The organism is Enterobacter cloacae complex sp. OE43NF (assembly GCF_023544405.1).
GTDB classification, from domain to species: domain Bacteria; phylum Pseudomonadota; class Gammaproteobacteria; order Enterobacterales; family Enterobacteriaceae; genus Enterobacter; species Enterobacter cloacae.
The window spans coordinates 1-45,020 of the sequence record NZ_JAMJFW010000039.1; the positions used below are offsets into that span (position 1 = coordinate 1).

Sequence of the window (45,020 nt, forward strand, 5' to 3'; positions counted from 1 at the left end):
GGTTTCTTATAGAAAAGCACCTTATATTTCAACTGATAAACGGGAGTGGTTGCTGTAGCATCTTTAAAAATCAATGCCCAGGTAGCATGGCCAATATTGAGTTGTTCTTTATAAACATAACCGCTGGATTGGGAGTCCATCCACTTACTGATACTTTTCTTTGCACCTTGAACAAGATAGGTATCAGTAGGATTTTTGATCGACTCGATGATTTCCCCTTTATAATTTTCTTTATCAAAACTGCTGGGTTTTATGTTTCCGGTTAACACAGACAAAACGGCCAACCCTTTTCCTACAGCGTTATGAGTCGGAGTAACTACGCGTAGTGAATTATCTGCGATACGATTATTGTTAAGATCTGCCTGTGCTGACACAGCCATAATCTCAATTGAACTACCATTGGAAGAGGTTACTGTTTCAGGCTTTATTTTGCTGGCACAACCCGTTAGCGCTACAACGAATAGTAAAGTAGTTACTGTGAATGTTGTTACTTTCATTTTCTTTCCTTGAGATAAAATAATGAAGGAGAATATCCTTCTGCTTGCTTACGCTTACCGCTCTTTCGTACTTAATTCAGGGCTAATTCGGCGTTTACCCCTTCCTGAAATATCCATGGCCGTTGAGGTCAACAATCTGTCAGTGATCCAGCGCAGATACGGGAACTTCGAGTAAAGTCTGACAGAAAGCTCCCGGCTCGGTAGTGAGCTCTGTTTCAGTTGTTAAGACTATGATAAAAATCTAAAACACTATTTAGATCTGTATGCCATTCAGATATTTTCATGCCATCTCCGTCATGCGTAGTACGGCTCTCTATAAACTTATTTATATTTTTCGGGGAAAAACCATGGCATTCTTCTAAAAAAATGACGTTATTTTGCACGTAAACTTTCTCATCTTCAAAATATAAAACCCATGTAAATATAAAGTTAGTTTTTTCAGGCTCATACATTGAAACAGCTAATGCTGAGTGAGTCTTATTGGATAGCCCTTCGCCGAGAGACTTTAACCAAGAATTTTTGTAATCTTTAATATCCCAATAGGATAAGGGCAAATGCAATTCTTCCTCATAATTATTGATAACAATGGATGATGGTTGTACCAACTCACCTTCCATACTCACTGGTTCACCTTTAGAGAATATTCCAAACATACCACTAGTCCTTAATCCTGTTTAGTCCGCTATCGTAAGTACCGATACGCTTACCTTTACTATTGAACATCTTCCAGCCATTAGTAACATTATGACTATCAATATCGGGGGTAATGTAGTTCTTGCCATCATAAAATACAGGCTGACCGTGTGAATTAAATGGCGCTTTCTGAGGTGGAATTCTGCGATCGAAACCTAAATTGCTTGCAGCCTCCTGAGCTTCTTTCCCTTTTAATGCCAGATAAGCAATATCATCTTTACTCGGCCCGTTAGGGATCGGCGTTATCGTCGTGTTCCCACCTGTATTCGGTGCACCTTCTGTATTGCCGGTGTTATTCGAACCGGAATCATTCTGACGATTCGTATTCCCTGTGTGATTTGGCCCCGTATCCACAGACCCTGTGTTATTACCCGTATGACCAGGCAATGTTTCAGGTAGCAGGTTACCACCAGTATGGGAAGGCGCATATTTATCGTGGAGTAAACTGACGTACTTAGCAATAATCTCATCATTACCCATCATTTCTAGGGTAACCAAATGCTCCAGTTCATCGGAGGTCATCTTATCAGCCATATCCTTGACCGCCGCTCCGGCAAGTCCCGCGATACCCGCTTTCGCACCGATCTCCAACAACTGCTCTGCGACCTTCGTCCGGCAGGGTGCAGCAACCGCGCAACCTCTGGCAACCAGTGCCAGCGAGTTATTCTCAGCCGCATTCTTCCCTGCCTGCCCCCCGGCCACCGCCGAACCCGTACTGTCTCCAGCAAGCCCGCCAGCCATCCCGGCCGATATCGTCGCCAGTGCACTGACCGTCTGCTTCTGCTCTTCGCTCAGCGTCGATAAATCTTTGACGTCAGGGTACAGCATACCCGCTATCGCCTTCGCCGCAAGCTCACCGGTCGCCGCTCCGGCCGCACCCGCTGCGGCACTGTTTCCCTGCAGCGCCGCAACCGCACCGCCCAGGATGGCATGCGCAATGGTTTTCGCTGCCGTATTGTTATCGATCCCCATGCCGTGACCAATACGATACGCCAGCTCCGGCGCGGATGCCCCCGCCAGTGCTGCAGTCAGGTCGCTACCCGCCAGCCCCTGAAGCGCGGCCGTCGCCGCCTGGATACCCCTCTGCAGGTCGCTACCCGTCCCGTATTTTGCCGTCGTGGTCTTATATGCATCGGTCTCGCGCAGGGCATTCTGATATGCGGCTTTAACCTCGTCGCTGGCATCCGCCCCCGGCTCGGTTATCCCTTTATCTGCAAGCTGTTTTCTGCCTGCGTTCAGCCCGTTTATTTCCCCCTGCGTGTTCGCAATATCCACCACCTGCGAGCCAATCTCACCAATCAACTGCACTTCCTGCAGGCGCTGCTGCTCCTTCTCCTTGTCAAATATCGGGCTGATGCTGCCGTTCGCATGCTCCGCATCGCGGCTCAGGTCAGCCACATCCTGCTTCTGGTTCTCCTTATCGCGGATGATGAGCGTCCCTTCGCTCACCGCCGCCTGTGTTGTCCCTTCCGCGTGACCGCTGTTACCGCCTCCGGCCAGCAGAGCGTTCGCCATATTCCCGGCAAACTGCTTGCCGATGCTGCCGCCCGAACTGATACCCGCGCCCTGATGCTCCGTCTTAAAATCCGCCTGGTTGTGGATATCGCTAAAGCCCAGCGTGCCCGTATCTAGACGGTTTTTATCCGCCGTCGCCGTGGAGGCAATCACCCCGCCGTCGAGCTGCGTATGGTTGCCCACCGTCACGTCAAACCCGCCGCTGCCTGCAAACAGCCCGCTCTGCTCCTGCACCGAGTCGTAGTCGCTGGTCATTTTGTCGCGGCTGACATTGATGCTGCCGGAGAAACCGCCTGCACCAAAGGTGTAACCCGCACCGCCGCTGACGCTGTTCTGCTTGCTATTGTAGTGATCGCTGTCCTGGGTGCTGGCAATCGTCAGGTCGCGCCCGATATCCGCCACCACGGTTTCGCCGCTCACCTGCGCCCCGGCGATCGTCGCGTCGCGCCCGGTGTTGATGGTCACGCGGTTACCCGCATCCACCGTGGTCTCGTTCTGCCAGACACCGTTGCCCTTCTCGTGCCCCTTGCTGCTGTTTGCGTTCGCCGAGATGCTGATGCCCGCCCCACCGGAACCGACACCCACTCCAACACCCAGGCTGCCACCGCTGCTGCTGTTTTTACCCGTTGTCTGCTGCGTGTCCTGCGAGGCAATCAGGTTGACGTCCCGTGCTGCATCAAGCGTCACGTCCTTCCCGGCCTTAATCTGGCTTCCCGCCACGGTGATGTCGCTTCCGGTGGCTTTTATCGTGACGTTATTGCCTGCACTCAGGGAGCTGCCCGTGGTCGTTTCGCTCTCCATGTGCGATGAGGATTTGGACGACTGTGACCCAATCGACGCGCTGACGCCGATGGTGTTGTTATTGCGTTTGTCAGAGTCGCCCTTCACCTGGTCCAGCGCCACGGCCTGTCCGGCCTGTACGCCTGACAGCGCCGCCTGCGTACCCTGCAGTGCCGCCAGACGTGAGTCGCTGCTCTGCTTCGCGCTCTGGGCCGTGGTGACCGCGTTATTCACCGCACTCCCCGCCGCCCCGGACAGCGCCACCGTCAGCCCGCTGCTCTTCTGCTCAAATTTCTCATCGCGGGTGCGTTTGTCATGCCCCGGCTCAATCACCACGCTGTCACCGGTCAGGCTGATATCCTTCTGTGCGATGATATCTGCCCCACCGATATGCGCCTGTTTGCCCGCTGTAATGCTGACGTTGCCGCCCGTCGAGCCGACGGTGCTGAAGCTCTCGCTCTGGGTGGTACCCTGCTCGCGAAGATCGTGGGTGGACTTGCTGCTGCCGATGGTGAAGCCAATGCCGCCCGTGCCCATCAGGCCGGACTTTTTGGTCTCCTTAAAGCGCCAGGCCGTGTCGGTGTTGGTCGCCGCCACGATGTCCACATTGTTGCCTGCGGAAAGGGCCACATCGCCATCGCCAGCGACCGCAGAACCTAACACCCGCAGGTTGTTACCCGCCGACACCGTCACATTATCGCCGCTCAGCAGCGAGCCTTTCTCCCGTGTCGCGCTCTCTTCCTCGATGGTGTGGGTGGTCTTTTTGCTCAGGAAGCCGCTACTGGTTTTAGTTTGTTCCCGATAGCGGTAATCGCTCTCCGTCGCCGTCGTCAGATTTACGTCGCGGCCTGCCGCCACGCCGATATCGCCCTGCGCTGTCACGTCAGCTGCCTGCGCGGTTACGTCGCGCCCTGCGAGGATCACCGTATTCCCCCCGCTGGCAATCTCCGTACCCTGCTGACGAACAGATTCGTCAATGGCGGTTTTTTTCTTCGCCTGGCTGCTGGAGCGTTCCATCGACGCTTCCGCCAGCAGGTTCACATCCCGACCGGCCTGAATGCCCACATCGCCTTCCGCCGCTATCGCTGCCGCACGGGCATTCACATCGTTACCTGCCTGCAGGGTGAGGTCATCGCCCGCGCTCAGGGTGCTGCCCTGATGTGTGACGGACGCCGTCTCCGTGGTCGCGCGGTTGCGCCCGGCGCGTCCTTCGCTGGTCACAATCTCGTTGGCGGTGATGTTGATATCATTCCCCGCCGCCATTCCCAGGCTGCCACCCGCCGACACGTTTGCGCCGGTCACGTTGATATCCTGTCCGGCGCGCATCGTCAGCCCGTCGGTGGCGGTGATGGAGGCCGTCTTGCCGACATCGGTGCCACTGAAATGCACATTTCCCGCATCGACATTCCACTGCTGTGCGCGGGTGATGTTGTTAATGCTGCCCGCGACGCTCTCCAGCCCTACCGTTTTGCCGCTGATGGTGGATCCGATGTTATTGATATCCCCCAGCGCGCTCAGGTTCAGCCCGCCACCTGCGCTCAGCAGCCCGGCGTTGAGGTTGCTCAGGCTGTTGCTGCTGTCGATTGAGAGCCCATTCTGCGCCGCAATTGTACTGCCGCTGTTAATGACGTTACCGCCCGCCAGCTGGACGTTATTGCCGCTAATCACGCTGCCGCTGTGAACGGTGACATCCTTCGGCGACAGGTAGACTTTCGGGATCATCACCGTCTGACCATTGATGGTCGCTGACTCCCACCAGAGCATGCTTTTATCGAGCGCGGCAACCTGCTCAGCCGTAAGCGCCACGCCGAATTTCAGCCCCAGCGTTTTTTGTTGCTCTGCGGCGCTGTCCATCAGGTAGCGCATCTGATCGAGATCGGAGCCGATGCCATTGATATAGCGGCTACCGGTCTGGTTCAGAATCGCGTTGCTGACGTAACGGGTATCAAACGCCGCGTCGCCGAGGAACCGGTAGTCGCGATCCGGGTTCAGGCCGAGCCTGTCCAGGAAATAGGACGAGCCAAGGAACTGGTTCCGATCGGTATACGCGCTGTTGGTTTCACGCGGTGTGGCACCGGGTGTTATGCCAAGCAGGTCATACAGTCCATTAAACAGGCTGTCGTCCATGTTGCCGAGTTCATCGAGCTTCGGGTTCACCGTAATCAGATACGGGCTATCGGGATCGGTGGATGGAACAAAATAGCCGTTGTTGCCGGACGGCAATGGATAGTTACCGCTGCTGCCGTTTTGGTCGGAGAGCGATGAACCGCCGGAGATATCTTTCAGGGCGTCACTCACCGCATCACGCCATTGCGGGGTGGTGATGTCCTGCGCATCCGCTTCGACAAGGGACTGCGCCTGCTCGCCGCTGGTAATGGACTGGTTGCTGAGCGGGGTCAGCGTAGGGGCGGCAATCGTATTGCTAAAGCCATCCGTGTTGGCGGTGACGAGAGTGTTGCTGATGTCGTTGGTGAAGGTGGCAGAGACATTACCGCCTGCCTGTATTACAGCTCTGACAACATTAGCGGTATTTTCTGATTCGGCCTCACGCCCAGTCAGAATATAGGTTACACCACCGGCATTAATGGTTGATGCCGTGTAGACAAGATATTCAGTCTCAGAACTCGCCTGGTAGCTTTGGTTGTTGAGCTGCTCACCTTTTAGGCTAATATCGCGATTAGCAAGTATATTGCTACCGCTATTGTCGAGATAATTGGCAGTGATATTGAGATTATTAGCTGATGCGATGCGCGCTGCATGGCCAGTACTGGTTACATCAACCTCAGTTCTTTTAATCGCAAAACGTTTAGTTTGACCCGAATCATTAATCCGATAAGAAGTGGTAAAGAAAGGCTCATCCATGCTGCACGCACCTGGATAGGTTGGAAAACTCATGCAGCTTCCTACCCAGACATCCGTACGATTTTTTACTGTTGAATAACTTCCTTCCTCCATATCATCCAGGCTTACGACAAAGGATGATTCGCCAACCCAGGAAGGGTTATCCAAATCAGTTATCTGTGTATTCGAATTACTTCCATCCCGCTCATTTAATAAGTGGGCTGTATTGATCGTAATGTCACCCTTCTGCGTCTCAATATTCCCGGACGTATTCACCACTTCACTGTTCGCTGCACCCGCCGCATTTTTCTGCATCCACAGGCTATTCCCTGCCAGAATATCGCCGTAGACGTTATGAATACGGTCGGCAAAGAGCTGCATATTATTCGCGGCATAAATCAGTGCGGTATTGAGCAAGGTGCCCACAGCATTCATCGTCAGGCTGCCAGCCGTACCGGTAAAGCCATTTACGGTTATGTCACTCAGGCTGTTAAATACCACGTCGCCGCCTGCCGAGAGGCTACCGGCTGCATTGAGCACAATACGTTGCGCGCTGAACGTGCTATCACCCTTACCTGCAGTGAACTGGCCGTTGTTGGTTAATACTCCACCCGTGCTCAGAACGAGGCTGTTTCCCTGTAAGGTGCCATTATTGGTGATATCCCCCTGAGCGGTGAGAGACAGGGTGTTGCTGGCGGCCAGCGTTCCACTGAACTCAAGCGCATTTAACAGATGAAGCGTGACGTCTCCCAGCGCCACAATCTGCCCGGCGTTTTTCAGCGTGCCGCTGTTGAGCGTGAGGTTACCCGCGCTGAACAACTTACCGCTGATGGAATGGGTAATCTCATTGCCCTTCACCGTAAGCGAACGGGTACCGAGAGCCGTACCGCTGTTACTCAGTTTTTGATAATTAACCAGCAGGTCTGCACCCTGCAGCATGCCGTCGTTGGTCAGCGTCGTTCCCCGTAGCTCAGCGTTGTCAGTAGCGAGTATCCGCCCACTATTTGCCGCTTTCACCACATCCAGCAGCAACGTTACCGCCTGAACCAGACCACTGCTGCTGTTCGCCAGTTCCGGTGCGGTCAGCGTGAGTTTGCCACCGGAAAGCATTTTGCCGTCGTTCTGTACGCGGGTGGTGGCCTTCACCGAAGATTCCCCACCGCCCTGTAGCGTGCCCTGATTGTTCAGCGTGGCTGTCGATACCGTCAGCGCATTCTCGCTCAGCAGCACACCGCTGGCGGTATTGTTCAGCGCGCCCGAGGCATTCAGCGTCAGCGCTTCTCCCTGAAGCCGTCCGCTGTTAATGAGTTGCCCGGCGGTAACCGTGGTCGCTTTCCCCTGGATTTGCCCGGCGTTCGTTGCATTTTCCACATCAAGCGTCAGCGCGCCTGCGCTGAGCAGTTTTCCTCCGGCCTGGTTATTCAGTTGCGTAAGGGCGACCGAAAGCGCATCAACGCCGGTGATCTCACCGCTGTTGTTCAGGGTACTGCCCCCCAGCGTGAGGTGTTTTGCAATCCACTGCCCGCTGTTTACCAGCGTCAGTGCTGAGAGCGCCAGTTCTCCATTGGAGGTGATTTTGCTGCCCGTTGTCCCGGTAAGGGTGCTGTCGATTTGCGCATCCAGTAAATTTTCTGCCTGGATCGCACCGCCGTTCGTAAGCGCCTGCGCATGAATAAGTACCCGTTTCCCCTGCCATTGCCCTGCGTTACGCAGATCGCCGCCTGTCACAGACAACTCCCCTGCGGTCAGCAACGATCCCGACGCGTCATTCACCAGCGTCAGTAATGGCGCCGCCATCTCCAGGCGGGCGGCCAGCGTCAGGGCGGCAATCCCGGTCAGCGTTCCGCTGTTCGTGATGGTGTCCTGATGCGCGGTGACGCGATTCCCCTGAAGCGTACCGCTGTTGCGCAGCGTCTTTCCGTTAAGCGAAAGGTCACCGGCCGACAACATATTGCCGCTGTTAACGGTATTGACCGCATTCAGCGTGCCGTTGCCCTGGCTCATCAGTTCGCCGGTATTGCTGAGCGTTCCGGCGGTCGTAACGTCAAGTGAGCCGGTCGCGAGGGAACTTCCGCGGTTAGTCCAGTCGTGGGAGCGGATGCTGACATTCTGTCCCTGGAGCTGCCCTGCGGTAGTCAGCGTGGTACCTGAAAGGCCGAGCGCTCCCCCCGTCAGCGTGCGGGAGCCTGTCAGTAAATTCAGGATTCCGGCGGTCAGTGATAATGCGCTCTCGCCCTGTAACAGACCGGCACTTTCCAGACGATCGGCATTCAGCGTCAGGGTGTTGCCCACCATGCTGCCCGCACTGAACACCGACTGTGCCGTGATGCGGTTTGCCCCTTGAGCCAGCAGCATCCCCTCCGCGCTGTTCTTCAGCGTCTCGTAATCAATTGCCAGTGAAGTCCCGCTCAGCTCGCCGCTGTTGGTCAGATTTGAACCAGAGAGGGAAAGCGCCGCGTCGCTGGTGATAATACCGGCGTTGTTCAGTTCAGAGAGGGAAAGTGACAATGCCGACGGGCTGTACAGCACGCCGCTGCTGCGGTTATCCAGCAGACGGGTAACCAGCGACAGCGTTTGTCCGGCGTGAATCAGACCACCGTTAATGACCTCAGGGCTGTCGATTGCAAGCGCGGAGGCCGTCAGGGTTCCACTGTTGCTGAGATGGCCGGTTTCAACCTTAAGCCCTGAAGCTGATGATTTCCCCGTGTGGTTGAGGCTGCTGTCAGCCTTCAACGTCATGTTGCCTTTGGCAGCCTGAGTTCCTTCAAGTTTTGCGTTTTGCACGGCCACGCCGACGCTGTTGCCCTGTGTCTGTGCCGTGGCCGTGGTGTTGAGGCTGCGGCCCTGCACGGTAACGGCGCCACCGGCACTGGTTTCACCTGCAAGCGTGGTATCGGTGTTGTTCAGCACCACATCCCCGCCGCTGTGGGTCACTGACGTTGCGCTGGCGGTGAACGTCTTCCCTGAGGTGGTGAGCCCCCGTACACCGGAAAGCGTACCGCTGTTGTCGATCTGCGCCGCGTTCAGCGTTAGCGTGTCATCGCTGATAAGCGTGCCGCTGTTGTTCAGATTGCCGCTCGCGGTTACGGTGGTTTTCCCTTTCGCACCGGTCTCACCGGAAAGCGTGGCATTGTCTGCGCGGATATCCAGCGTGGAGGCGCTCTTCAGCGCGCCGGAGCTGGTGATATCCGTCCCGGAGACGGTAAGACTGTTGCCCTGAACGGTGCCGGTATTGCTGAATATACCGGTGTTAATCCGGGTATCCGCCACGGCGGCTAATGCGCCATGGTTCGCGAGGCTGCCCGCGCTGACGGCGAGAGATTGTCCGGCGGTTGTGCTGCCTTTCAGTTGGCTGTGGCCAGACGTGGTAAGCGTGATGTTCCCGCTGGCATTTGTTGTGCTGCGGCTCTCTTGGGTCAACGTCTGCGCGTTGAGGGCAATCTCGGAAGCACTGAGATTTCCCTGCTGCACCAGTTCGCCACCCTTAACCGACAGTTGCTGCCCCGCCACAACAGAACCGTTAAGCGCCGCGTTTTTCTCAGCATTTACGGCAAGATGACGACCCGCGCTTGCCTGGGCATCTGCGCTCTGGATCAGGGTGGTCGCGGCAAGCGTAGCGTCATTTGCTGCCGTGAACGCACCGCCATTTTGCGTCAGCGTGCCGCGGGTTGTTAACTGAAGGTTGTTATCGGCGGCAACGTGAGCCTGGTCAAGCGTCAGCGCCGTCTGGCCGGAGACCGTGACGTTGCCACCCGCTTTATGGTCTCCGCGTAACGTTACGTCCGCCGCGCTGACCGTGGTGCTGCCGCTGGCAAGGGTGTTTTTCAGCACCACTTTTCCCGCGCTGCTGAGCGCAATATCCCCCTGTCGCGCGTTAAGGTTGCCCAGGTTTACGCCCACCCCCGTTTCACTGGAGACCAGACGGATCCGATTTGCGTACATGCCGCCCAGCGCTCCGGTGTCTACTGCGACCTTCGGGGCTGTACCTTCACCTTTTAACGCACTGACGCTGCCATCCGCCGCTACGCGGTTCGCCCCTGCAACGACACGTAAATCTTTCGCATGCAGTTGCGCGTTGATCTCCGTCGCACGGGAGATGATCGACACCGCATCGCTCTGCGAGCCATTGAGGCCCGCGCCCTCGATGGTGACCGCCCCCTGGGTTACATCAAGAGATTGCAGCTTACCGCTGGCATCAAGCACCGGTTTACCCGTGGTGAGGGTCACATTCGGCGTGTTGATAAATCCGCAGCCGTTACAGGTGATACCGTAGGGATTCGCCACGATGACGTTCGCCGCCTTGCCGGCCACTTCGGTATAGCCCTGCAAATTTGAGCGGTTAGCGCCGGTGACTTCGTTGATGATGCCTTTGGCTTCCTGCCCGGCCTTCAGGTTGGGGTTATTCTGGATAAGCCCGCCAAGCTGAGTCTGGTTAAGCTGCCCGGTCGCGTTATTGAGGATCAGCCCCTCTTTCCCGACGTTGTAGTCGTTGTATTTGTTATGGGAAATACCGGACTGGTTCGGCGTGGCGATGTTCACCACCGGCACGCCGTTAGCCGCCTTATCCATCTGCGTATTGCCGGACGGGGTGATGGATGCCGCCACCGCGGGTAACAGCGGCTGCGTTGCCAGCAGCACGCTCAGTAACGCGCTCAGCGCGCGCTGTGAAAAACGAACCTGATCCTGTTTCATCATCCCTGTCCCTTAGAAAGCCACTGATACGCGGTAGTAAATCGTGAGGTGATCCGGTGCCAGCCAGTCCGGATACGCCATCGGTGTGCCAACGGTAAACTGGCTTGAATAGCCGCGATTAGCCGTCGTCAGACCAAACGCGGCGCCCCACAGCGTGCCGGAGGCGTAACGGTCAAATCCGTCCTTCTTCAGCCAGCCACCGTCAACTGCTGCCAACAGGCCAACATCCCCCACCCACGGCAGCGTAAAGAGCGAATAATTGAGTTCATTTCGCCAGTAACCGCCGTTATCACCGGAGAGGTACTGCTCTTTGAAGCCGCGCACGGAGGTCTCTCCCCCCAGCGTCAGGCGCTCGCTGCCGTACAGCCGGTCCGGCGACCACTGAAAATAGATGCTGGTCAACCACCACAGCCTGTCAGCAACCGGGCGCTGAAAACTGCCGTTGACGCTCCATTTGCGGAACTCGGCTTTCGGCACATCGCCATGCTTGTCGTTATCATCTTCGGCGCCAAACCACGGCACACCCTGAGTGAAGGTCGGGTTCAGGGTCGCCACGCCGGAGGCGATTTTTTGCGTGTGGTTAAGGCCCAGGGAGAAACTTGAAAGTTTGCGGCTGCTGGTAGCCAGCAGAACATCGTCGAGATAGTTATGGTTGATGCGGTGGGTGATGCCCGCCGACACGCCGGTTTTGATATCGCCATTGCGGAACAGCACCCATGAGCCATTCAGACGGTGGGTTTCGGTGTCGCCCGTCGAATGCCAGAGCCAGCCGTTATTATCGATGGTGCTGAGGTAGTTGCTCCAGCTGTAGCTGTAGTCCAGCAGGCCGTAGCCATAAGGCACGCTGACCCCGGCGGCAAAATTCTGAGCATCATGGCTGTTCGAAAAATCACTGCTGCGCCCGCCGCTGATAAACCACTTATCCGCCAGCCCCAGCAGGTTATTGCCGTACAGCGCGCCATTGAGTTGTCCGGTACCGGTACTCTTTTGCCCGCTGTTATCGAAACTCACTGAACCGCTGAGCGGGAATTCAGGCGAAGCCGTCAGATTGACGATTGAATAGCCCTGTCTGTCGCCGGGCAAAATTTCTATTTCAACCGGCGTCTGGCGCACGCGATTAAGCTGCTCCATGCCCTGTTCGATATCGCGCAGGTTAAGAATTTTCCCTTCGAGGCCGGGAAAGGTCATGCTCAGCGTGCGGGTGGGAACCCCTTCAAGCCGGATTTGCTGGAGTTTGCCTTCCAGTACCGCGAGATGCAGTACGCCACCAGAGAGATCCTGTTCGGTTAAAAATGCGCGGCTGGTGATATACCCCCGGCTGATATACCAGTCAGAGACGGCGTTGGTCAGGGCGTTGAGACGCGCCATATCAAGACACTGGTTCACCCACGGCGCAACCAGGCGATCTTTGGCTAACGGAGAAAGAAGGGTGGTACCCGTCAGCTCAATGCGCGAGATAACAAAACAGGGACCTTGCGGAGTCGCGGCACTGTCGGGCTGAACAGGACGCGGTAATACCACGCTGCGCTCCAGCTCTTCACGCTGGCGCTGGTTTTCATCCAGCAGCTGCTGCTGTTGCTGCTGAATAGTATTACGGTCGGCCGGAGACAGGGGGGCCGCCTGCGCAGCACCTGCCAGCAAGGCCATGGCAGCCAGCACCTGTAGTATCGACGTTTTCCCTGTCATCACTGCCACTCCTTGCTAAAAGTCCGTTTTCAGACTTGCCTGTCAAAAAACGCGCAACTTATGTCAAAAAGTAAACAGTGTAAATACACGCATTTAATTTAAGGTCTATTTTGCTGCATTTTCAGAATTTAGCGGGTGACACTGCGTAAATCTAAAGAAATCCCCCATCGCGCCGATCATCATCCGTGTGTATTATTTCCTGTAGCGTTTCCAACAACTAACCTTAACTCAAATACTTAAGCGCCAAAGCGAAAGGCATCATGAGCACACCGATCAAACGGCTAGAAATCATTAAAAATGCCATTGAACTGGAAGATGACGACATCATTCAGAGCCAGCTAACCCGGCTGAAAAATGAAGCGTTTGACGATGAGCTACAGGCAATCGTCGTGGCGCTTGAGCAGAAAAACTACACTGCGGCCATCGCCGCGATCGGCGCGTGGCTACAGAGCCAGCGTGCCGTGACGCCATGGCGCGATCCGCAGGTCGCCGCGAGCAAACTGGAACTGAAAGCGCTGGAAGAGCGACTGCGCGATCTGATTGACCGCCGTAACGCGCGCGTACAGCAGCTTGATGAGTTCAACGATCTCTATTTCTCCCGCCTGGGCCCGCTGATGCAGCAGATCCTCGCACTGCGTAAAACGCTGGCCGAGCTGAACCTGCGCCGCCAGCAGGCTGAGGCGCGTCGTCGCGAGGAAGACTATCGCCGCTGTCAGCGCTACATGGCCCAGGCCGTGGAGGTGCTGGCAACACTCACCCAGCGCTGGCGCGAACTTCCTGCCGATTCCGTACAGGCAGCCGAGGCGCGTAAGCATCTGCAGCAGCAAAGTAACCTGATTGCCAACCTGCTTGCCGAGGCGCTGGAGCTGGAGAGCGGCTTAACGCGTGAGGAAGAGCCTGCGCGTCAGGCGCGTGACGAGGCCAACGAAGAGTACGAGAAATACCGCGAGCAGCATCAGGATGCCGAAGTGCGTCTGCGTAAAGGGAAAGATCTTTCACAAGAGGATCGGGACGAGCTGAAACGGCTCTGGCGACAGGCGAGCAAACTGTGTCACCCGGATCTGGTGGCAGACGATTTGAAAGAAGAAGCCAACGCGATGATGGTGCAGCTCAACCAGGCCAAACAGCGTGGAGACGTCAAAGCCATTCGTTCTCTGGTGGCGCGCCTGCAGCAGGGCTTCGAGCCGCTGATGGCCAGCGACAGGCTGAACGATCTGGAGCGCATCCGCAAAAAAATGGCTCAGGTTCGCGAGCAGATCGACACCTTAGTGAACGAGCTGGCGGAGCTGGAGAAAGAAGAATCCTGGCTGCTGGTGTCGTCGCTCAGCAATATGGAAGCGTACTTCGCGCAGCAGGAAAAGGCGCTGAACGAGGTCCGCGCCTCGCTCGAACATCAGGTGAGCGAAGCGCAGCTCGATTCAGCAGCGTAATTATTTCGCGTGCCAGTACGCGCTGGCACGCACCAGCTGCTGATCGATAGCCTCAGTCTCAAACAGTCGGCTCAGGTTTTTAACCACCTTCCCTTCCCCGGTCAGCCAGATAAAGTAATCTTCCGCCGGAACGTTCAGCGACGCCAGCTGCTCAACCACCGCCTGCTCGCTGTGGCCGACCGCCCAGGTGATGTTGAACGCGCTCAGGTGCGCCAGATAATCCTTGTATGATTCATCCCCGACGGTGACCACCGCGTGAATTTCCGGGCGTTTCGGCAAGCTGGCGATGCCTTCCAGGCGGCGACGCAACGCCGGCATCCCGGACTCATCGCACACATACAGCTGCCAGGCGTAATCCTCCGGTACCACCAGCGAACCGCGCGGGCCACCAATCGTCAGCCTGTCGCCCACTTTCGCCTCTAGCGCCCACTGGCTGGCAACGCCACCGTCATGCACGAAGAAATCGAGCGCCAGCTCATGCTTCGCGGCGTCGTACAGCGGCGTGTAATCCCGGCTTTGCGGGCGCACGCCGTCGCCCCAGTCAATGCCCTCGTCGGTGACCACCGGTGGCACAAACGTCGTTCCCGGAGCCGGGAAAAACACTTTGGTGTGATCGTCGAAACCGCGGGAGCTAAAGCCCTCCAGCGCTTCGCCGCCTAAAACTATGCGCTGAAAACCAGCGCTTACGCGCTCAACACGGAGCACGGTCAGTTCACGAAAACGCAGTTCGTTACGCACGCGTTGTGGATAGCGGGTGGTTGCCATGTTAAGACCCTTCTCAGGTGAATACGATATATCTAAATTGATTTTAAATGATAATGATTGCTAATCAGCAAGAATGCAAGATCTTTTAGATTGCATCTGAATATATCTTAGATATAGTTTAGATATATCAATTTACGAGGCACACTATGCGACACGAACATGATGGCGGCGGACGTCGACCGCGCTTTTTTGGTCACGGCGATCTGCGGCTGGTGATTCTGGATATTCTGACCCGCAACGCGAGCCACGGTTACGAGCTGATCAAAGAGATTGAGAACCTGACCCAGGGGAACTACACCCCGAGTCCTGGCGTGATTTACCCGACGCTGGATTATCTTCAGGATCAGGCGTTTATCACCATTACGGAAGAAGAGAATGGGCGTAAGCGCATTGCCATCAATGCGGCAGGACAGCAGTGGCTGGAGGAAAACCAGGAACAGCTTGAGCAGATTCAGGCGCGTATCAAAGCCCGTGCGGTTGGTTTCCAGCTACGCAAAAACCCGCAGATGAAGCGGGCACTGGATAACTTCAAAGCGGTGTTAGATCTGAAGGTGAATCAGGGAGCGCTCAGCGACGCGCAGCTTAAGCAGATCGTTGGCGTGATCGACCGCGCGGCGCTGGAGATCTCCCAGCTGGATTAAGCCGGTGCGTGCGCGCTCACGCGGAAGACGCGTACCAGCTCTTTCAGGTGCATCGCCTGCTCGTTGAGGGAGGCCGCCGCGGCAACAGACTCCTCCACCAGCGCGGAGTTTTGCTGGGTGGTGGCATCAATCAGGCCAATCGCGCTGTTAATCTGCGAGATCCCCTCTGTCTGCTCGTGGCTGGCCTGGCGGATCTCACGCAGGATCACATCCATCTCTTCCACGTTGCCCACCATGCCATTGATAAGCTCGCTCGCCTTCTCGACCAGGTTCATCCCGTCCTGCGTCTGGCTGGTGGAGCTTTCAATCAGCTCACGTATCTCACTGGCTGACGAAGCACTCTTCTGCGCGAGCTGGCGCACTTCACCAGCCACCACCGCAAAGCCACGACCATGCTCGCCCGCCCGGGCCGCTTCCACCGCCGCGTTCAGCGCCAGAATATTGGTCTGGAAGGCAATGGCATCGATCAGGTCGATGATGTCGGACATCCGGTTCGAGGTCTCGTTAATCAGGCGCATTTTGCTGGTCACCTGCTTCATCATCTCACCGTTGTTTTTGACCACCTTCGCGGCATCTGCCGACAGGTTGGTCGCTTCTCCGGTATGCGAAGCGGTGTTTTTCACCGTCGCGGTGATCTGCTCCATCGAGGCGGCGGTCTGCTCCACAGAGCTGGCCTGCTCTTCCGTGCGCGCAGCCAGATCCTGGTTCCCGGCGACAATCTGCGCGGCGGCGCTGGAGATATTCTCCGAGCCGGTCTGCACCTGCTGCACAATGTCCAGCAGACGCGTTTTCATCTCCATCAGGGCATGCAGCAACAGGCCGGTTTCGTCTTTACCGTGCGAGGTGATACTGCCGGTGAGATCGCCATCCGCAATCGCCGCCGCAAAGTCCACGGCCTGGCCCAGCGGACGGGTTATGGAACGCACGATAAACCAGCCAATCAGGCTGCCTGCCGCCACGCTGAAGAGGGTGATGAGGATGAGCAGCAGGCGGTTGCTCCTGAAATCACTTTCCACCTGCACCCCGGCGTTCTGCATCTCAGTGTTCTGAATCGCAATCAGCTGCTGCACTTTGGCTTTATAGGCCTGCTGCAGTTTGAGGGTGTTGGTCATCATCTCCTGAAGCGCCCCGGCGCGATCGTGATTCTGCACCGCCTGCAAAATACGATAGCGCGAGTCCAGATACTGCTGGCGCACGCCGCGTATCTCGGCGAGCACCTGCTGCGATTGCTGATCCTGCAGTACGTTGTTCAGCTCACCGAGGAGCACCGTGATGTGCTCGCTAATCTCTTTAAGATGCTGCTGCGACTGCGCCGTGTACGTTCCCTGTTCATCCAGCAGCATGAGCTGCTGAGTGCTAATAAATTCCTGGAAGTTATCGATTAACTGGTTCGCTTTTACCGTGGTTGGATAATCACTGGTAATAATGGATTGCATCCCGTTGTTTGCCCGGTTCAGACTCATTAAAGACAAACTCGCGCTCACCACCATCAGGACAATAAAGAATCCAAACGCCAGAAATAATTTCGTGCCGATTTTTACGTCATGTAAGAACATATTTACTCCATCGATGTGATTATTTCTCAGACGATCACCGTTATCGGTAACGAAACCGCTAACTTTATGACTTTGATCGCTTTTTTATTTCATAACCATCACAATGGATAGGCAGAGGCTATTAATATGGCCGTATCGATCGTTACTCAACCACCAGACGGGGCATTTATGAAATAGCATCGGGGAAAAATGACTTAGGCAGGGATAAATAACTGAGGCACTTTCTTTAGTTACTTAATATAAAATTAACAATAAATCGCAAGAATAATTACAAATAAAGCGACGAAAGCCGTTTACGCCTGGCAGAATAAACGGCTTTTCTGGAACATTACAGACTCAATGGAGAACCGTCACTGCATCCTGAAGACGTCCGGCCCGGTGTTTTACCATCGCGGAGATCTGCGCACTCTCTTCAACCAGATCGGCGTTTTTCTGCGTGATGCTGTCCAGTTCAGCCACCGCGCGGGTTAACTCTGAAAGCCCGGTAGCCTGTTCAGAGGTGGCATGGCTAATCTGCGCGATCAGCTGCGTGACGTTTTTCACCTGCTCAACGATATCATCCATGGTGCGTCCTGCGGCGTGTACCTGCTCGGAGCCGGACTGTACCTTACTGGCGCTGGCATCAATCAGCTTACGGATATCGTTGGCGGCATTAGCGCTGCGGCTGGCAAGATGGCGAACTTCCCCTGCCACCACCGCAAAGCCTTTGCCCTGCTCACCGGCCCGTGCCGCTTCTACCGCCGCATTCAGGGCGAGGATATTGGTCTGGAAGGCAATATCGTTGATCAGGGTGGTAATGGAGCCGATACGCTGTGTACTGTCGGCGATATCGTCCATGGTTTTGACCACCGTCTGCATCGCGTTCCCGCCTTTGGTCGCCGCACTGCTGGCGGCTACGGAGAGCTTATCGACCTCGGTGGCGGTTTCAGAGTTACTCTGAACGGAGGCCGCCATCTGGTTCATCGTCGCCACGGTCTGCTGCACGTTTGCAACGGTCTGACGCGTGCGGTCGTTCAGATCCTCATTACCCTGCGCCAGCTTGTCGCTGCCGTCGCGCACGCTCACCACCTGGCTTGATACGTCATTGATTAGCCAGCGACACATCAGCCCCAGTTGCCCCACCGCTCGAAGGGTCAGGCCCAGTTCATCGCTGCGGTTCAGGTGCTGCACGCTATTGCGCTCGCCGGTTGCCACCTTCAGCGCCTGTCGCGCCACGTTCTCTACCGGGCGAACAATCTGCTGTTCAAACAACAACGTGCCCAGCAGCATCATTATCGCTGCTGCGGCCAACGACACCCAGCCTGCTGAGGTTGCCACCAGCGTGGCGGCGAGCGCGCCAAAGAGCACCGCCATCACGCCGCGTACCCGCCAGCGCAGCGGCATTGCCGGTAGTTTTCCGAACCAGCCCTGACGCACCACCAGCCCTTTATGGATCCGTTTGGTACAGCGTCCGGCATTCAGGGCCTTATAGAGTGGCTCCACGGTGGCGATCTCTTCTGCCGTCGCTTTGGTGCGAATCGACATATAGCCGGTGACCTTCCCGTGGCGCACCATCGGCACCGCGTTGGCGCGCACCCAGTAGTGATCGCCATTTTTACGGCGGTTTTTGACAATTCCGCTCCACGGCTCGCCCTGTTGCAGGGTGTACCACATATCGGCAAAAGCGGCTTTAGGCATATCAGGATGGCGTACCAGATTATGCGGCTGACCCATCAGCTCATTAAGCTGATAGCCACTCACCTGAACAAAGGTGTCGTTAGCATGAGTCAGATAGCTGTGGACGTCTGTGGTAGACATTAAGGTGGTGTCATCGTCCAGAAGATATTCATTCTGGGTGACATAGGTTGGAGAGGACATCGTGAGCATCCCTTGCAGGTTATTTGAATGTTAATTTTGTGGTTTATTGTTTTTTCGGCGGTAAACAATTTATCTTTAGTTGTTAAACTTGATGGAGATCGCAGATTTCACTTAAACCGCACTTTTTGTGAGATTTTATAATTGATTGATTTTAAATACTTTCACAATGAAATTACCTGCAAAGGATGATCTGTTAACGCCCACTTAAGTCGCACCGCCTGCACCCCCCTGGTGCAATTGACCCCATCCACGTCTTCCTGCCCCCGTTCTCTGTACCGTTAAATCCCGTCTGGAAAACATCGGCATGATTAAATATTGCGCAACATTATTTTAACCTGGCGTTTATCCCGATTTTCGTTAAGTCCGCTGAAGTGGCGTAATCCCTGCAATACTTAACGCAGTATCATGTGATACGCGATCCCCGGGAGCATATTTTGAACAGGTTACCTTCCAGCGCCTCGGCTCTTGCCTGTACCGCGCACGCACTGAATCTCATTGAGAAGCGAACGCTTGATCATGAGGAGATGAAACAACTTAACCGAGAGGTCATCGATTACTTTAAAGAGCACGTCAATCCAGGTTTTCTGGAGTATCGCAAATCTGTTACCGCCGGCGGGGATTACGGAGCCGTAGAGTGGCAAGCGGGAAGTCTGAATACGCTTGTCGACACCCAGGGACAGGAGTTTATTGATTGCCTGGGTGGTTTTGGCATTTTCAACGTGGGGCACCGTAATCCAGTAGTGGTTTCCGCCGTACAGAATCAACTCGCGAAACAACCTCTCCATAGCCAGGAACTGCTCGACCCGCTTCGCGCCATGCTCGCGAAAACGCTGGCAGCCTTAACGCCCGGCAAACTGAAATACAGCTTCTTCAGCAACAGCGGCACGGAATCGGTCGAAGCGGCGCTTAAGCTCGCCAAAGCGTACCAGTCGCCGCGCGGGAAATTCACTTTTGTCGCCACCAGCGGCGCGTTCCATGGTAAATCCCTGGGCGCCCTGTCTGCGACCGCCAAATCCACCTTCCGCAAACCGTTTATGCCGCTGCTGCCGGGCTTCCGCCACGTGCCGTTCGGCGACATTAATGCCATGCGCACCGTGCTCAGCGAATGCCGTAAAACCGGCGATGACGTAGCCGCGGTGATCCTGGAGCCAATTCAGGGCGAAGGCGGCGTGATCCTGCCTCCACAGGGCTATCTGCCTGCCGTACGTCAGCTGTGCGATGAGTTTGGCGCGCTGCTGATCTTCGACGAAGTGCAGACCGGCATGGGGCGTACCGGCAAAATGTTCGCCTGCGAGCATGAGAACGTTCAGCCGGACATTTTGTGTCTGGCGAAAGCGCTTGGCGGCGGCGTAATGCCGATTGGTGCGACGGTTGCCACCGAAGAGGTCTTCTCGGTGCTGTTCGACAACCCGTTCCTGCATACCACCACCTTTGGCGGTAACCCGCTGGCCTGTGCGGCCGCGCTGGCCACCATCAACGTGCTGCTGGAGCAAAACCTGCCTGCGCAGGCGGAGCAGAAAGGCGACATGCTGCTGGACGGTTTCCGTCAGATGGGACGTGAATACCCGGATCTGATCCAGGAGGCACGAGGTAAAGGGATGCTGATGGCCATTGAGTTTGTTGATAACGAAATCGGCTATAGCTTCGCGAGCGAGATGTTCCGCCAGCGGGTGCTGGTGGCCGGCACACTCAACAATTCCAAAACCATCCGCATTGAGCCACCGCTGACGCTGACCATTGAGCAGTGTGAGCAGGTGCTGAAGGCGGCACGTAAAGCGCTGGCGGCACTGCGCGTGAGTGTGGAAGAGGCGTAAAAAAACGCCGGGTGGCGCTGCGCTTACCCGGCCTACTACACCAGCCCGGTAAGCGTAGCGCCACCGGGCTGCTTTTTATCGGTGAAACTCCGCCACCGTCATGGTAAAGCGCAGCACCTTTTTTCCCTCATTGGCATAGCCGTGCGCGGCTTCCGTTTTCGCCACCGCCGATGCCCCGGCAGCAACCTGCGTAACCGTCTCGTCCACCGTCAGGGTTAATATGCCTTCGTTCACGTGCAGCAGCTCAAAGGTGCCCGCCGGATGCCCCGAAGAGGTAAAACGCTCTCCCGGCTGCATCTCCCACTGCCATAGCTCAATCATATCCGGGCCCGCGGTTCCTGCCAGCAGTCTGGCGCGTCCGCCCTTTTCCCCCTGCCACAGCACCGGGATCGCGGCTTCTTCGATAACGTGCACCAGCGGCTCGCTGGAGACGTTAACGATATCCGCCACTGAGATACCGAGCGCGGCAGCCAGCTTGCACAAAATGGCGATGCTGGGGTTGGCTGCGCCCTTTTCGATCTCCACCAGCATGCCTTTGCTGACGCTGGCACGCCGCGAGAGTTCATCCAGCGACAGTTTTTTCTCTTTACGCCAGTTGCGTATGCGGTTCGCTACGGCCAGGCTTACCTGGGCGATATCGGCACCCTGTTCAGTCATTATATTGACTTTTTCAGTCATTGGTCACTACCATGGTATAAAACAGTCAATACAGGATTATTTATGTCTCTCGTTACGCCGTCAATAGACCCGCGCCTTGCCGCAATTGCCCCGGGCTTTCGGGCGCTGAGCATTCTGGTTGAAGCTGCGCCGGTTACCCACCCGGAAGTCGCTCCGGCCGTGCTCACGCAAGCCTGCCAGCAGATGCTTAATGATGATGTGCCGTGGGCTGACGCGCACCTTTCCGGCTGGGATGAGGTATTTAAGGCCTTCGGCGCAAAACCGAAACGTACGCCCTGCTCGGCATCCGCCTTACGTAAGCGGGTCTTAAAAGACGGCTCGCTGCCACCGCTCGATCCGGTGGTGGATATCTACAACGCGGTGAGCATTCGCTACGCCATCCCGGTTGGTGGAGAAAATCTTGCGACTTATTCAGGCGCGCCGCGCCTGACGCTGGCGGACGGCAGCGAGCCGTTTGATACCTTTAAAGAGGGGCAGCCGGTGGTGGAATACCCGGAGCCGGGCGAGGTTATCTGGCGCGACGACCTCGGTGTTACCTGCCGTCGCTGGAACTGGCGCCAGGGTATACGGACGCGTCTTGACAGTCAGGCGCAAACCATGTGGTTTATTCTGGAAAGTCTGCCGTCAATGCCGCTTACGGCACTGGAAGAAGCCGGAGCGGATCTGATTGATAACCTGCAACGTCTGATGCCGGGTGCAGTGGTGCACAGGCAGTTACTGACCCTGTAAGAGGATAAAAAATGTTTCGTGGAGTCAGCGCATTTCCGTTAACGCCCCTGAAAAACGGCACGTTTGATGAGCAGGCCTTTACGCATCTGCTCTCTCCTGTGGTTGAGGCAGGCGTGGATTCACTGGGCATTCTTGGCTCGACCGGGAGCTATGCCTATCTGACCGTTGAAGAGCGTGCCCGGGTGACACGCTGTGCGGTGGAACATGCCGGTAACATACCGGTTATCGTCAGCATCGGCGCAATGCGGCTGGACGATATTCTGCGTCTGGCTGACGACGCGCAAACGGCCGGAGTCTCCGGCGTGCTGATGGCACCCGTGTCGTACCAGCGATTAACGGATGAGGAAGTATTCAAGCTCTATGAAACGGTGACCCGCCAGCTCTCCGTACCGCTGTGCATTTACGATAACCCTGCCACGACCGGTTTTGCGTTTAGCGATGAATTGCTATTTGCCGTCGCGTCTCTGCCAAATGTAGGCTCCATCAAGCTTGGCCGCGTGCCGGAGGATCTGTCGCAGGTACGTGCCCGGCTTCCTGATACGGTCACACTGGGTATCGCCGGTGACTGGCGGGCAGCCTCAGCCTTGCAGGCCGGGTTTGACGTCTGGTATTCGGTTCTCGCGGGGTTGTTCCCAAAAGCGGCGCTGGCGATAGCGCGTTCGGGGAAAAGTACAGAGTCAGAACGGTTAGAGCCGCTATGGGATCTGTTCCGTCGTTACGGTAGCGTAAGGGTCATCGCGGCAGCGGCGGAAATGAGGGGAAAAGTGGTAACACCCGGCTTGCCGTTCCCGTTGCAGGCAATTCAGGGAGAGCCGCGCGAGGCGCTTTCAGCGATCCTTGCGGAATTGGAACTGGCCTGAAAAACGCCGGGTGGCGCTGCGCTTACCCGGCCACACCGCATCATTCATAAAGTAATCATTCTCAGGAATGGTTGAGAAAGCAACGTCCCCGCCCTCGCAGTTTGTCCCTCTGTCTACGTGTAATTAACCCGGTAAAAATACGTCTTCTCGACTCTTAATAGAAATCAGAAGATTGAATAATAGTAGCGCTAAAATTATAATGCTTAGATTCATTTGCGAGGACGTTTAAGCTATGCAGTACCTACTTGACGGGATAGTGCATTATAATGATGAATCGCGCATTTTAACCGATAATAAACGCGAAGTTGAGCTTTCACTGGCGACGTCGCGATTATTAAATGCACTTATTGACGCCAATAATTCTCAGGTCAGCCGTACTGAACTCCTTGAAAAAGTCTGGGAAGAACATGGTCTGGTTGCTTCTGATAACAACCTGAACCGAAACATATCTCTGTTGCGAAAAGCATTTCTTGAATTCTCGCTTGAAGACAAAATCGAAACAATACCAAAGCAAGGATTTGTACTGCACTGTCGGTGTACTCGTGTTAGTACTACACGTAGTAGCACGTACGAAAAATTTAAAAAAATCTGTTCCTCCCACAAAGGTTTTTACATTAGCACAATAGCATTAACCGTTTTAATGGTGAGCACCATTACTGCCTTTTATTTGTACCATTTAAACGATAGCACTATGCATAAATATAAGTCAGTCGGATTATGCGATGTCTATACTGACGAAAATGGCGTCAAACAAGAGAATATTGACTCATTTTTTAATACAAATTTAGGGCAAAGAATCGCATTAAAATGCCAGCAATATCCCAAAAATATCTATTTTGATGACAACAGAGCGCCTTTAAAAAGCAAGGTGTACTCAACTCACATTGCCCTGTGTGGCAAACAAAATACAGGGAAAGGACATGAATGCGAAAACTTCGTCAATATTAACAACAATTAATATTGTTTTATGCCTGTTGATGCTTCCCTTGCTTGCAATGGGAATATACAAGCTTGTTGGTGTTTATGATTACCTACCGATGAACTGTATGTCGACGGTACATATCAACTATGAAGATTCAAAAAATGTCCAGCAAGGGATTAATGGAAATATCAAAATTGTTTTCCACATTACCAACGATGGTCTCGTCACGGTGAGCGAATACGGCACGTTGAACTATTATGGTAAAGAGTACCTTGTCGATCGTACAGGAAGCATGACCATTGACACAGACGTGCAAAACGGATTCCATAAAGTTACGAAAGGTAAATTTCTTGCTAATCCGCAGGATAATGCACCTTCTGTGCTGGTTGAGAAACTCACCTCAAGCCAGCCTGTCCTGCACTATAAGATCCAGAAGCTTGACACCAAAACCTGGCGAATAAGCGATTTGCAGCGTGCCATATTTATTTGCCGAAAATGAGTTTATTGACGTTCATTGTGCTAATGTTATGAATGCAAGACAGATGTATAGATTGTTAAATCAAAAAATAAAACTCGCACTTAACTCTTAACAAAAACCCAACCAGAAATCAATTGGAGCAACCATACGTTCATCTAAACAAACACTCTACACGCCAAAAAAGCAGAATAAAAACCTTATTAAATGTGATTTTTCTTGATTTAACTCTACTTCCTCTGTTTTTCTCATACTCTTCCCTTCACTTCTTTTATTCTGCATTTTTTTATTTTGTATTTCTAATATCCCTCATAAAACAATTGTTTGAATTTATTTCGAAAGTATTATTTAGCCAACTTTTGGTGACGATGCTTTATCTGTAAAGCATAGAAATCCATTTCATAAAATGTCAAAAACCCTAACAGGCGAAGCAACAAAGTGAGAGGAAGATATGCGCGTGTTAATATTAGATCCTAACATTATAAATCAGCATTATTTGAAAACCCAAATTGAAGAGGCAGGTATTTTAACTGATGTATCTTCGAGTATTGAGGAAGTGGAAATGTTTATGTTTTCAAATAAAGCTGAACTCCTGATTATGGCATCTGAAACGCTTTCCACTGCTGAGTTACAGGCGATTCGTAAGTGGCGACGCGAAGGGCGCACTATCCGCATCATGATCCTTAACAGCAGCAACGATATTGAACACAAGGTGAAAGCGTTTGAAAGCGGCGCTGACGATTATGTTGTCAAGTCTAGTCATATTGAAGAGATTATCATCAGAATTTGGGTTTTAGTACGCCGGAATTATCTCACCCCTTCCAGCCGTATTACTGCAGGTAATTTAGAACTCGACTTAAACAGTAAAGTACTCTTCATCAACAAGCAAAAAATTCGACTGACCCGTTTTGAATTTGAAATTATGAAGCTACTGGTGAAGAACAAAGGCAAGGCGCTGAGCAAACGTAAAATCATGAAACATCTCTATCACGACTGGATGGGTAAAGAAAACAATACCGTCGAGGTGCTTATTGGTCGTCTGAGAAAGAAACTGGCGCCCTACAACAGCGGGCAAATCAGAAATCAAAGAGAAGAGGGTTATTATTACGATCTAAACGGTGCGATCTGAGTTACAGCCAGCCCCTGTGCAGCCTTGATGGCATAAAAATTAACTTCATTTAAGTACGGTATATTTAACGCTTTTAAACTCACACTTCATCAATCACAGCTTCATTGTTAAGACAATTATATGAACAAATCTACGACCAATACGCTATCGCTTTGGTCTTTAACGACGCTTGTCGTCGGAGCGATGATCGGAGCGGGTATATTTTCATTACCTGCTGCATTCGGACGAGCAACCGGTGGGCTTGGTGCAATTATTGCCTGGGTGATTGCCGGTGGCGGTATGCTGATGCTGGCATTTGTATTCCAGAACCTTGCGCAAAGAAAGCCTGAACTCAATGCGGGCGTCTTTAGCTACGCTAAAGCCGGTTTCGGCGAATATCCGGGCTTCATTTCGGCACTTGGTTTTTGGGCGGGTACATGTATCGGCAACGTATCCTATTTTATTTTAATTAAATCAACATTAGGCGCTTTTTTCCCTGCATTTGGCGAAGGTAATACGCTGCTGGCAATCGCTGTCTCATCAGTTGTTTGGTAATGCTACCAACTTACTGATTTAGTGTACGATGGTGTTTTTGAGGTGCTCCCGTGGCTTCCATCTCCATCAGTTGTCCCTCCTGCTCAGCTACTGAAGGCGTGGTGCGTAACGGTAAAAGTACTGCCGGACATCAGCGCTATCTCTGCTCTCACTGCCGTAAAACATGGCAGCTACAGTTCACTTACACCGCCTCTCAGCCCGGTACACACCAGAAAATTATTGATATGGCCATGAATGGCGTCGGATGTCGCGCCAGTGCACGCATTATGGGCATTGGCCTCAACACGATTTTACGACACTTAAAAAACTCGTAAGCGTACAGCGAGAACCGTATTGACGGGGATGTGTTATTCAGTTGGCAGTGTGATGCGCCAGGGTAGCAGCTCGCTGACCCGGTTGACCGGCCAGTCAGCTATGACGTCAAGGACATGGCGAAGGTAGCTTTCTGGATCCACGCCGTTCAGTTTGCACGTCCCGATCAGACTGTACAGCAACGCTCCCCGCTCACCACCGTGGTCTGAGCCGAAGAACAACCAGTTTTTACGACCCAGACTGACCATCCGCAGCGCATTTTCAGCGATGTTATTATCGGCTTCGGCCCAGCCGTTTTCTGCATAGTACGTCAGGGCCGGCCACTGGTTCAGGGTGTACGTGAACGCCTTTGCCAGCTCCGAGTGTCGCGACAGCGTTTTCATTTTTTCACGCAACCAGCTTTCCAGGGTACTAAGCAGCGGTTTCGTTTTCCGCTGACGTTCAGCAAGCCGTTGTTCCGCCAGCATTCCTCTTATTTCCGCCTCCACGGCATACAGTTCGCCGATACGCTTCAGGGCTTCCTCCGTCAGGGCTGACGGCGTGCGAACGTGCACATCGTGGATTTTACGGCGGGCGTGAGCCCAGCAGGCGGCTTCCGTTATCCGGCCATCGCGGTACAGCTCGTTGAACCCGGCGTACGCATCCGCCTGTAGCACACCGCTGAACCCCGCAAGATGGGTCTGCGGATGGATGCCTTTTCTGTCGGGGCTGTAGGCGAACCACACCGCCGGTGCCAGCGCTGACCCGGCGTTGCGGTCATCACGAACATACGTCCACAACCGCCCGGTCTTCGTCTTCTTATTGCCCGGCAACAGCACCTGGACCGGGGTATCATCGGCATGGAGTTTACCGTCAGTCAGGACATAGTCCTGAAGCGCCTCCTCCAGCGGGGACAGCAGCCGGCAGCATGCATCCACCCAGCCCGACAGCAGTGAACGGCTCAGTTCCACGCCCTGGCGACCGTATATTTCAGACTGACGATACAGCGGTGTGTGCTCTGCATACTTTGAGGTCAGCACGCGGGCCATCAGCCCCGGTCCGGCGATACCCCGCTCAATGGGGCGCGAAGGCGCGGGGGCCTGCACGATGGCATCACATTTTGTGCAGGCATGTTTTTCCCGTACGGTCCGGATCACCCGGAAGGCGCTGCGCATCAGCTCCAGCTGTTCAGCGGCATCCTCACCCAGGTAACTCAGCGCACCACCACACTCCGGGCAGCAGGAACCCGCTGGCCGCAGGCGTTTTTCATCGCGGGGGAGTGATTCGGGGAACGGTTTGCGGGTGCGGGTCTGACGCAGAGTGCGCTGTACTGCCGGGTCATCCACCCGACCGGTCAGCGTATCGCTCTCTTTCTGAAGCCGGTTCAGATCGGCTTCCATTTGTGCGATACGGCGGGAGACTTTTTCGGAACGGCTGCCGAAGTTCATCCGGCGAAGTTTATCCAGCTGCGTCTGCAGATGGTCTATTTCGCGCTCCCGGTCTGCCAGCTTTTCCAGCAGGGCACGGTTCAGCGCTTCCTGTTCGGCAAGGCGCTGTTTCAGCAGAAGGATGTCGTCAGAAGAGATGTCATTCATAAGCCAGCATTTTACCAGGCTTATTCTGCGACAACCAGGATAAAGAAGCCTACAGCATGGTCAGGGAGGTCAGCAACCGCTTCGGCTGTCGCCAGTCGATGCCTTCCAGCAGCATTGCCAGCTGCGCCGGGGTCAGGAACACTTTGCCATCGCGAGCTGACGGCCAGGCGAAGCGCCCGCGCTCCAGCCGTTTGGTCAGCAGGCACAGCCCGTCGCCGGTGGACCACAGAAGTTTAACCTGACTGCCGCTGCGGCCCCGGAAGATGAAGACATGGCCGGACATCGGTTCGTCTTTCAGCGCCGTCTGCACTTTTGCAGCCAGCCCGTTGAAGCCGTTTCTCATATCGGTAATACCGGCAACCAGCCAGATTTTGGTGCCTGTTGGTAGCGGGATCATCGCTTCAGTTCCTGTATCAGCAGAGTCAGAAGCTTTTCGCTGACAGTGCCGTTGAGGCGGAGTGTCCCGTGCCGGAACGTTACCTCACAGCAGATGCTGAGCTCTGAGTCCTCAGCGGGCGGTTCTGGTTGTACGGCGGTGGCATCGAGAGTCACAGGAAGTAACTGAGGACTCTCAGAGGAAGGTAATAGCAGCTTTCCCTCGCGCCACTGCTGGCGCCATTTAAAGAGCAGATTGGCATTAATGCCATTTTCAAGCGCCAGTTTTGAGATGGATATCCCGGGTTCGCAGGAGGCAGCAACGAGTTGCTGTTTAAACTCAGGAGAATAATTAGGGCAGCCTTTACGCCTGCCGGGAGTCATATTTTTCTGCATATCTGACACTTTGGTTCCCACTACTTATTTGGTGGACACCACTTTGTCGGATGCTTCAGATTATGACCAGACGGTTCACGCTGTACGCTTACACAAAAACTCAGGCCGCAGTCGGTAAACTCACGTATACAACCGGGCAGTGACGTCATTGTTTGCGCGGAAATGGACGAACAGTGGGGTTACGTCGGCGCTAAATCACGCCAGCGCTGGTTGTTTTACGCGTATGACAGGATACGGAGGACGGTTGTGGCGCACGTATTCGGTGAACGCACGTTGGCCACGCTGGAGCGTCTTCCGGGCCTGCTGTCGGCCTTTGAGGTCGTGGTATGGATGATGGATGACTGGCCGCTTTATGAATCACGCCTGAAGGGAGAACTGCATGACAAAGTCATTGGACATTATCTGAACATAAAACACTACCAGTAAGTTGGAGTCATTACCCAGTTGTTTTATGGTCTTTTCATCTCCTGGTATTGCGGGGTATTAAAGAAGCGGCCTTTATCAATACCCTGGCCACCTGTGCCAAGATCATCCCTATTTTTGTATTTATCGCCATTCTGATAATGGCATTCAAAAAAGAGATGTTTATGCTTAATTTCTGGGGCGGGGCCGCCGGAGAGCCACCTCTCTTCAGATCAATCTTTTCCCAGGTCAGAAGCACCATGTTGGTGACCGTATTCGTATTCCTTGGAATCGAAGGGGCAAGTATTTACTCGCGTTATGCAACTAACCGGAAAGACGTTGGCCTGGCGACCGTATTCGGCTTCATCGGGGTGTTGTGCTTACTGATGTTAGTCACCATGCTTTCTTATGGCGTTATGCCCCAGGCTGAACTGGGGGCCTTACGGCAACCCTCAATGGCCGGTGTCCTCGAAAGCATAGTGGGACGTTGGGGCATGATTTTCATCAGCGTGGGGTTAATTATCTCTGTACTCGGAGCCTATCTTTCCTGGTCATTGCTCGCTGCGGAGGTTATTTATTCCGCGGCGTTGAAAAAGAGCATGCCTGCCGTTTTTGCACGCGAGAATCGCTGGCGGGTTCCCTCTTCAGCCGTATGGTTGACGAATATCGCGATACAGTTGTTCTTAATTATCACTTTTTTCAGCGATTACGCATTCCTGTTAGCCCTTGAGCTAACCAGCGCGATGACGCTTATCCCTTATCTTCTGGTTGCCGCGTATAGCCTGAAGCTGGTTATTACACGAGAAACCTACGAACAGTGCACAAAGGGATATTATAAAGACCTGGTGATCTCTGTCATTGCCACTGCCTATGCCTTTTTGATGATTTATGCCGGCGGATTAACGTATGTGCTGCTGTCCGCCGTTATTTATGCGCCTGGCACACTGCTTTATTACATTGCTAAGCGTGAGCAAAACAAAAAAATATTCTCTGGTACAGAACGAATATTATTTACCGCCATCGTGCTCGCGGCTTTGGCCTGTATTTATGGAATTATAAACGGAAATATTACCATTTAATTACTCTCTTAAGGAGACACTATGCAAGATATACCACTGGGTGTTCACTCCGAGGTCGGCCAGTTACGCAAAGTGATGGTGTGCGCCCCTGGGTTAGCACATAGCCGTCTTACGCCGGGCAATTGCGACCGACTGTTATTTGATGATGTCATGTGGGTAGAGCGTGCCCGTCAGGATCATCTCGATTTTATTAACAAAATGCGCGGATGCGGTGTTGACGTTGTTGAGATGCATGATCTGCTCTCCGAAACGTTGGCTAACCGTCAGGCACGCAACTGGCTCATCGAACAGCAGATTACTGCTGATGAAATCCCGTTGGGTTTGCTTAATGAAACACGCTCGTTCCTGGATTCGTTACCCGCAGATCGGCTGGCTGAGTTTATGATCGGCGGGCTTTCAACCTATGATTTGCTGAACAGACACAGGGGCGATAAAGAAGAACTTGAACTCGTCGGAAGAGCGACAGGGCTGCGTGAATATTTGCTCCCGCCGTTGCCGAATACGCTTTATACGCGAGATACCACCAGCTGGATTTATAACGGGGTTACGCTTAATCCCCTTTACTGGCAGGCTCGTCGTGAAGAAACGTTACTGACCACTGCTATCTATAAGTTCCATCCGGACTTCACCCGTCAGACGATCAATACATGGTGGGGAGATCCAACGCGTTATCACGGATCCGCCACCCTTGAAGGCGGCGATGTTATGCCTATTGGCAACAAGACCGTTTTAATCGGTATGAGCGAACGAACGTCCTATCAGGCCATTGCCCAGCTTGCATCTGCCCTGTTTTCGAACCCGTTTAGCCATGTCGAGCGCGTTATTATTGCCGCGATACCGAAGCTCAGAGCGGCGATGCACCTGGATACCGTATTCACCTTTTGTGACAGAGATTTAGTGACGCTTTATCCCGCCATTGTTGATCAAATCGAAGTCTTTTCACTGATTAAGGACGACTCCCCAGGCGGAATGCGTCTGGAGCATTATTCAGAGCCGTTAACAGAGGTGGTAGCCAGGGCACTCAATTTACGCTCGCTCAGGGTCGTTGAAACCGAAGGCAATGTTTACGACACCGAGCGTCAGCAATGGGATAGCGGAAATAACGTGGTCGCCATGTCTCCAGGTGTCGTTATCGCCTATGACCGCAATACCAAAACAAACGACCGTTTGCGTAAAGAAGGCGTTGAGGTCATTGAAATTGTTGGGAGTGAATTAGGGCGTGGACGCGGTGGCGGCCACTGTATGACATGTCCATTAATTCGTGATGCCGTTGATTACTCATAAGGAAGAGAGATGTTTACACGTTCTGTTTTAATTTTGGCCGGTTTGCTGGCATTGGCTGGCTGTACTGAAAAACCCGTTGATTCTGCCCATCATGCAAGTGCTGCGCTTTCCGGTCAGGTGATGGCACTGTCGCACGGCACAATCACAGGGGTGAGATACATAACAATCCAAAACGACACCGGAAGCAGCGCTGCCGGTACAGTCGGGGGCGCGTTGATTGGCGGTGCTGCCGGTAATGCTATTGGTGGCGGAAGCGGCCGTCTGCTGGCGACGGCTGGCGGTACCGTTGCTGGCGCGATGGCAGGACAGTCGATACAACGAGGAATGGCGCGACATAATGCGGCTGAACTCTTTATTCGTCCTGATAACGGGCAAGAGTTCGTTACCGTGCAGCCCGCCCGTGAAGGTGAATTTGTCGTAGGGCAACGTGTAAATATTACCTCGCATCGCGGTCAGGTAACGATCTCTCCAGCTCAATAACACGCTTTATCATATCTGCCACAACAGGATAATTGTCCTTTTCATTAAGGATGAAAATTTTTTGTGGCAGGTTTTTATCTTTTATTCATTCCATGTGACCATTTATATCCTTAAGAAGGCATCATTGTGACGACTCATCTATTACAATTTTGGAATATGGCAGCCACCCTGTTTTCTATATTCTTTTTTATTGCGTATCTGTTTGTTATTTTCCAGATCGTTACTGATTTATTCCGTGACAATACACTCAACGGCTTCTTTAAATCGCTTTGGATAATGCTGTTACTTTTCATCCCGCTGATCACCTCTGTTTTTTATCTCATTCTGAGAGGTAAGGGAATGGCCAAAAGACAACGTGCTTACAGACTGGATGCGAATGCCGCAGCACAATATAGTCTTTGTAAATCACCAGCGGAACAAATATCAGACGCCAAAAAACTATTAGACCAGGACGTTATTAGCCAGGAGGAGTTCGAACTCCTTAAAAAGAAAGCCATAAATTAAATCACAATGACTAAGGATGGCGTAATATCCAACCTTAGTCATTTCGTTTTAGAACATCAGTCATCTCTGGCGCTATTAACAATTCGTCTCATGTTTTGTTAATGCGCTGGCCTATTTATTATTTTTTAACTACTTTTATCCACTGGAGCGTTCGCAATGAAAAGCACTACCCCCTGGCAGCCCTGTAAGGAAAAAATCGACTTTATCGGCGGCTTTTATCATTTATTTTTGTTGATTTGCTCTGTTTTACTCTGGAGCGGGTTACTTCTTTTTGCCACACGTGCCTATGGCCAGACTCATGCTGATGAAAATGCAGCAAGCTGGGGCAGCAGGATTGTTTCCGATATTACGCAAACCTGGACAGATTATGATAGCCACGATATTTATCTTCCTTTTATCAGCTGGCATAACCGGTTCATGTACGATAAAGAAAAGACCGATCGCTATAATGAAATGCCCTGGGGTGCCGGAGTGGGTGTTTCTCGTCATCACAGCAATGGCAACTGGAGTGCACTGTATGGAATGGTGTTTAAAGACTCACATAATGAGTGGCAACCGGTCACCGGCTATGCATGGGAGAAAGGATGGCATCCAGGCCAACAAAAAGATTTCAGGTTGGGATTAGGGGTGACCGCCGGGATAACGGCGCGTAAAGATATGGGCAACTACATTCCCTTACCGATTATATTCCCGCTTTTTTCAGGGAGTTATAAAAATGTGAATATCCAGTTCACCTATATTCCTGGCACCTATAATAACGGAAACGTACTCTTCGGATGGTTACGTTACAACCTGTAGCAGGGCTCAGCCCTGCATTACACTCTCGGTCTTTTTACTATCAGCGCAGGAAAGGAAATGTTTCAAGAGAAGAAGGAAGAAGAGTATCTGAATAAAAAAGAGGATAAAGACAAATGACTGGATTATATGCAACGACTCACCGCGAGCGTAGGGCTCGCGGTGAGTGTTTGTTTAGAATTGAAGTGCGGCGCCCAGGTAAGCACCATCAAGCAGCGTATGATTAGGCGTACCGGATTTACCATGAACGCTAATATGACGGTAACCCGCTTTGAGTTTCACCTCATCTCGTACCTGCCAGGCCAACCCAGCATCAACTTCAACATAGTTTTCGACGGCATTGTTCAGGCCACGTGGCGCGGTATAACCTTCACCATAGGCATACACCTCATCGCTGAAATGGACACGAACCCCGCCACCAATCGGTGCCGCAAATCCATTATCACCTTTCTTAGGCGCCATATAGATGGCCTTGGCACCTGCGTAAAGATCGGCTTTACCCAGAGACACCTGATAACCCAGGCCGACACCGCCAGAATTACGGCCATCATTATAATTGTTAGCCCAGTTTGCAGTATAAAAAATACCGGTCGGCTCTGGCGCAATTAGTGCATTTAACTCCGTATGTTGTGTACCTAACTGAGCGCCAATTTCAGCGGCGTTAGCACCAACAGAAAGAGTTGAAAGAATTGCCACTACTGTGAGTGTTTTTTTAAACATTTGTTATCACCTAATCTACATTAAAAAAAAGAAGTCAGAACCTTAAACAAGCTCTGTCTGGTGGCTTATTTTAGGGGGCGATGTTATATGAAGTTCAAACAAACAAGAGATCCTCACTCACCATACTCTCATTCATTAATCATCGAGGTGACAGCTGCGTACGCTATAAAATGAAGTGTGTCTAAGTTCCATCTATCTTTTCGCACTAGAATGCCTCTTTATTTTCACCGAAACCAGTGAGGAAACCATGTTCCCGGAAGAAAATATCAGACGGCCCAAAAAACCAAACTTTATCCGTTATCTTTTTCTGTTCAACCTTTTATTGCTGCCCCTTTTCATGATTGTGGCACGCCTGGTCTGGGGACAGGATTTCTTTTCTGTTTCTCCCAATGGCGCTTTGTTCTGGCCGGGCGCTGTCTCGCACGTTTTATTGCTGGGCGGAGTTTGGTTGTTTTTAGATGTTCTGTTTATGATTTGGTTTTACCTTACCAACAAAAAAAACTGAGGAGCAACGCTTATGCTGTTATTTATTTCATGGCTATTTGCATTAGTTGGCAGTGAATTACTGCTGTTACAGATCAATTCAGTAAGCATTATCATGCCTCTCTTATATTTATCTATGGGGATAATGTATTTATATCAAAAAAATAAAATAAGGAATATGTTATAGCTGGATGCAAACTTAAAAAAAACACGCATCCTCAACCTCAAGGTTCTGTTTGTGGCAGCGCTTAGTATTATGTTATCTATCGTCGCGCATATCAATTTCGCCATTAACTCCTTGCTGATCATGCAATGGTTAAAAGCATAGTTTATGCGATGTCCATATCTTTATTCTGTGCCACCATCATCAACCACGCTGCGCTTTAAAACCTAAATACAGCAGATATCAGGTTGAATATCTATGTTTAGAGGATTTATGCGCAAGAAAAGTATTAGAGTGATGAAGCGTTGTATTTTGATCCTTTTGGGCTTCACGCTTTGTGCAATGACAGGCCTGTTTTATTGGGTACAGCGTAGCGGCGAACTCCAGCCCTGGCATACTTTTGTCCCTAATGAATTACGCGAAAACGAGATCGATCGGGCCGACTGGGATGACTATATCAATGCTGAAAACGCCCTCTTCATGGAGGTGCATAACAATGTCGTTATGAAGCAAACCGATCAGGATACAACGAGTTTAAATCGTTATAACCCGTCAAGCCCGGTATTTCCGGACACCCTTCCCACAGACTGGAATCGATCCTATATCATGCGCCCACAGGCGGAACCGAGAGGGGCTGTCGTGTTACTGCACGGACTTACGGACTCCCCTTACAGCCTGCAGCATATTGCCCGGCTCTATCAAAAAGAAGGGTTTGTCGCCATCGGGATCCGTCTACCTGCCCATGGTACCGTACCCGGGGCATTAACGGATGTAAAATGGCAAGACTGGCTGGCAGCAACGCGTCTTGCGGTGCGCGAGGCAACAAAAATGACCCATGCGGATGCGCCGCTACATATTGTTGGCTTTTCCAATGGTGGGGCGCTGGCCATGAAATATGCCATCGATGCCCTTGATGATGAAAGCCTGAAGAAGCCACAACAAATTGTCCTGATTTCTCCCATGATAGGCATAAGCCGCTTTGCTCGGTTTTCGGGAATGGCCGAATGGACAGCCTTTCTCCCGGCCTTTTCTCGTGCGGCCTGGTTAGGTCTGGTACCAGAATTTAATCCTTTTAAATATAACTCTTTTCCCGTGAATGGTGCGCGGCAGGCTTATCTTCTGACTGAGACATTGAAACGGGACCTTACGCGACGCAAGTCATCGGCTGGCTGGAAAGATCTTCCTCATGTGCTTACGTTTCAGTCCGTTCTTGATTCCACAGTCAGTACCCGGGCAGTGCTGGACGTGCTCCATCAAAATCTACCGGATAACGGTAGCGAACTGGTGTTGTTTGATATTAATCGTGCGGTCAATTTTCGTGCACTGTTTCGCCACTCTTCGGATCGCGCGCTATCACACTTACTGGCAACACCACAGCGTACTTACACGACGACTATCGTCAAAAACGCCTCTTCAGAGAGTATGAACATGGTCGCTTCGACGCACTTAGCACACTCAACAACAGCAGACGTGCAGCCCCTTAATGTGCGCTATCCGAGAGATGTTTTTTCTCTATCTCATGTCGCCCTCCCGTTTCCTGTCCATGACTCTTTATATGGAAGTGAACCCTATGAACCGAATCACTATGGTCTGAGTCTGGGTGTTTTACGCGTCAGAGGGGAGCGAGCGGTGTTGCTGGCAGATATGGACTCCTTAATGCGTATCACCTCGAATCCGTTCTATCCCTATCTGATTGAAAGGATTGCTGGCGTCATAAGATAATGGAAGAGGCGTTTTTTAACGTCTCCTCTTCATAGGGGATAGATGAAATAAAAGACAACCGGCGCCAGGGTATAACATCCGTAATTCTTTGCCTCTTTCACCACTATCCCCATTGAATCGCTGGCTGCCGGTTAATTTGTCACTCCGGCAGCAGCCCCACAAAACTGCGTTTTTTGCGTGGCTCCGACATCAGCTCTTCGAGCTTATCCACGCAGGCCAGGTAGTGCGGCGTTTTTTTATGCGCCAGCACCGCCTCTTCGTCTTTATAGGCCTCGTAGATAAAGAACCGGGTTTTCACCCGGGGGTCCTGCAACACGTCAAAACGCAGGTTTCCCGGCTCCTGAATTGCGCCCTCGTGGTTGGCGCGAAACACCTCCAGAAACTCGTCCACCCGCTCGGGTTTGATGTTGATCTCCACTAACGTCACGTTCATTTCGCTTCTCCCTGTTTCTCTTCCTGCCAGAACTGGAACGCCTCCCGGGCGCTCATGTTCTCGTGAACCACTTTCTTCACCGCCTTCAGCATGGCGAGCGGCGCGCTGGACTGGAAGATGTTGCGCCCCATGTCCACGCCGGAGGCTCCCTGGTCAATCGCGCGCCAGCACATCTCCAGTGCCTCGTGCTCCGGCAGCTTTTTCCCCCCGGCGATGACGATCGGCACCGGGCAGCTCGCGGTCACTTTTTCGAATCCTTCATCCACATAGTAGGTTTTAACAAACTGCGCCCCCATTTCGGCGGCAATACGGCTGGCGAGCGAGAAGTAACGCGCATCGCGCGCCATCTCCTTGCCGACGCCGGTCACCGCAAGCACGGGCATCCCGTAGCGTGCCCCCGCATCCACCAGCTTGATGATGTTGTTGATCGACTGATGCTCGAATTCACTGCCAATGTATACCTGCGCCGCCACCGCACAGACGTTCAGGCGCAGCGCGTCTTCCATTGCTACTGCCACGCACTCGTTCGACAGCTCGCCCAGAATTGAGTTACCGCCGGAGGCGCGCAGGACCACCGGTTTATTGGTGGCGGCCGGTACGGTGCTGCGCAAAATACCGCGGGTACACATCAACACGTCGGTTTCGGCGAACAGCGGCGCGATAGAGAGATCGATACGCTCAAGACCGGTGGTCGGCCCCTGGAAATAACCGTGGTCAAAGGCCAGCATCACCGTGCGGTTGCTTTTTGGGTTGAAGATGCGCGAAAGCCGGGACTGCATGCCCCAGTCCAGCGAGCCACAGCCCTTCAGGGTGAACGGTACATTTTGCTGCGGTGTACCGATGCCAAAATCCTTACCGTCTTTGATGTCGTCTAAATCAGCCATTTGCTCCCCCGTCAGAAATCGTATTTGTTGATGTTCTCTTTGGTGAACACCACGCGCTCTGGCAGCAGCACGATGCCGTTGCCTTTTGCTTCATACTGGTAGCCCTGGACGCTGTTCGGCTCGACCTTCAGCGTACCGATATCTTTTACCTCCACGCTGTCGCCGACGTTAAGATCGCCTTTTTTCAACAAACGATCGGCGACATTGACCGCAATTTTGCCCTGTTGCACCACATCCCACAGGCCGAAGGCTTTAACCGTGCCGCGCTCGACGTACGGACGCATGACGTTAGGCGTACTGAATCCGACAATCGCCACCCCTTCCCGCTTCAGGTTTTCCGCCGCCTGCGCCGCGGCAGGCAGAGCGTTGGCATCCGGGGCGATGATCGCATCCAGATCCGGGTACGCTTTTAAGATCCCTTCGGCGGTTTGCAGGGATTTGGTGGCGTCGTTATAGCCAAACTGGGTGGTCACAATCTGCCACTGGGGATGATCTTTTTCGATTTTGGCCTTCGCCTCTTTCACCCACTGGTTCTGGTCGGTGACGGTCGGGCTGGAGTAGAAGAACGCCACTTTGGCATTCGGTTTTGTCACCTGCTTCCCGGCCATCTCCACCAGCAGGCCACCGAGCTGCTCCGGGGTACCCTGGTTGATATAAATGCTGCGGCACTCCGGTTTGGTGTCGGAATCCCAGGTCAGCACTTTGACGCCGCGCTGCATGGCGCGCTTCAGCGCCGGGCAGAGGCCATCCGGCGACACGGCGGAGACGATAATGGCGTTATAGCCCTGGTTGACGAAATTATTGATGAGCTGCACCTGGCCGGAGACGCTCGGCTCGGTTGGGCCGTCGTAGGTGACGTCCACGCCGAGGTCTTTCCCCGCCTCTTTTGCGCCGTTGCCGCCGCTGGTGAAGAAGCCCACCCCCACCAGCTTCGGGATAAAGGCGATGCGGTCCGCCGCCTGCGCCGAGGCGAAGCTGAGGGCCATTGCCAGGACTATCAGTTTTGTTTTCATCTTACGCTCCGGATAGTTTTCTAAAGAGAGAACGCACCCATTCACGGTGCAGACTCAGCGAACGTCCCATCACCACCACAACCAACAGCGCCCCTGACAGCGCGCTCGACACCTGGTTGGGGATGCCGATCATCTGTAACCCCTGCTGCAGGTACCCCACCAGCAGCGCTGCCAGTGCCGTACCGATAACCGAACCTGACCCGCCATAAATATTCGCCCCGCCGAGTACGGCAGCGATGAGGGCAGGCATCAGCAGATCGCGCCCCAGATCCGAGCGCGCGGAACCGAAATAGGAGACCATCACCAGGGCGGCAATGGCCGAGGCGACGCCCACCAGGCCATACAGCGCGTAGGGCATGCCGTTAACCGACAGCGCCGCATAGCGCGCGGCGCGCGGGTTCTGGCCGATTAAGAACAGATGCCGCCCAAAGCGTCCGCGGTGGGTAATCAGCCAGAAGAAGAGCGTAATGAGCGCAAACAGCACCAGCGGAATGGGCAGACCTGACACGGTCAGGTTAGCGAACGCGGTAAAGCTGTCCGGGAAGCCGCCGATGCCCTCATAGCCCGTCGCGCCCGCCATGCCGGAGAGCAGCAGCGCCCCGCCGCCGTAGAGGTAGAGCGTGCCGAGAGTGATAACTAAAGGGCTGATACCCGTGTAGTGGATCAGCGCCGCATTCACCAGCCCGCACAGCAGGCCCAGCAGCAGCGTCAGAGGAATGGCGACCGCCATCGGCCAGCCCGATTGCATCATCACCCCCAGCGCAATGGCGCACAGGCCAATGGTTGAACCGAGGGAGATATCGATCCCGCCGCTGATAATCACCAGCGTCAGCGGCAGCGCCACAATGCCGATGCAGATAAAATCGCTGGTGCTGAACAGCAGCATGTTGATGTCGAGCATCCGCGGGTTGATGGCGCCAAAGAGCAGGATCTCCAGCACCAGTAAGATCAGCAGCGCGCTTTCCCAGTTAAGCTTCATTTACGCCACCTCTTTTTTGCGTTTGGGAAATGGGGTGACGTGCTTTCCCCCTCTGTTACCCGGCTGGAAGCGACCGTATTTCAGCGCCCGCTGATGACGCGCCAGCGCCTGGCGCAGACGCCCGTCGAGCACCAGCACGCCCAGCAGCACCAGCCCGGCGATAAAGTCATTCCACCACGCCGGGAGCTTAAACAGCACCAGTACGGTGTCGATTTGCGTCAGGAAAAAGGCCCCAAGCAGTGCGCCAATCAGCGTGCCCGTCCCGCCCAGCAGCGAAATGCCGCCGAGCACGCAGGCGGCGATGGCTTTCATCTCCAGCCCGCTCCCGGTCTGGTTTGGCACAAAGCCAATCTGCGCGGCAAAGACAATCCCGGCGCAGGCCGCCAGCATGCCGTTGAGGGTAAAGGCGATCATCCGCGTGCGGTTGACCGCCACGCCCAGCTGGCGCGCGGCGGCAAGGTTATCGCCCACGGCATAGAAATCGCGTCCAAACGCGGTACGCGAGAGCATCCACGCGCCGACGGCGGCCAAAAACAGCACCACCATGCCGAGCGGCGAAATGCCCACGGCTACGGGTTCAGAGAGGGATTTCAGCCCCGGCGGTAACCCTTCAATCCACTTTCCACCGGTCCAGAGCAGCATCGCCCCGCGATACAGCCCCAGCGTGCCGAGGGTGGCGACAATCGCCGGGATGCGCAGCGCCACCACCAGCAACCCGTTGAACGCCCCTGCCAGCGCGCCGACAGACAGCGCGAACAGCATAGACACCGGCAGGCTGTAGCCATTGTTCAGCGCCACGCCGACGGCGATGGCGGAGAGCCCCACGGTGGAGCCCACGGAGACGTCAATATTGCGGGTCAGCATCACCAGCGCGGCGCCAAGCGCCAGCAGGATCAGGATTTGCGCGCTGGCGAAGATCATCCCCAGCGTCTGAAGGCTCAGGTACGCCGGATTAAGCGCCACCAGCACGGCAAACAGCGCCAGAATGGCGAGAAACGCGCTCAGCTCGCGGTTTTTCAGTAACGTCTTCATGATTGTCCTCCGAACGCCAGCGCCATCATCCGATCGAGGCTGACGGCATGGCGCGGCAACTCGCCGCTAAGCACGCCCTGGTGCATGACCAGCACGCGATCGGCAAGGCCAGGAAACTCATCGAGATCGCTTGAGATCATCAGCACCGCCACGTTCTGCGCGGCCACGCTTTTGATGAGCTGGTAGATATCGGCACGTGCCGACACGTCCACGCCGCGCGTCGGTTCATCGACGATCAGCAGTAACGGGTTGGCTTCCAGACAGCGGGCCAGCAGCACTTTCTGTTGATTCCCGCCGGAGAGGGTGCGCACGGTTTGATCCGCATGGTTGAGTTTGATCCCCAGCGCGCGGTGGTAACGCTCCACCACCGCGGACTCCCGCTTGCGCTGCTGCCAGAGAGACGGCTCGTTCAGCGCCACGGTGTTCCAGCGGATGGGTGCATCCAGGAACAGGCCGGACACCTGCCTGTCTTCCGGCAGATAAACCAGGCCTTTGTCCAGCCGGGCGCCCACGCTCTCGTGAGTGATCTCCTGATTCTCCAGCCAGACCCGTCCGCCACGCACCGGACGCAGGCCGTAGAGCGTCTCGGCAAATTCGGTGCGCCCGGATCCGACCAGCCCGGCCAGACCGACGATCTCGCCTGCGTAGATCTCAAGCGAGAGATCGATAAACCCCTCCCCGGTAAGATCGTCCACGCGCAATACCGGAAAATCCTGCGGCTGGGTGCGACGGTTTCCCGGCAGCGCCAGCCACAGTTTTTGCGCATCGCTTAAGCCTTTCTCCCGGCTCACCGGCGTCATGGCGGCAATCAGCGCGTTATCGTCGAACTGCGCGGTTTCCCCGCTGAGCACTACGGCACCGTCGCGCATCACCGAGACGTGGCTTGCCAGCTGGCGGATCTCCGGCAATTTATGCGAGATAAAGACGATACCGACGCCCAGATCCTGCAGGGCGCGGATCTGGCGAAACAGACGTTCGGTTTCACCCGGCGTAAGGGAGGCCGTGGGCTCGTCGAGGATCAGGATCGTGGCGTTACGCATCAGACCGCGCAGGATCTCCACCATCTGCTGATCCGCCACTTCCAGCGTGCTGGCGGTGGCGTCGAGATTTAGCTGGCACTGCAGCTGCTGCAGCTTCTCCGTCAGCCGATTCTCTCTTTCCCGTTCACGCGGCAGGCGGAAAAGGATGTTTTCCCGCACCGTCAGATTGGGGAACAGGAGCGGTTCCTGGGGCACCAGATAGATACCTAACTTATGGGCCTGCACGGGCGTGAGCCGCGCATATGAATGACCTGCTACGGAAAGTTCACCGCTGTCCGGTGTCTCCACCCCGGCGATGATCTTCATCAGCGTCGATTTACCCGCGCCGTTCCCGCCCATCAGCGCATGCACCTGGCCCGCAAGCAGCGTGAAATCAATGCCTTTCAAAACCGGCACCCCGGAAAACTGCTTGCAGATGGCTCGTGCTTCGATAAGTGGGGTCATCATCGCTCCGCTATTGAACAAATGATTTTTAGATTTAATAATGTTCAAAAGCGTAGACGGTGAACTATATTTACAACCGTGCAGGGATCACAGTTTTATCGATTAAGATACATCTGAGAAAGAAACTATCTAAATGATCCGTTTTGCCGCGTGGCTCACACTTTCGACCTGCGCCGTCACGAACATATGATCTAAATTTTTATAAGAGTTCAATTATGAGCGATAAACGCACTGCGGAAGAAGGTCGGTTTGCCGGGCTGGCACTGGCGGAAGAGGAGCTGGTTGCCCGCGTGGCCTGGTGTTACTACCACGACGGATTGACGCAAAACGACATTGGCGAACGGCTCGGCCTGCCGCGCCTGAAGATCTCTCGCCTGCTGGAGAAAGGTCGCCAGTCAGGGGTGATCCGCGTGCAGATCAACTCCCGCTATGAGGGCTGTCTGGCACTGGAAACCGAACTGCAGCAGCGCTTTGGGCTAAAGCTGGTGCGCGTGCTGCCAGCACTGAATACCCCGCCAATGAACGTGCGGTTAGGCATTGGTGCCGCGCAGTCGTTAATGGGCGTGCTGGAACCCGGCCAGCTGTTAGCGGTGGGATTTGGTGAAACCACCATGAGCAGCCTGCAGCATCTGAGCGGCTTTATCAGCTCGCAGCAGATCCGTCTGGTCACCCTTTCCGGCGGCGTGGGGCCGTATATGACCGGTATCGGCCAGCTGGACGCGGCATGCAGCGTCAGCATGATCCCCGCCCCGCTTCGCGTCTCCTCCGCCGAGGTGGCCGGGATCTTAAAACGTGAAACCAGCGTGCGGGACGTGATCCTCGCCGCAACGGCGGCCGACGTGGCGGTGGTCGGGATTGGGTCCGTGAACCAGCGTCGTGATGCAACGATATTGCGCTCAGGCTACATCAGCGAAGGTGAACAGCTGATGTATGCCCGTAAAGGGGCCGTCGGCGACATTCTCGGTTATTTCCTCACTGCCGAAGGAGAGTGCGTTGAGGAGCTGGAGATCCACAAAGAACTGCTTGGCGTCACGCTTGATGAACTGGCGCAGTTACCTACCATCGTCGGCGTGGCTGGCGGTGTTGAGAAAGCCGATGCGATTTACGCCGCACTGAAAGGTCGCCGTATCAATGGCCTGGTGACGGAAGAGACAACAGCCCGCGCGGTGCTGGCCCTGACGTAACGGGGTAAGCCCTGCGCTAACAACGAGGCAAACTCATGAGTTACCTTTTAGCGTTAGATGCAGGGACAGGCAGCGTGCGTGCCGTTATTTTCGATCTGCTGGGCAACCAGGTTGCCGTGGGTCAGGCCGAGTGGCAGCACCTGAGCGTGGAAAATGTGCCGGGCTCGATGGAGTTCGACCTCAATACCAACTGGCGGCTCACCTGCCAGTGCATCCACCAGGCGCTGGATCGCGCGCACCTGAGCGCGGCGGATATCCAGTCCGTCGCCTGCTGCTCCATGCGCGAAGGGATTGTGCTGTATGACCGCAACGGTGAGGCCATCTGGGCCTGCGCCAACGTCGACGCCCGCGCCAGCCGCGAGGTGGCCGAACTCAAAGAGATCCACGACAACCAGTTTGAATCCGAAGTGTACGACGTTTCCGGCCAGACCCTGGCCCTGAGCGCCATGCCGCGTCTGCTGTGGCTGGCGCACCATCGCCCGGATATCTATCGCAAGGCTGCCACTATTACCATGATCAGCGACTGGCTGGCGGCGAAGCTCTCCGGCGAGCTGGCGGTCGATCCATCAAATGCGGGCACTACGGGGATGCTGGATCTCTTCTCCCGCGACTGGCGGCCAGCGCTGCTGGATATGGCCGGGCTGCGCGCCGATATCCTCTCTCCGGTGAAAGAGACCGGCACCGTGCTGGGCGCTATCACTAAAGAGGCCGCGCAGCAGAGCGGCCTGCGTGAAGGCACCCCTGTGGTGATGGGCGGAGGCGACGTGCAGCTGGGCTGTCTGGGGCTGGGCGTGGTCCGCGCCGGGCAAACGGCGGTGCTGGGTGGTACCTTCTGGCAGCAGGTGGTCAATCTGCCGCAGGTGCGCACCGATCCTGAGATGAATATTCGCGTAAACCCACACGTCATCCCCGGTATGGCGCAGGCGGAGTCGATCAGCTTCTTCACCGGCCTGACCATGCGCTGGTTCCGCGACGCCTTCTGCGCGGAAGAGAAGCTGATCGCCGAACGTATGGGGATGGACACCTATTCCCTGCTCGAGGAGATGGCGAGCCGGGTGCCCGCGGGTTCGCATGGCGTGATGCCCATCTTCTCCGACGCGATGCATTTTAAGCAGTGGTACCACGCCGCCCCGTCGTTTATTAACCTCTCCATCGACCCGGAAAAGTGCAACAAAGCGACGCTGTTCCGCGCGCTGGAAGAGAACGCGGCGATTGTCTCGGCCTGCAACCTGGCGCAGATCTCACGTTTCTCCGGCGTTAACTTCGAGAGCCTGGTGTTTGCCGGAGGCGGTTCGAAGGGGGCGCTATGGAGCCAGATTTTAAGTGACGTCACCGGTTTGCCGGTGCGCGTACCGGAAGTGAAAGAGGCGACGGCGCTGGGTTGCGCCATTGCCGCCGGAGCCGGGGCAGGACTGTTTGCGGATATGGCCACCACCGGCGAGCGGCTGGTGAAATGGAGCCGCGAGTTTACCCCGACCCCGCAGCACCGGGCGCTGTACGATGGCATGATGCAGAAGTGGCAGGCGGTGTACGCCGACCAGCTCGGTCTGGTGGACAGCGGGCTGACGACGTCAATGTGGCAGGCACCGGGGCTGGTGCGTTCCCCCTAACCCCGGCCCTCTCCCTAA

At 54.4% G+C, this 45,020-nt stretch carries 34 protein-coding genes and 4 pseudogenes; 20 read left to right on the forward strand and 18 right to left on the reverse strand.

Going from position 1 to position 45,020, the window contains the following annotated elements:
- From M8370_RS17060 to M8370_RS17075, 4 genes are all read right to left on the reverse strand, one after another.
- The coding region (locus M8370_RS17060) for a hypothetical protein (RefSeq protein WP_250021457.1) at positions 1–497 on the reverse strand (497 nt) is incomplete at its 3' end.
- A 215-nt stretch (positions 498–712) separates the two neighbouring features.
- The gene (gene cdiI / locus M8370_RS17065) at positions 713–1,150 is read right to left on the reverse strand and encodes a toxin-immunity protein system imunity protein CdiI (protein WP_250021465.1); all 438 of its coding nucleotides are present in this window, start codon (positions 1,148–1,150) and stop codon (positions 713–715) included.
- A gap of 4 nt (positions 1,151–1,154) precedes the next feature.
- Positions 1,155–11,021 (reverse strand): hemagglutinin repeat-containing protein, encoded by a 9,867-nt coding sequence (locus M8370_RS17070; protein WP_250021466.1) that lies wholly within the window; start codon positions 11,019–11,021, stop codon positions 1,155–1,157.
- 9 nt (positions 11,022–11,030) lie between these two features.
- The gene (locus M8370_RS17075) at positions 11,031–12,704 is read right to left on the reverse strand and encodes a ShlB/FhaC/HecB family hemolysin secretion/activation protein (protein WP_250021483.1); all 1,674 of its coding nucleotides are present in this window, start codon (positions 12,702–12,704) and stop codon (positions 11,031–11,033) included.
- Positions 12,705–12,964: 260 nt separating this feature from the next.
- Here M8370_RS17075 and M8370_RS17080 point away from each other — a divergent pair, with 260 nt between their 5' ends.
- A complete protein-coding gene (locus M8370_RS17080; RefSeq protein ID WP_250021468.1) occupies positions 12,965–14,134 on the forward strand; it encodes a DNA repair protein in 1,170 nt (389 codons plus the stop codon).
- Here M8370_RS17080 and M8370_RS17085 read toward each other — a convergent pair whose 3' ends face one another.
- A complete protein-coding gene (locus M8370_RS17085) occupies positions 14,135–14,899 on the reverse strand; it encodes a siderophore-interacting protein (RefSeq protein WP_250021471.1) in 765 nt (254 codons plus the stop codon). It lies immediately after the preceding gene.
- A gap of 146 nt (positions 14,900–15,045) precedes the next feature.
- Between M8370_RS17085 and M8370_RS17090 the strand changes: the two genes are divergently transcribed.
- Entirely contained in the window at positions 15,046–15,540 is a 495-nt protein-coding gene (locus tag M8370_RS17090) for a PadR family transcriptional regulator (protein WP_013098824.1), read from the forward strand.
- Here M8370_RS17090 and M8370_RS17095 read toward each other — a convergent pair.
- Both M8370_RS17095 and M8370_RS17100 read right to left on the reverse strand, forming a co-directional pair.
- The gene (locus M8370_RS17095) at positions 15,537–17,096 is read right to left on the reverse strand and encodes a methyl-accepting chemotaxis protein (protein ID WP_013098825.1); all 1,560 of its coding nucleotides are present in this window, start codon (positions 17,094–17,096) and stop codon (positions 15,537–15,539) included. The two genes, M8370_RS17090 and M8370_RS17095, sit on opposite strands and share 4 nt — an antisense overlap.
- 336 nt (positions 17,097–17,432) lie before the next feature.
- Positions 17,433–18,953: a methyl-accepting chemotaxis protein gene (locus tag M8370_RS17100; RefSeq protein WP_062856356.1), complete on the reverse strand. Its 1,521-nt coding sequence runs from the start codon at positions 18,951–18,953 to the stop codon at positions 17,433–17,435.
- 434 nt (positions 18,954–19,387) lie between these two features.
- Here M8370_RS17100 and ygjG point away from each other — a divergent pair, with 434 nt between their 5' ends.
- Positions 19,388–20,767: a putrescine aminotransferase gene (gene ygjG, locus M8370_RS17105; RefSeq protein ID WP_038420662.1), complete on the forward strand. Its 1,380-nt coding sequence runs from the start codon at positions 19,388–19,390 to the stop codon at positions 20,765–20,767.
- Positions 20,768–20,842: 75 nt separating this feature from the next.
- Here the strand turns inward: ygjG and M8370_RS17110 are convergent, their stop codons facing one another.
- Positions 20,843–21,445: a helix-turn-helix domain-containing protein gene (locus tag M8370_RS17110; RefSeq protein WP_013098828.1), complete on the reverse strand. Its 603-nt coding sequence runs from the start codon at positions 21,443–21,445 to the stop codon at positions 20,843–20,845.
- Positions 21,446–21,487: 42 nt separating this feature from the next.
- Here M8370_RS17110 and M8370_RS17115 point away from each other — a divergent pair, with 42 nt between their 5' ends.
- From M8370_RS17115 to M8370_RS17145, 7 genes and pseudogenes are all read left to right on the forward strand, one after another.
- Positions 21,488–22,174, forward strand: a complete 687-nt coding sequence (locus tag M8370_RS17115; protein ID WP_013098829.1) for a B3/B4 domain-containing protein — start codon at positions 21,488–21,490, stop codon at positions 22,172–22,174.
- A gap of 11 nt (positions 22,175–22,185) precedes the next feature.
- Positions 22,186–23,034, forward strand: coding sequence for a dihydrodipicolinate synthase family protein (locus M8370_RS17120; protein ID WP_250021473.1), 849 nt, complete (start codon positions 22,186–22,188; stop codon positions 23,032–23,034).
- A 232-nt stretch (positions 23,035–23,266) separates the two neighbouring features.
- Positions 23,267–23,992: a winged helix-turn-helix domain-containing protein gene (locus M8370_RS17125; protein ID WP_250021474.1), complete on the forward strand. Its 726-nt coding sequence runs from the start codon at positions 23,267–23,269 to the stop codon at positions 23,990–23,992.
- Positions 23,955–24,455 carry a hypothetical protein gene (locus M8370_RS17130; protein WP_250021475.1) on the forward strand — a complete coding sequence of 167 codons (501 nt, stop codon included), beginning with the start codon at positions 23,955–23,957 and terminating at the stop codon, positions 24,453–24,455. The genes M8370_RS17125 and M8370_RS17130 overlap by 38 nt, the downstream gene beginning before the upstream one ends.
- Before the next feature lie 427 nt (positions 24,456–24,882).
- Positions 24,883–25,560, forward strand: a complete 678-nt coding sequence (locus M8370_RS17135) for a winged helix-turn-helix domain-containing protein (RefSeq protein WP_013098832.1) — start codon at positions 24,883–24,885, stop codon at positions 25,558–25,560.
- A 120-nt stretch (positions 25,561–25,680) separates the two neighbouring features.
- A pseudogene (locus tag M8370_RS17140) lies at positions 25,681–26,088 on the forward strand (amino acid permease); the annotation flags it as partial.
- A gap of 56 nt (positions 26,089–26,144) precedes the next feature.
- Positions 26,145–26,399: pseudogene (locus M8370_RS17145) on the forward strand (IS1-like element transposase); the annotation flags it as partial.
- Positions 26,400–26,441: 42 nt separating this feature from the next.
- Here the strand turns inward: M8370_RS17145 and tnpC are convergent.
- The 3 genes from tnpC to tnpA are packed head-to-tail and all read right to left on the reverse strand — an operon-like array spanning position 26,442 to position 28,751.
- Positions 26,442–27,980: an IS66 family transposase gene (tnpC, locus tag M8370_RS17150; protein WP_227113558.1), complete on the reverse strand. Its 1,539-nt coding sequence runs from the start codon at positions 27,978–27,980 to the stop codon at positions 26,442–26,444.
- Positions 27,981–28,029: 49 nt separating this feature from the next.
- On the reverse strand, positions 28,030–28,377 hold the full coding sequence (tnpB, locus tag M8370_RS17155) for an IS66 family insertion sequence element accessory protein TnpB (protein ID WP_004114612.1): 348 nt from the start codon (positions 28,375–28,377) through the stop codon (positions 28,030–28,032).
- On the reverse strand, positions 28,374–28,751 hold the full coding sequence (gene tnpA, locus M8370_RS17160; protein WP_004114613.1) for an IS66-like element accessory protein TnpA: 378 nt from the start codon (positions 28,749–28,751) through the stop codon (positions 28,374–28,376). The genes tnpB and tnpA overlap by 4 nt, the downstream gene beginning before the upstream one ends.
- Positions 28,752–28,844: 93 nt before the next feature.
- Between tnpA and M8370_RS17165 the strand changes: the two are divergent.
- From M8370_RS17165 to pagP, 6 genes and pseudogenes are all read left to right on the forward strand, one after another.
- Positions 28,845–29,177, forward strand: a pseudogene (locus tag M8370_RS17165) (IS1 family transposase); the annotation flags it as partial.
- Positions 29,178–29,194: 17 nt separating this feature from the next.
- Positions 29,195–30,232: pseudogene (locus M8370_RS17170) on the forward strand (amino acid permease); the annotation flags it as partial.
- Between the two features lie 21 nt (positions 30,233–30,253).
- On the forward strand, positions 30,254–31,516 hold the full coding sequence (locus M8370_RS17175; protein WP_250021476.1) for an arginine deiminase: 1,263 nt from the start codon (positions 30,254–30,256) through the stop codon (positions 31,514–31,516).
- Positions 31,517–31,525: 9 nt separating this feature from the next.
- Entirely contained in the window at positions 31,526–31,996 is a 471-nt protein-coding gene (locus M8370_RS17180; protein WP_250021477.1) for an outer membrane lipoprotein, read from the forward strand.
- A gap of 126 nt (positions 31,997–32,122) precedes the next feature.
- Positions 32,123–32,500, forward strand: a complete 378-nt coding sequence (locus M8370_RS17185; protein ID WP_029883828.1) for a zinc metalloprotease HtpX family protein — start codon at positions 32,123–32,125, stop codon at positions 32,498–32,500.
- 156 nt (positions 32,501–32,656) lie between these two features.
- On the forward strand, positions 32,657–33,298 hold the full coding sequence (gene pagP, locus M8370_RS17190) for a lipid IV(A) palmitoyltransferase PagP (protein ID WP_250021478.1): 642 nt from the start codon (positions 32,657–32,659) through the stop codon (positions 33,296–33,298).
- A 171-nt stretch (positions 33,299–33,469) separates the two neighbouring features.
- Here the strand turns inward: pagP and M8370_RS17195 are convergent, their stop codons facing one another.
- Positions 33,470–34,015 (reverse strand): YfaZ family outer membrane protein, encoded by a 546-nt coding sequence (locus M8370_RS17195; RefSeq protein WP_013098838.1) that lies wholly within the window; start codon positions 34,013–34,015, stop codon positions 33,470–33,472.
- 247 nt (positions 34,016–34,262) lie between these two features.
- Here M8370_RS17195 and M8370_RS17200 point away from each other — a divergent pair, with 247 nt between their 5' ends.
- Together M8370_RS17200 and M8370_RS17205 are read left to right on the forward strand one after the other, a co-directional pair.
- Positions 34,263–34,520: a hypothetical protein gene (locus M8370_RS17200; protein ID WP_023622126.1), complete on the forward strand. Its 258-nt coding sequence runs from the start codon at positions 34,263–34,265 to the stop codon at positions 34,518–34,520.
- Between the two features lie 414 nt (positions 34,521–34,934).
- Positions 34,935–36,383 (forward strand): alpha/beta hydrolase, encoded by a 1,449-nt coding sequence (locus tag M8370_RS17205; RefSeq protein WP_250021479.1) that lies wholly within the window; start codon positions 34,935–34,937, stop codon positions 36,381–36,383.
- A gap of 139 nt (positions 36,384–36,522) precedes the next feature.
- Here M8370_RS17205 and lsrG read toward each other — a convergent pair whose 3' ends face one another.
- From lsrG to lsrA, 6 genes are read right to left on the reverse strand one after another with little or no spacing between them, the layout of a single operon-like run.
- Positions 36,523–36,816 (reverse strand): (4S)-4-hydroxy-5-phosphonooxypentane-2,3-dione isomerase, encoded by a 294-nt coding sequence (gene lsrG, locus M8370_RS17210; protein ID WP_013098845.1) that lies wholly within the window; start codon positions 36,814–36,816, stop codon positions 36,523–36,525.
- Entirely contained in the window at positions 36,813–37,700 is an 888-nt protein-coding gene (gene lsrF, locus M8370_RS17215) for a 3-hydroxy-5-phosphonooxypentane-2,4-dione thiolase (protein WP_029883832.1), read from the reverse strand. Before lsrF ends, lsrG begins: the two co-directional genes overlap by 4 nt.
- Positions 37,701–37,711: 11 nt before the next feature.
- Positions 37,712–38,713 carry an autoinducer 2 ABC transporter substrate-binding protein LsrB gene (gene lsrB, locus M8370_RS17220; RefSeq protein WP_020689399.1) on the reverse strand — a complete coding sequence of 334 codons (1,002 nt, stop codon included), beginning with the start codon at positions 38,711–38,713 and terminating at the stop codon, positions 37,712–37,714.
- Position 38,714: 1 nt separating this feature from the next.
- Positions 38,715–39,692 carry an autoinducer 2 ABC transporter permease LsrD gene (gene lsrD / locus M8370_RS17225; RefSeq protein WP_250021480.1) on the reverse strand — a complete coding sequence of 326 codons (978 nt, stop codon included), beginning with the start codon at positions 39,690–39,692 and terminating at the stop codon, positions 38,715–38,717.
- Positions 39,693–40,724, reverse strand: a complete 1,032-nt coding sequence (lsrC, locus tag M8370_RS17230) for an autoinducer 2 ABC transporter permease LsrC (protein ID WP_250021481.1) — start codon at positions 40,722–40,724, stop codon at positions 39,693–39,695.
- Positions 40,721–42,208 (reverse strand): autoinducer 2 ABC transporter ATP-binding protein LsrA, encoded by a 1,488-nt coding sequence (gene lsrA / locus M8370_RS17235; protein WP_013098850.1) that lies wholly within the window; start codon positions 42,206–42,208, stop codon positions 40,721–40,723. Before lsrA ends, lsrC begins: the two co-directional genes overlap by 4 nt.
- A 215-nt stretch (positions 42,209–42,423) precedes the next feature.
- Between lsrA and lsrR the strand changes: the two genes are divergently transcribed.
- Positions 42,424–43,392 (forward strand): transcriptional regulator LsrR, encoded by a 969-nt coding sequence (gene lsrR, locus M8370_RS17240; RefSeq protein WP_013098851.1) that lies wholly within the window; start codon positions 42,424–42,426, stop codon positions 43,390–43,392.
- Positions 43,393–43,427: 35 nt separating this feature from the next.
- Positions 43,428–45,002, forward strand: coding sequence for an autoinducer-2 kinase (gene lsrK / locus M8370_RS17245; RefSeq protein ID WP_250021482.1), 1,575 nt, complete (start codon positions 43,428–43,430; stop codon positions 45,000–45,002).
- Positions 45,003–45,020: the final 18 nt, after the last annotated feature.

Excerpts from the sequence above, each read along its gene's own strand:
- M8370_RS17175 (WP_250021476.1), top strand. The coding sequence starts at position 30,254 with ATGCAAGATATACCACTGGGTGTTCACTCCGAGGTCGGCCAGTTACGC.
- M8370_RS17085 (WP_250021471.1), bottom strand. The coding sequence starts at position 14,899 with ATGGCAACCACCCGCTATCCACAACGCGTGCGTAACGAACTGCGTTTT.
- M8370_RS17120 (WP_250021473.1), top strand. The coding sequence starts at position 22,186 with ATGTTTCGTGGAGTCAGCGCATTTCCGTTAACGCCCCTGAAAAACGGC.
- tnpA (WP_004114613.1), bottom strand. The coding sequence starts at position 28,751 with ATGCAGAAAAATATGACTCCCGGCAGGCGTAAAGGCTGCCCTAATTAT.
- M8370_RS17200 (WP_023622126.1), top strand. The coding sequence starts at position 34,263 with ATGTTCCCGGAAGAAAATATCAGACGGCCCAAAAAACCAAACTTTATC.
- M8370_RS17110 (WP_013098828.1), bottom strand. The coding sequence starts at position 21,445 with ATGACTGAAAAAGTCAATATAATGACTGAACAGGGTGCCGATATCGCC.
- lsrG (WP_013098845.1), bottom strand. The coding sequence starts at position 36,816 with ATGAACGTGACGTTAGTGGAGATCAACATCAAACCCGAGCGGGTGGAC.
- M8370_RS17135 (WP_013098832.1), top strand. The coding sequence starts at position 24,883 with ATGCGCGTGTTAATATTAGATCCTAACATTATAAATCAGCATTATTTG.
- lsrB (WP_020689399.1), bottom strand. The coding sequence starts at position 38,713 with ATGAAAACAAAACTGATAGTCCTGGCAATGGCCCTCAGCTTCGCCTCG.
- M8370_RS17180 (WP_250021477.1), top strand. The coding sequence starts at position 31,526 with ATGTTTACACGTTCTGTTTTAATTTTGGCCGGTTTGCTGGCATTGGCT.
- lsrC (WP_250021481.1), bottom strand. The coding sequence starts at position 40,724 with ATGAAGACGTTACTGAAAAACCGCGAGCTGAGCGCGTTTCTCGCCATT.
- lsrK (WP_250021482.1), top strand. The coding sequence starts at position 43,428 with ATGAGTTACCTTTTAGCGTTAGATGCAGGGACAGGCAGCGTGCGTGCC.
- lsrR (WP_013098851.1), top strand. The coding sequence starts at position 42,424 with ATGAGCGATAAACGCACTGCGGAAGAAGGTCGGTTTGCCGGGCTGGCA.
- M8370_RS17075 (WP_250021483.1), bottom strand. The coding sequence starts at position 12,704 with ATGACAGGGAAAACGTCGATACTACAGGTGCTGGCTGCCATGGCCTTG.
- M8370_RS17205 (WP_250021479.1), top strand. The coding sequence starts at position 34,935 with ATGCGCAAGAAAAGTATTAGAGTGATGAAGCGTTGTATTTTGATCCTT.
- tnpB (WP_004114612.1), bottom strand. The coding sequence starts at position 28,377 with ATGATCCCGCTACCAACAGGCACCAAAATCTGGCTGGTTGCCGGTATT.
- M8370_RS17100 (WP_062856356.1), bottom strand. The coding sequence starts at position 18,953 with ATGTCCTCTCCAACCTATGTCACCCAGAATGAATATCTTCTGGACGAT.
- M8370_RS17195 (WP_013098838.1), bottom strand. The coding sequence starts at position 34,015 with ATGTTTAAAAAAACACTCACAGTAGTGGCAATTCTTTCAACTCTTTCT.
- M8370_RS17115 (WP_013098829.1), top strand. The coding sequence starts at position 21,488 with ATGTCTCTCGTTACGCCGTCAATAGACCCGCGCCTTGCCGCAATTGCC.
- lsrF (WP_029883832.1), bottom strand. The coding sequence starts at position 37,700 with ATGGCTGATTTAGACGACATCAAAGACGGTAAGGATTTTGGCATCGGT.
- cdiI (WP_250021465.1), bottom strand. The coding sequence starts at position 1,150 with ATGTTTGGAATATTCTCTAAAGGTGAACCAGTGAGTATGGAAGGTGAG.
- tnpC (WP_227113558.1), bottom strand. The coding sequence starts at position 27,980 with ATGAATGACATCTCTTCTGACGACATCCTTCTGCTGAAACAGCGCCTT.
- lsrD (WP_250021480.1), bottom strand. The coding sequence starts at position 39,692 with ATGAAGCTTAACTGGGAAAGCGCGCTGCTGATCTTACTGGTGCTGGAG.
- M8370_RS17070 (WP_250021466.1), bottom strand. The coding sequence starts at position 11,021 with ATGATGAAACAGGATCAGGTTCGTTTTTCACAGCGCGCGCTGAGCGCG.
- M8370_RS17080 (WP_250021468.1), top strand. The coding sequence starts at position 12,965 with ATGAGCACACCGATCAAACGGCTAGAAATCATTAAAAATGCCATTGAA.
- pagP (WP_250021478.1), top strand. The coding sequence starts at position 32,657 with ATGAAAAGCACTACCCCCTGGCAGCCCTGTAAGGAAAAAATCGACTTT.
- M8370_RS17095 (WP_013098825.1), bottom strand. The coding sequence starts at position 17,096 with ATGTTCTTACATGACGTAAAAATCGGCACGAAATTATTTCTGGCGTTT.
- M8370_RS17125 (WP_250021474.1), top strand. The coding sequence starts at position 23,267 with ATGCAGTACCTACTTGACGGGATAGTGCATTATAATGATGAATCGCGC.
- M8370_RS17090 (WP_013098824.1), top strand. The coding sequence starts at position 15,046 with ATGCGACACGAACATGATGGCGGCGGACGTCGACCGCGCTTTTTTGGT.
- M8370_RS17130 (WP_250021475.1), top strand. The coding sequence starts at position 23,955 with ATGAATGCGAAAACTTCGTCAATATTAACAACAATTAATATTGTTTTA.
- lsrA (WP_013098850.1), bottom strand. The coding sequence starts at position 42,208 with ATGACCCCACTTATCGAAGCACGAGCCATCTGCAAGCAGTTTTCCGGG.